The organism is Desulfoplanes sp. PS50 (assembly GCF_053851535.1).
In genome coordinates, this window is sequence record NZ_JBSPZA010000015.1 from 1 (window position 1) to 57,671 (window position 57,671).

Here is a 57,671-nt window from a genome sequence, read left to right on the forward strand (position 1 = left end):
GCACGTCCGTGCCCGTCCGTGTCCTCTCCCTCTCTCTCCCCCATTGACAATCCACCCCCACCCAAAGTAGCAATTTTTCCACTTGTTCTCAGGGCGGGGTGCAATTCCCCACCGGCGGTATCCCGGTTCTCCGGGAAGCCCGCGAGCGCTTCCTGACGGCAGGAAGGTCAGCAGACCCGGTGAGAAGCCGGGGCCGACGGTGACAGTCCGGATGAAAGAGGATGTGACAGCTTCAAAACACCACGATTTTATTCGCGGCGTTTCCTTTCCGATGCCCTCTACGGGCTCCTGTCTTTTCTATCGCCCTGATTCTGGTACCCTTCATCATATTCAAGGAGAACTACCATGAATCAGTCCCTTCTCGACCACTTTGGCTCCCCGATCCAGCGTGTACAAACGGCCCTCGAGGCATTGCGCTCTGCCAAGGGCGTTCTCGTCACGGACGATGCAGACCGGGAAAACGAGGGTGACCTCATCTTTGCGGCCCAGAGCCTGACCCCGCCTCAGATGGCAATGCTCATCCGGGAGTGCAGCGGGATCGTCTGCCTGTGCATGCCCGAAGAAAAAATCCAGCGCCTGAACCTGCCCATGATGGTCGACAAGAACGAAAGCTCCTACAACACAGCATTCACCGTATCCATCGAGGCGGCCAAAGGGGTAACCACCGGCGTCTCTGCTGCGGACCGGATCACCACCATCCAGGCAGCCATTGCCGAGGACGCCACCCGGGAATCCATTCACACCCCGGGTCATGTCTTTCCTCTCAAGGCCTGTCCCGGAGGGGTGCTGGAACGTCGGGGCCATACCGAGGCCACCGTGGACCTGATGCGCCTGGCAGGACTCAAACCCTACGGCGTACTCTGCGAGGTGACCAACCCCGACGGCACCATGGCCCGACTCCCGGAAATCATGGCCATCGGACAAAAACACGGCCTTCCCGTGCTCACAGTGGAAGACATCGTCATGTACCGCCAGAAGATGCAGGAAGGGGCGGCATAAAAATAAAAAAAGTGCACAGTACTCAGTACGCAGTGCACAAAAGTGCGCAGTACACAGTAGGCAGTGCGCAGGAAAGATCTTGTATTCGCGAGGATAGTTTGCACAAAAAAGGACGGTTCATAACGAACCGTCCTTTTTTGTGCAACGCTATCGAGGTTGCGTGCTGTTATTGTATCGATTGTACGAAGTCGAGGACAACGCTGGATTTGTCACGGAAACTGTGCCCTGCGTACTGCGCACTGTGCACTGCGCACTTTTGCGCATTGCGTACTTTTTCCTATTTCCCGAACCCAAAGACCTTTTGCAGAAGTTTAGATCCCTGGCCCATGGGGTCCTTGCGCAAAGCGGCCTCGTTCTCGGCCATGACAACAAACAGACCGTCCAGGGCCTTCTCGGTGACATAGGCATCGATGTCACCCATGGAAGTCCCGCCCAGGCCGACCATGCCCTTGGCCTTGTCCTGCATGGCCTTGAGATATTTGGTCACGTTGACGCTGTCCGTGGCCTCCTTGACCAGGGGGGTGAATTCAGTGGTCAGATCCTTTGCCGTGTGCTTCTTGAAATACTGGGTCGCTGCATCGTCCTTGCCGTTTAAGATCTTTCGGGCATCCTCCAGACTCATCCCCTTGACCGCATCAAGAAAGATAGGCTGTGCCTTGGGCACGGCCTTTTCCGCAGCCCGGTTCATGCTGGTCACGAAATCATTGACCAGCTTTTCCTGCCCCGCCTTTTCAAGTCCCTTGGTCACCATGGACAAGTGGTTGGGCACGGGAATGAACACATCAGGATTCTTGAGAAACCCGTTTTCCCTGCCCAGGGTGTCCACGGACTTCCTGGCCGCCGAGGCCAGGGCCTCCTTGAGCCCCTGGACGACCTCCGTGTCCGAGGCAGCGCCTCCCCGCTGCTCGCCGGATTCCGAGGAGCCGGTCAAAGACTCGGCAACCCCGCCGACCACATCGCTCCACCCCGCCTGGCAGGACAATGCCCATCCACACATCAAAAGGACTCCCAGGGCTGTCATCATTCGTCTGTTCATTATTCCTCCTGTCAACTGACTGTTGGTTCCGGGTCAAGACAAATGTATTCTTGTCCAGCCGGCTGAAATACCATGACTGGCTTGCCCGTTTTGGACGGATCGACCGTCTGACCGAGCCAGGCGCGAATCATTGAGCCGGCAGCGGATATATCACGACACGAACATAACCAAGATTTTTTTTTCACAACCCTTGCAAACACTCACAGACGGCGTAGGTACTCATCGCTTCTGGGGATTCAATATCCCAGGATCATTCTCGAAACCATCAGCACTCGGAGGGAACATGCTCTTTGTAAGCGCCATTACTCAAGCCATGGAACGTCATTACAACCATCTCGCAACCTATGGTTGCAACACCTGCAGCGCCGGAACCTGGACCATCAATAATGCCCGCCATGCCTGTCACCGTACCCATGGACCTATTCTCCATTCCGCCCTCGAATTCCTCCGCCATCTCCCTCTTGGAAGCAGAAAGTAGGGAGCTTTTTCAGATCAATCCCCAAGAGCACGCTTCCTCTTCAGCCATCGGAACTCCGAGACGGGCATATCGTTTGGGCCCGCCCCGGGTCTTTCGGTGCTCATGGTTGTCATAACCTCACCAATCCCTCGGCAATCTCTTCCAATCCGGCCCGATCGACAATCTCGATCCAGGCTCCGTTCCCGCTGACCAACCCCTGATTCTCCATTTTTTTGAGGGTCCGGGAAAGGGTCTCGGGAATGGTCCCCAGGTATTTGGACAGCTCCGTCTTGGACAGATCCAGTTCAAAGGCATCGGCCCGGCTGGCGGCAGCCAAAAGGAGGAAGTGACTCGCCAACCGGGCGGGCACCTCCTTGAGGCTCAATTCCTCGACCTTGTTCACAAAGGCCCTCAGCCGCTTCGAAAGAAGGGCCAGCATCTGCAAGGCCAGATCCGGTTCCCGGGCCAGAAGTTTACGGAACGCGTCCCTGGGAAAAAACAACAATTCCGAAGACTCCAGGGTCACGGCCGAGGCCGGGAAGTTGTCGCCGGCGAACACGGCCACCTCGCCAAAGGCCTCCCCGAATCCAAAAACATGCAGGATCTGCTCCTTACCGGAAAAAGAGGTCCTGAAAATCTTGACCCGGCCCGACTGGACCAGATAAAATCCCTTGCCTTCATCCCCGGCCCAGAAGATCGTTCGGCCCTTGTCCAAACGCATTGTTTTTGCAATCATGGCCAGGGTGGCAAGATACGCTCTGTCCAGCCCCTCGAAGAGATCCACTCGCTTTAAGATATCCACAATCTTTTCAGTCTGCATCACACTCTTTCACCGCATGGATTGACCCAGGTCAAGGGAAAAATAGGCAAAAGGTGTTCTCATCCAAGTAGCTGAAATATCATGGCCGGCTCACACCGTCACATTCACTTCTTGCACCCAAGATTCCATCATGCTGACCACCATCTTGACCTCATTGAGCATCCTGCTGCTCGGTGCCCATGCCCTTCGATTCGGGGAAATGGGAATGGCCCTCGCCCTACTGGTTTGTGCAGCCCTTGTCTGGACCAGAAGGACCTGGGTCCGGCTGGCATGCATTCCGCTTCTGGCCGGAGGGGTTGTCATCTGGGCACAGACCCTGACCACTCTGCTGCGTTTTCGCATGGCCGCAGATCTCCCCTGGATCCGCCTGGCCGTGATCCTCTCCGTGGTCATGGGTGCAGCCGTGTATTGCATGGCTGCGCTGGCCACAGGTCCGGGGCAGCGCTTCTTTGTTCGAAACACAACGCATGATCCGACCCGGGCAACAGTTTTCGTACTTACCGGTGCCCTCCTCCTTGCCCTTCGGGAACAAACGCCCATTGTCCTGCTCCTTGCGGATCGGTTCTTCCCGGGACTCGGCCCCCTGGAAATTCTCGGGCTTGCCCTCTATGCGGTCTGGGTAGCCGGGCGTCTGCTCGATCCAAAGACCCAGGCCCCAACCCGACGATTCGTCTGGCTCCTTTTTTCCCTGGTCTTTTTCTCCCAGCTCTTCCTGGGTCTTGCCGGTATCGAACAATTCCTGATGACCGGCAAACTCCACATTCCGGTTCCAGCCCTCATCCTGGCAGGGCCGCTGTTTCGCGGGGAGGGTTTTTTCATGCCCATCCTGTTCGGCTCCACCCTGCTTCTGGTCGGTCCGGCCTGGTGCAGCCACCTCTGTTACATCGGCGCCTGGGACAATGTCATGACCCTCAAAAACCAACCACACTCCCTGCCGGGCTGGACCCGTACGCTGCGCTGGGCCATCCTTGTCCTGGTCGTCCTGACCGCTCTCGGGCTCCGCATCCTCGGTGTGCCCACGGCCTACGCCGTCATTCTGGCGGTCAGCTTCGGACTGGTCGGAGTCGGTGTCATGGTCTGTATCTCCAGAAAAAAGGGAACCATGGTCCATTGCACCACATTCTGTCCCATCGGCCTGGTCGGCAATTATCTGGGCAAACTCGCGCCCTGGCGAATTCGCATTACCGATTCCTGCACCCGGTGCAAGGCATGTCTTCCCGCCTGCCGGTACAATGCCCTGGATCTGCAGGCCCTCGAACAGGGAAGGCCGCATATCACCTGTACCCTGTGCGGGGACTGCATCAGCGCGTGCACACACGGAGCACTCACATTTTCCGCTCCCCTGCTGACCCCGACACGAGCCCGGACGCTCTTCATCATCCTGGTCACCATGCTTCACACCGTCTTTCTCGGGATCGCCCGGATATAAATCGGAAATTTCCCGAATCTGGTATTCGTATTCCAGGGAGGCGACAAAAACGTCCGCCCCAAACAGTTTTGCCAAACCACTTTACAGAAACGAACAACCAAGGAACATCAAAGGAACAATCTTCTTCTCGAAACGAACAGCAACGGCCGGATTAGGAACACAGCAACGAACAGACAAGGAACAATCGACATGCCCTCCAACCCCCGTCAGGTCTCTCTTGCCGAAATTACGAACAGTATTGATCACACATTGTTGAAAACACAGGCCTCTGAAGACGATATTCTGCATCTTTGCGAACAAGCCAAGCAATACCGGTTTGTTACCCTGTGCATAAACCCCTGCTACGTGGCTCTGGCCCGCGAGGCCTTAGGGGATTCTCCGATCCGGGTGGCCTCGGTGGTCGGGTTCCCCCTGGGGGCCAGCCATCCTCTGGTCAAGGCCGCTGAAGCGGTACAGGCCCTCAAGGACGGGGCCCGGGAAATCGACATGGTTATGCACGTCGGAGCCCTGAAAAGTCACCGGTATGAAACAGTAGAAGATGATATCAGGACCATTGCACGCATCTGCAAGCATCAGGGGGCTCTGCTCAAGGTGATCATCGAGACCGGCGTACTCACCGAGGATGAAAAACGGATTGCCTGTGAACTCTGTGTGACCGGGGGTGCGCAGATGGTCAAAACGTCCACCGGGTTTGGCCCGTCCGGTGCGACCATCGAGGATGTCCGCTTGCTCCACGAGCTGGTTGCCCCCTCTGGTCTTGGGGTCAAGGCATCCGGAGGGATCAAGACATGGGATGACGCCCAGGCCATGCTCCGGGCCGGCGCCGTGCGTCTCGGAACGAGCAGCGGGGTACCCATTGTCCGCCAATTCCACACCACGTAGGGGCACGGCGCGCCGTGCCCCTACCCCCCGGTCAAATAACCTTACCCGTGTGCGCATCCGTCCATCCGTAGAGACCAGGCATCCCCTGTCTCCACCACACCGACACCTCCAGTCCTCAAAAACGAGTTGTCACGTTCTTTGATTTTCCCCTGCGCACTGCGCACTGCGTACTGCGCACTTTTTTCCCGCCTCCCTTCTCCCGCCTCCGATCTCCCTTATGCATCCACCACCGCCCTTTGACCTATATCAAGGTGCTTGTACGCGGGACTACCTATATGACAGCCATCAACCCCGTACATCACACCCCCGATTCCAAGGGAGCACCCCATGAAACAAGTCAGAAAAATAATCCAGATCGACGAAGCATTATGCGACGGCTGCGGGCAATGTGTGCCCAGCTGCGCAGAAGGTTCCATCCAGATAATAAACGGCAAAGCCAAAGTCATCGCGGATAATCTCTGCGACGGTCTGGGTGCCTGTCTGGGGCATTGCCCCAAAGGGGCGCTGCGGATCATTGAACGGGAGGCTGACGAATTCGACCCCGAGGCCGTGGAGCGATTTCTGGCAGAAAAGGCTGCCAGGGAGCGCACCAAAACCCCCTCCATGTGCCCGTCGGCCAAACTGCAGAGCCTGCAGCCCGGACCTGCGGCGCATCGCAAGAGCGGCACCAAGAGTTCATCCCTGTCCCACTGGCCCGTGCAGATCAGATTGATTCCACCATCTGCCCCCTTTCTCAAAAATGCCGATCTGCTGGTGACCGCTGACTGCGCAGCTGTCTCCAGTCCTGATTTTCATGTTGACTATCTGCAGGAGAAAGTGGTCATGATGGGTTGTCCCAAATTCGATGATACAGCAGTGTATCTGGAGAAATTCACGGACATTTTTCAGAACAATCCCCCCCGGTCCATAACCATCCTGCGCATGGAGGTCCCGTGTTGCGGCGGCTTGCCGGGCATCATCCAGGCCGCCCTGGACAAAGCAAAAACCAGTATACCCGCCAGGATCGTCACCCTGTCCACCTCCGGAGAAGAGGTACAACCCCTGCAATAAAAAAGACCGACAAAAGTGATGATTACAGTCTGTCATCCGTGTACCACCAACCCTTCAATCGTCATAAGGAGTGCCTGTGAAAACGATCAATCTCTTCGACGAAGGAAGCTTCAACGATATCGCCTTCAAGACCCTGCTGGTCCATGATTCTGAAAACTTCAAGATTCTCAATTTCAACTTCAAGGCGGGTCAGAAACTTCCTGTCCATTCCCATGAGATCGATGGCGAGGTCAGCATCGCAGTCATCGAGGGAACCGGTGAGTTTCTGGCCGCTGACGATCAGAGCATCCCGGCGAAGCCGGGCGACGTGCTGATCTGTGAGATCAGAGCGCCCCACGGAATCAGGGCGACTACCGACATGCGTGTCCTGGTAACCATCGCCCCGCCCATCTGATCCGATGGTCTGGATCACCTGACGCACACAACCGCAACGGGCCGCTTTCATCTGAAAGCGGCCCGTTGCGGTTGTGTGTGCAGAACAACGTTCTTCACTGACAAGAAAACATGGATGCAATGGTTCTTAGCGACTTTTCCCGGATTGCAACACCTGTCTCTGCAGATCCAGGGCCCCTTGATGCCGGGGATCCCGGGCAAGAACCTTTCGGACATATTTTTCCGCCTCCACGGGCCTGTTGGCATGGAAACAGATCCGGGCGATAGTTAACGGGACACTGATGTTCGCCTCGAGAATTTCCGGGTTCTTGCCCACGGCCTTTTGGGCATATTCAAGGGCCTTGAAATACCGCTTTCCCTGCAGATAGGCCATGGCCAGGTTGTAGAACAACCCGTCATTGTCGGGATCAATCTCCAGGGCATTGGAGTAATAGCTGATAGCCTCTTCCCACCGACCCTCTTTGCGAAGATGCCGCCCGATCTCGTTAAACATCCACATATCCTGCATGGAAAAGTCTCCTGATTTCATTTCCATGGCCTCGCTCATGTAACCAAGTCCCTGCTCGGGGTCGACCCCCATGACCTTTTTTCCCACTTCCATGAGTGAGGCCACGACCTGATCTCTGGCATGTTTACGAACCACGTTAACGGCCGCATCATAGTAATTTCGAGCTGTCATGGCATCGCCCATATCAACATAGGCATCGCCAATATCAATTTTGCGCTTGTGATTAAGGGGGGAAAGCGTATCCATTTTTTCAAGGATTTCCAGACGCTTTTCCTTGTCACTGGTCTCTTCGTAAAGAGCGGCCAAGCGCTCCAACGGCTCGAGATACATCCTGGCCTTGCTCGAGGCCCGTTTGTAACTCGTTTCGGCCAGGTCAAACTTTTCAATCTTTTGGTAGATGTCCCCCATGAGGATATTGCCGATGGAACTGTCCGGATTGACCTTGAAAATTTCGTCAATAACACCCTTGGCGCGGGCAAAATCCCCCTCAGCAATACGTTCCTTGGCCTTGTCGACAAGCGTCCGGAGATTGTTGGGTTTGATGGTATAGGCGATCTTTTCAATGACCGAATTCATGGAGACCGGCTTGATGATCACATTGTCCGCGCCCATTTCGTGAAAGAGAAACAGAACATCACGGTTCAGTTCCGAGCTCAGGCAGATGATACTCACCCGGTCTCCCACGGCATCCTTGATCTGGCGAAAATGGGAGGTATTGCTCACCCCGTTGCTGAACGCCTCCACAAGGAGGATCAACCGCTTGTGCTGCTTGAGCAGGTCATGCATTTGGCTCACGTATTCCACAGAACGCATCTCGCAGCGCAGACAATCCTGCGTGATGCCCAGGGCCTTAACAAGCCCTTTGAAGGTACGCACAAACGTCAGATCGTCGCTGACAATAAAAAATCCGCCATGACTGGAAGCAAAATTGCGGACTATCTGATCGAAAAGTTCTCGTTTAGCCAAGTACTGCTCCTTATGGTCGAAACAAACGATATGCCATGATTAAGTGATCATTTTTTACCATCAGAACAAAACCGCCCGCCCTGTTTCGCACTCTCCATTGAATTCACGTTCCGTTGCGAAAGAAAACAATTCGTTGTTGCGCAAAGGCAAGAAAAACACCAGGACAAAAAGAGCGAAAAACAGGTCATTTTCACCCAAAAAGCATGGTCAGGGGCACCACGATAACCAGTGCCGGAAGCATGCTCGAGATACGGATCTGTTTGATCTCCAGAATGTTGACTCCGATCCCCAGGATGAGCACTCCACCTGTTGCGGTCAGCTGGGCAATGATCTCCGGGGAGAAGACGGACTGAAAGGAGGCCGCAAAAAGTGTCAGCGCGCCTTGGTAAATGAGGACAGGTACAGCGGAAAAAAGCACTCCGACACCATAGGTGGTTGCCAGAACCACGGAGGTAAAACCGTCAAGAACCGACTTGGTGAAGAGGATGGCATGGTCCCCTCTGATCCCTTCGTCAAAAGATCCGACAATGGCCATGGCTCCGATACAGAAAATCAGGGAGGATGAAATAAGACCATCTGTGAACAACGGATTGGAAGAACGGATCATTCCCTTGAGACGAAGCGCGAGCTTCTCGAACAATTCCTCCAAATGGAGAATTTCTCCGAGAATACCCCCCAATAGCACCGAGACGATGACAACGAGAGGATTCTTCATGGCAAAGGCCATCTGCATACCGATGACCAGTACACACAGCCCCACTCCCTGAAAGGAAACCGTACGGATGCGCTCTGGGAAACGACCGCGGAGAAGCAGTCCAAGCACACTTCCACAAACAATGGCCAGGGCATTGACCAAAGTACCAACAGGTACGACCACAACGACCTCCCATGGATGGACTACAGAATGTAAGGGCCCGTCTGGTGTGAGGATGCATACTCAGGATCCAGGCAGCATCACAACCCCGCAATAGCCTCTATTCGGCTCTGGTAGGCGAGAACCCCCAGCACCATACCATCGGCGAGCCGGTCCAGATAGGCGGTGGATCGCAATCTCTTGGCTTCGGTGTAGTTGGTGATATATCCCAGTTCAACGAGAACTGCGGGCATTTTGGAGCCCATAAGCACATAAAAGGGAGCTCCTTTGACCCCGTGGTCATTGACTTTGTACTTGGTCCGAATCTTATGCAGGGACCGGTTTTGGATATCATTGGCCAGGTCCTTGGATTCGGTGATCTTGGAATTGAGCATCAGGTCGGTGAGAATGACCTGAAGATCGCTGATTTTTTTCACGGAAACGGCATTTTCCCGCGCTGCCACACGGACCGCGTCCCGTGACTTGGCCAGGTTAAGATAATACAATTCCAGTCCGTGAGCGCGCTTATCCTGACAGGCATTGCAATGAATGGAAATGAACAGGTCGGCATCTTTGGCATTGGCCATGGCCGTTCGTTCCTCAAGAGGCACAAAGACATCCGTGGTTCGTGTATAAAAAACCTTGAATCCTTTTTGTTCCAGTTTTTTTCCAATGATCTTGGACATCTTCAAATTGATGTCTTTTTCCAGAATCTTGTTGGCCACAGCACCGGGATCCTTCCCCCCATGCCCGGGATCGATCATGATCGTCTGGATCTTCAGCCCCAATTGCTCGACCAGACTATTGGCCACGTCCTTATCTCGGGCGACACTGCCTACAGCGGCATTGGCCGTGGAAGCAGCACGCTTTTTCGTATTGGGCTGCTTCGCTGCCGTTGAAGGCTCGTTTTTTTTGCCCCCATAGACATCGACAACCACACGAAACGGATCGGAAAGGGAAAATACCCTGAAATCTTCAATGGCATCGATATCCAGGACAACACGGACATCTTCGCTGGAATGTTTGGCGGTTCGGATGGTATGCAGTATACCATCGGCTATGCGTTCCTCTCCCGGGACCCCCGTGTCCAGGGTCGTTTTTTTCAGATCGATGAAAAGGCGGTGCGGGGTTTGCAGCTTTGGATCGGGATTGAGCAGATGATTCTCGAACCCAACCTCTTTCTCCAGGTCCAGAACGACCCGGGTATAATCCTTGCTGGACCAGTGACGAATCTGGACCAGCTGCGGATAATCCTTTGCGGAAACCGTGGGAACCGGCGCCGGAACAGGTGCTTGGGGAGCTGACTGTTTCGAGGCGGGCGGCGATGTGGAGGGCGGATCTGAAGCGGAAGCCGCCTTCTTGCGATTGTCATGATCGAGCTTGTCGAGTAATTCCTGTGCCTTGGGAGCCATATCCCCTTTGGGATACTTGTGAACCACCGAAAGCAGGGAGAGGTACCCGTGATCCCTGTCTCTGAGCTGGTTCAATTCGACCTGTGCCTGCCGAAACAGGGCGTCGTCTGCCCAGGAATGAGTGGGAAAACGGAGAACCACGCGTCTGTAGTAGTCCACAGCCTGGAGGGCGTCGGATTCCAGCATGGAGATCTTGGACATCTCGTCGTAGACCCTGCCAAGATAGTACAAAGATTTTGGAGCGTATGAGCCTTGAGGATTCCGGGTGTAGGCACGTTGAAAACGGTCCTTGACCGCATACCAATTGGAACGATACTTGGCCTTGCGGGGATTTTCGACCAAATCAAAAAATCCACGCCACCCTTTTTTGAATTCCTGGGAAGGAGAGGCACACGAGGCGGGCGAGGCCCCCGTGAACAGGATCAGGAGGCAGAATGCCAGCATGCAGAACACAAAGCGTGTGGATGGTAACATAGGCCTTACGTAGAGAGATGTCCGGATCCTGTCAAAGGGTAAGGGCTTCTTGTCAGACAAGAACACCCGCCCCGATCTATATTTTTTTTGAAACCACACAAAGGTGGAGCCATGAAACCACACACTTCGCTGTTGTCCATGCTTTTCGTGCTCACGACTTGCCTGGTTTTTGGTCCGGGATGCGGGAAAAAAACCGTGTACCAGGGGACGTCCCCACAGACCAAGGTGAAGGTGCCATCTCGCCCTCAGGCCAAAAAAACACAAAAGACATACACGGTGTTGGGACAGACATATACTCCGGTCCAATCCGCAGCCAACTACACTGAAACGGGTATTGCCTCCTGGTACGGAAAAAAATTTCACGGTCGTTTGACCGCAAGCGGTGAAGTGTACAACATGTACCAACAAACCGCTGCGCACCGGCTCCTTCCCATGCAGACCCGGCTGAAGGTCACCAATCTGGACAATGGCAGAACAACCCGTGTGCGAGTCAACGACAGAGGTCCTTTCGTAAAAAACAGAATCCTTGACCTATCCTATCAGGCGGCCAAGGATCTGGAAATTGTGGGACCGGGAACCGCTCACGTCCGCATAGAAGCCGAAAAAACTCCTGCAGACGGCTTTACAGGACCCTTTTATATACAGGTCGGTTCGTTCACGATTAAAGACAATGCATTGAATCTGCGCAACAAAATGCAAGGAGAAGGGTATGCGCAGAGCCGGATCCACCCCATCAGCCTGGATGGAAAAACATTCTGGCAGGTCCATGCAGGCATCTTTGCGACCTTGACCGATGCCGAGCAGGCTCTGCAGCGCTTATCAGCCCGGACGCCCTCGAGCTTTATTCTTGCGGATTGAGTTCAGCCCGGAATTTTCTTGAGATACGAAACACGACCACCTTGCGAGGGGGCAGAATAATGCTCTCTCCGGTCTGGGGATTTCTTCCCTTGCGTGCATTTTTCTCATAGGCCTCAAACTTGCCGAAGCCACTGCTCAAGAGCGCATAGTCCTTCTTGATGGCCTGCTTCATGATGGAGAGCAGACTTTCCACCTGATTTTTCACCTCAGCCCTGTTTCTGTTTGTCTTTTCGTAGATAGCGTTGACAATGTCGGCTTTGGTCAATGTCCTCGAACTCATCGCGTTTCTCCTGGCAGGGTTAGATCGTTAAACGAGGTGCACACGTGGATGTGATAGTCAGAATGGGGATTTCCCAAAGATGACGATACATGCTTATACAAATCCTTACACAAATCAGAATGGTTTTTCAAGAGAAATAAACAGTTAAACCACCACGATGTCGAAAAAATTTTATCCGGACCAAAAAGCAACGAGGCGTTGAAGACACGAAACTGCGGTGCGCAAAGCGATCCAAGGAGATCCGTCCGAGAAATCAGGCATGTAACCTAATGATATCCTTCAAACATCCAGAGCCGAGCCGGGTACATCCCAAAACATTTCCCGTGTTCCTTCCCTTCCAGGGGTGCCCGGGAAGGTGTACCTATTGCTCACAAAACCTGCAAACCGGACACACCCGTCAAACCCTTCAGACATGCTTCGAAGCCCTGGCAAACGATCTCAAACATCGCAAGAAAGAACATCTTCCCTCCCTTGGCCTGGGTTTTTTCGGAGGAACGTTCACGGGGATTCCCGAAGAATGGATGATCCGGTTTCTCAAACTCGGGGCAGCATATAAAAAACAAGGTGTCATCTCCCATATCCGCTGCTCGACACGGCCGGATGCCATTACCCCGAACATGCTCGAATATCTCTCAAACCAGGGGCTGGACATGGTCGAGCTGGGCATCCAGAGCTTTGATCGGCACATTCTTGACCGGGCCAACCGACACTACGACCCGAAAACCGCTCTTGACGCATGTCGTATGGTTCGGGAAGCGGGCCTTGAACTCGGCCTCCAGATGCTTCCCGGATTGCCGGGACACAGCAGAACGACCTGGGAAGAAGATATCCGCATGTGCTGCCGGATTCGCCCCGAAATCATTCGTCTTTACCCCTGCCTGGTTCTCCAGGGGACGGTCCTTGGGACCTGGTTTAGCCACGACAAATACGATCCAATGGGCCTGGAGGAGACTATCTCCCAACTGGCATGGGCGGTCCAACAACTCTGGGCTGAAAAGATCGCTGTGATCCGTCTGGGCCTGACTCCGGAACCGCAACTTCTCACGAATATGCTTGCCGGCCCCTGGCATCCCTGTCTGGGCAATCTGGTCAGATCCAGGGCGCTCGTGGAGATTATCGCCGATCATATTCACAAACTGGGACATCCCCCCCTTTCACTCACCATCCCTTTGAAATACAGCGGGGAACTCTGGGGGTACAAAAAGGGAAACATCGAAAAACTCGCCCGATTGGGCATCACCAAGCCAATGGTCAGCTATACCGAACAGTCCGAATTCACTCTTCAATAGGAACAGGTACCCACCACGACCCGACGATCAGCATATCTCCACAAAGATATCCATAATGCACCATCCCGCATTCTGGAACACGCTCACCGTATATCCTGCGCCCTGCGTACTGCGCACTCGTTTTGACATCTCTATTCCCTACCAGCCCATCAACCCCAACCCCCTATTTCTTCATGACCACTATATCCGATACAATCCGCATCCATACCATCAGCCTCGGCTGTCCCAAAAACCGGGTCGATACCGAAATAATGCTCGGCAGCCTGCTTGCCTCCATCCAGCCCGTTGATACCCCTGACCAGGCCGAGGTGGTGCTCATCAACACCTGCGGGTTCATCGAGCCCGCTGTGCAGGAATCCGTTCAGACCATCCTGGAAACGGCCGAAAGCATTGCGGACCTTTCGCCCAAACCACTTCTTGTTGTCACCGGCTGTCTGGTCATGCGTTACGAACAGGAACTGCGCAGAGAACTCCCCGAGGTGGATCTCTTTCTGACCATCCCGGACCAGGATCAACTCCCGGCACGCCTTGCAATGGCACTGAATCGCAAATTTTCCAGCCGGACAGGCCGCGCCGTATCCACCTTGCCGGGATACGCCTACCTGAAGATCAGCGAAGGGTGCGACAACAGCTGCCGGTTCTGCACCATTCCTTCCCTGCGCGGTCCCCTGGTCAGTCAGCCCGTGGATCTTGTCGTGGACCAGGCCAGGTATCTTCTGTCCCAGGGAGTCAAGGAACTGGTGGTCATCGCCCAGGACGTGACCGCCTATGGCAACGATCTGGGCATGAAACACGGTCTGGAAACCCTGCTCGAACACATTCTGCCATTGGACGGCCTTGAGTGGCTTCGACTCATGTACCTGTATCCGGCAGGACTGACCAATGATCGGCTCGCCTTCTTGGCCTCCTGCGGCAAACCGCTTCTTCCCTATCTGGACATCCCTTTCCAGCATTCCCACCCGGATATCCTGAAGACCATGGGCCGCCCCTTTATGCACGATCCCCGGGAAATCGTCTCCCGAATCCGGGCCCATATGCCCGACGCTGCCATCCGCACGACCATGATCGTGGGATATCCCGGAGAGACCGAGGCCCATTTCGAGCATCTCGTTCAAACCGTCCAGGACATCCGGTTCACCCACATGGGCGTCTTCACCTTCTTTCCCGAAGAAGGAACGCCTGCCGCTGCCATGGACTACCAGGTTGCCCCGGCAATCAAGGAGGCCCGCAAGGCCCGACTTATGAAAATCCAGGCCGCAATCAGCGAAGAAGAATTGAACAGATACCTGGATACGATGCAGCCGGTACTCGTGGACGAGTCCTGTTCGGACTGGGAGGGTTTGTATACAGGACGCACCTGGTTCCAGGCCCCGGAAGTGGACGGAGTAACCTATGTCAGCGGCCCCGGGGTCGAACCGGGAAAGCTCGTCCAGGCCCGCATCGACGAGACGAAAACCTACGATCTGGTTGGCTTGGTCGAATAAAGGTGATCGCCGGGAAGTGACAAACCCGTGCATCCTGCCTATGAATGTGAGTGGAAGACAGATTCTTTCTCCGGCCAACGCCATCCCCGTGAGGTCACCATGCAGCAGTCCGTTAAATTCAGTGCCCGCCATCCCTTTTTGTTCGGAACCATGCTCATCTTCCTGGCCATTATCCTGCTTATGGGGAGCATGTATCTTTTTGCCTCCTTCTTTTTTTCAGACGACAAACCGGGATGGATATCCCGGGGAGACAAGATCGGTGTGGTCAATATCACCGGCATGATTGCGTCTTCCAGGCAGATCACGGCCTGGATCGACAGGCTGCACAGAGACGACTCGGTCAAGGGGGTTATCGTGCGTATCAACTCGCCCGGCGGGGTGGTCGGCCCCTCCCAGGAAATCTTCCAGTCCATCCGAAGAATGGCCCGGGACAAGCCGACCATCGCCTCCATGGGAGCAGTGGCCGCCTCGGGAGGATATTATATCGCGGCCGGAGCCTCGGAAATCTGGGCCAACCCGGGCACACTGACCGCAAGTATCGGGGTCAAGGTCAAACTCACGGATCTGGGCGAGATGATGAACAAACTCGGGGTGAAAGAACAGACCATAACCAGCGGATCCATGAAAAACGCCGGAACCATGTTCAGGCCCATGACCCCGGAAGAAGAGGCCTACTTTCAGGAACTGGCCGATGATCTGCATGAACAATTTGTTGGAGACATCGCCATGTCCCGAAGCATGGACCCCAAAATCATCAGACCTTTTGCCGACGGCAGGGCCATGACCGGGAAACAGGCCCTTGAGGCCGGACTGGTCGATAAACTGGGTGGGTTTGAAGACGCGGTCCGCATTCTCAAAAAAGGACTGGGCCTCACCGGGGACATCGACCTGCTCGAAGGCCCGCCGGTGAAGAAACCGCTTCTCTCAAAGATTCTGACTTCTTTGAACATCCTCCCGGAAAACGGGATTCCTTTTGGCCCGCAATGGGTACTCAGCTATGAATAACCTCGAAACGATCATCAAGCATGTCCAGGAAGGCGGCCGACTCGACAAGGAAGACGGCCTGAACCTGGCACAAAACGCCTCTGTCCATGACTTAGGCGCACTCGGCCACGCCCGCCGTCAGGCCATCCATGGTGACAAGGCCTTTTATGTGTACAACCAGCACCTCAACTACACCAATGTCTGCCAGAATGCCTGCAAATTCTGCGCGTACAGTAAACGGGAAGGACAACCAGGGGGCTATGTCTACTCCCCGGAAAAAATCCGGGACCGGCTCATGGCCCGGATCCACGAGCCTATCCGGGAGGTCCACATTGTCGGCGGGCTCAATCCCGCTCTGACCTACGAGTATTTTTTGTCCATGCTCAGAACGGTTCGCGAGGTCCGACCCCATGCCACGGTCAAGGCCTTCACCGCCGTGGAGATCGCCTTTTTGTCCAGGGAGTACGACAAATCCGTCGAACAGGTCCTCACTGATTTGCGGGAAGTTGGCCTCGAGGCCATGACCGGGGGCGGAGCCGAGGTTTTTGACACGGATCTGCGCCAGAAAATCTGCCCGGAAAAGATTCCCGGGACCGAATGGCTGGATATTCACCGAAAGGCCCATTCCCAGGGGATTTACTCCAATTGCACCATGCTCTTCGGGCATCTGGAAACCTGGGAAAACCGAATCGACCACCTGCATGCCCTGCGGGATCTCCAGGATTCCACCGGCGGTTTTCTCTGTTTCATCCCCCTGCCCTACCAGCCGGAGAACAATCCCTTGGAGGCCAAGGGACCGGACGGAGAAGACTTTCTGCGAACCATTGCCATGTCCCGGCTCTATCTGGACAATATTCCACACATCAAGGCCTATTGGGCCTATGCCGGGGTCAAGGCCGCCCAACTCGCCCTGTGGGCCGGAGCCGATGATTTCGACGGAACCATTGTCGAGGAAAAAATCGGCCACGCAGCGGGCTCGGCATCCCCCAAAGGACTTGGAGAAGAAGAACTCCGCGAGTATATCACTACAGCGGGTTTTGTTCCGGTCCAGCGGGATACCTTCTTCAATGCGGTGTAGATCCCTGGCCAGGGCGAACGTATTCTCATCCAATCGCCTGAAATATCGAGGCTGGTTTGCCTCGAGAACAAACTTGCCTTGGATCCTTGGCATTTTCCTTGACTTTTTTCTTTTCTCAGGGTTTGAAGCAGGGAATTTGTATCTGATGACAACATGCGAACCTGTTCGAGGAGGACCTGGCCATGGAAGTACTTTCAATGCTGATCAACGGAATGCTGCACAGCTCGATCGCCGGAACCGTCGGGGTAATGGGCATTCTGACCTATCTTGCAGTTATCGTCATCGCGGCCATCTACCGTATCCGTGAAGGGATGAAAGAAGCCGAGCATCATTAATAGTTCCTGTTGCCGAGGCGACAGCAATCATCTGACTCTTCACCCACGAAAAAAAGGCGCAGCATTCTGCGCCTTTTTTCGTCCAATCTCTCAAGAACGGTACCCCCAACCATGCGAGAAATCATCCTCATCAGCATCACCGGTCAGGACAAACCGGGGCTGACCCAATCCCTGTCCACGGTCCTTGCCCGGTATAAGGCGAACATTCTGGACATCAGCCAGTCCGTGATCCACAAATCCCTGTCCCTGGGGTTGATGATCGAGGTGCCCAAGGAATCCGAGTCCTCGCCCATTTTAAAGGATCTGCTCTACGCGGCCCACAACCTCGGCGTCAGCCTGACCTTCACGCCCATCGGACCGGAGCAGTATGAAACATGGGTTCGGGATCAGGGCAAAAAACGATTCATCCTGACGCTCCTTGGCAGAGCCATCACGGCCGAGGCCATGGCCACCGTTGCCGGACTCATTCATGAGAACGGGCTGAATATCGACTTCATGACCCGGCTCACGGGCAGGACCTCCTTTGCCCGTCCCGACGGTCACCCCAGGGCCTGTATCGAGCTCTCCCTTCGCGGAACCCCCAGGGATCTCTCGGCCATGCATTCCAGTTTTCTGGATATTTCCCGAACCATGGGTGTGGATATCGGTTTTCAGGAAGATGACATGTTCCGCAGAAACCGGAGGCTGATCGCCTTTGACATGGACTCCACACTCATCCAGGTCGAGGTCATCGACGAACTGGCCAAGGCTGCTGGAGTCGGGGACCAGGTCGTGGCGATCACCGAATCGGCCATGCGTGGAGAGATCGACTTCAAGGAAAGCTTGACCCGACGGGTGGCCCTGCTTGAAGGCCTGAACGCGTCGGTTCTCCAGGATCTCGCCCATCGAATCCCCTTGACCGAGGGGGCGGACCGGCTCATCGCAACACTCAAAAAACTGGGTTACAAGGTTGCCATTCTTTCCGGGGGATTTACCTATTTCGGGAAACATCTGCAGAAAATACTCGGTGTGGATTATGTCTTTGCCAACGACCTGGAAATCAGTGAGGACAAACTGACCGGAAAAATCCTTGGAAAGATCGTCGACGGTCCGGGCAAGGCCGATCTGCTTCGGGAGATCGCCCACAAAGAGGGCCTTGACCTCAACCAGGTCATTGCCGTGGGAGACGGCGCCAACGATCTCCCCATGCTCGATCTGGCCGGTCTGGGCATCGCCTTTCACGCCAAGCCCGTGGTCCGCAAGGGGGCCGGCCAGGCCATCTCCAATCTCGGCCTGGACGCCATCCTCTACTTCATCGGCATCAGGGACAGGGAGGCCGCCCACGCCCTGGGCCAGCAGGAATCAGCATAAAGATTTCCCAAAAAACCAACAAACTCTCTGCGCTGGACACTGTACCGGGTCATCATCCCATATCCTCCATCCCCATGGACCAACACCATGCCCACCGACTTCACGACATTTGCCGAGCGTTTGGATCAGGCCCATGACTGGCCGTGCATTTATACCTTCAAATTCATCGTTCCCAAGAACAGGCAGACAGAGGTGACCTGTTTGTTCGGCCCTGAAGCCTCTGTGCGCAAGACCGCCTCGCGCACGGGCAAATACATTTCCATCACCGTTGAAACGAAAATGGAATCATCCGCCCAGGTGATCGACATCTACAGGCAGACGGCGACCATCCAGGGAATCATCACCCTCTGACCCTTTGGTGGAGGTTGCCGCGCCCGGGGATGAAACATACCATCTGTACACAACCCTCTCGCCATTACCCCAAAGGTATCCACCATGTTTCCCAAATTATTTGTCGCCTTTGCCGTGCTCCCGGTCCTGGAGATCTATGTGCTCATCCATGTGGGATCGGCTATCGGAGCACTCAATACCATCGTCCTGGTTCTTCTGACCGCCTTTGCCGGGGCCTGGCTCGCCCGGGCCGAAGGCATGCAGACCATGTTGCGCATCCGGCAAAGCATGCATCAAGGGATCATGCCCACAAGTGAACTCGTGGATGCGGCCATTATCCTGGCGGCAGGGCTGGTTCTGCTCACTCCGGGATTCATCACGGACGCATTGGGTCTGCTCCTTCTCTTTCCCCCGACCCGGAAGATCTTCAAGGATTGGCTCCTTCGGGTCCTCAAGGAGTGGATGAACAACCACCCGCCAACCATCACCTATTACGGACCGTAGTCGCCAACCAGGATGCCGTGATGACATACAAGAATCTTTCCCAATGCCTAAACGACCTCGAAGGCCATGGTCACCTCGTACGCATCGACCGGGAAACCGATCCCTGTCTGGAGATGGGAAGCATTCAGCGGCGGGTCTTCCAGGCCGGTGGTCCCGCCCTGCTATTCACCCGGGTCAAGGGGTGCGCCTTTCCCATGGCCGGGAATATCTTCGGCACCATGGACCGCATCCACTTCATCTTTCGCAAGACATTGCCCCGGGTCAGACGACTGCTCAAGGCCAAGGGGGATCCATCACTCGTCTTCAAACGCCCCTGGGAATTGCCTTCCCTGGGACGGGCCGGCCTTCATGCCCTGCCCAAAAAGGTTTTTCACGGACCGATCCTGGACCGCCAGACCACAATCTCCCATCTTCCCCAACTCGTCTCCTGGCCCATGGACGGCGGACCGTACATAACCCTCCCCCAGGTCTACTCCCATTCTCCCGACAAGCCGGGCATGCGCTTCTCCAACATGGGCATGTACCGTGTTCAGCTCGCTGGAAACGATTTCATTCCGGACAAAGAGGTCGGCCTGCACTATCAGATCTGCCGGGGGATCGGCCTGCATCACGCCGAGGCCATCAAACAGGGCCAGTCCCTGCGGGTGAATATCTTTGTGGGCGGTCCTCCGGCATTGACCGTTGCAGCCATCATGCCCCTTCCCGAATCCCTTCCTGAACTCTTTTTTGCCGGAGTGCTCGCGGGTCATCGCATCCCCATGATCACCCGAAAGGATCATCTCCCCATCCCGGCCGAGGCGGATTTCTGTATCTCCGGGATTCTCGACCCCCATGCCCAAAAACCTGAGGGCCCTTTTGGTGACCACCTGGGATACTACAGTCTGGCCCATGGGTTTCCCGTACTCAAAGTCACCTCGGTCCTGCATCGCAAGGACGCTGTCTGGCCCTTTACCACCGTAGGCCGTCCCCCTCAGGAGGATACGGTTTTCGGGACCTTTATCCACGAACTCACCGAGGATCTCGTGCCCACGGTATTTCCGGGCATCCACGAGGTCCATGCCGTTGATGCGGCCGGGGTCCACCCCCTGCTTTTGGCCGTGGGCAGCGAACGGTATGTCCCCTACTCCCAGACACGCAAGCCGCGGGAACTGCTCACCGGCGGCCTCTGCCTTCTGGGATCGACCCAGACCTCCCTGGCCAAGTACCTGCTCATCGCGGCCCGGGAGGATAGCGCCTCTCTCTCCTGCCATGACGTTCCGACATTCTTCCGCCATATTCTGGAACGGCTCGATCCGACCAGAGATCTCCATTTCATCACCCAAACGACCATGGACACCCTGGACTATTCCGGCACCGGTCTGAACGAAGGATCCAAGGTGGTCTGGACCGTTGCAGGACCTCGGATCAACTGCCTGGCAACACAGATTCCCCCGGATCTTTCTCTGCCTGCAGGATTCACCAACCCAACGATTTTTGCCCCGGGAATCATGATCATCCAGGGGCCGAAACACATGCTTCCCCGGGACACCATGGATCAGACCATGGATTTCTTGTGTACAGCGCTTGCAAACCAAAAAAATCTTTCAGGCATCCCCTTGATGGTCATTGCAGACGATCCGGCATTCACGGCAACAAACTGGGATAATTTTCTCTGGGTGACCTTCACCCGCTCGGACCCGGCAACAGACATCTACGGCGTGAACAGCTTCACCCATTGCAAGCACTGGGCATGCAGAGGACCCGTGGTCATCGACGCCAGGATAAAGACCTTTCACGCCCCGCCCCTGGATCCCGATCCCGACGTTGAAAAGCGGGTCGACGCACTGGGTGCGCCCGGGGGCCCCCTGCACGGAATTATCTAAATCCAACGGAACGGCCCGCCAAGCCACATGGGTTCCCTTCCAGCCACCTGGAATATCAGGTCAGGTTTGCCCTGAAAACCAATCGGCCCAAGAGGGCCCGCTTGGCTGCATTGCATCCATCCATCCTTTGGGATAGTTGACGGATTTGTTCTACCCAGCATAGTTGAACCAATCCCCGAACAAGTATCCTCCACGGAGAATCACCCATCATGCTCAATAAACAACGCTTGCTCACCCCCGGACCCACCCCTCTGCCTGAAGACGTCCGCCTGGCCATGGCCAAGGACATGATCCACCACCGCAAACCCCAGTTCAAGAAGATCATGGGCGATGTCCAGGATGGGTTGCAGCACCTTTTCGGCACCTCCCAGCCGGTCATCTCCCTGACCAGTTCCGGCACCGGTGCGATGGCCGCCGCCGTAACCAATCTGTTCAAACCCGGCGATACCGTCTTGGTCATCGAGGGCGGCAAGTTCGGGGAGCGCTGGTCGGATATCGCTGCCGCACACGGACTGGAAATGATTATCCTCCCGGTAACCTGGGGGGAAACCGCCAAGGTCATCGACGTATTGAACAGTCTGGACCGCTGGCCGGCCATCAACGGCGTTCTTGTCCAGGCATCGGAAACATCTACCGGAGTACTCCATCCGATCCGGGAAATCGGAGAACAGACCCGAAAACGGGATGTCTTGCTGGTGGTGGACGGCATTTCTGCCGTGGGGGTGTCTCCCTGCCCCATGGACACGTGGGGCATCGATTGTCTGCTCACCGGTTCCCAAAAGGGACTCATGCTCCCTCCGGGACTTGCGTTTATCTCCCTGTCCGAACGGGCCTGGGAACGGGTGGAAAAGGTCAAACCGAAAAATTTTTATTTCAACCTGTTCAAGGAACGAGAAAAAGTAGAGAATCAACAGACCCTGTTCACCCCGGGAATCGGACTTTTGGTCGGCCTGGCCCAGAGTCTGGAACACTTCAGAGGCGACAAGCTGGACGAGATCTATCATAAGCAGTGGGCCCTGACCATGATGGCCCGGGCCGGAATCTCGGCCATGGGGTTGGAACTTCTGGCCCTTGAACGCTTCACCTGGGGGTTGACCTCTTTGCTCATGCCCCCGGGCATTGACGCATCCAAGGTCCTGGAAACCATGGTTCGTGAATACGGCGTGGTGGCAGCAGGCGGCCAGGGAGACATGAAGGGCACAATGATCCGCCTCGGACATATGGGACATGTGGACTGGAGCGATCTTTTGGCGGGTCTTTACGCCTTGCGTGAATCCTATGTGGCCTGCGGCGGCTATTCCGGATGCCGGGATTACCTGGAACAGGCCATGAAGGCCTACGAAACGGCACTCACGGAAGTCCTCCCGGCATAGACAATCATACCAACCAATCTTTTATTTTTGAAACCATTCAGCTACCTGCCTCGGGATTGAGGGAAGTGTGCTTCTTCGTGGCAGGGTTGCAGGGTTACCCGGCCTCTGCCCATAATCCTGTACCCCCTTTTTCCCTGATCCCTGGTTTTCTTGTTCCAGGTGAACATCTGCTCTTTTGTAATGACAGAGCCTGGAGGCAGACCAGCTGATCCGCCCTTTGCGGAAACGATCCAGCTCAAGGAGAACGGTAATGTCCGAACACAATGATCCCTGCCGGGAGCACGAATCACCGGCCGAGGCCGAGCAGCGTCAAGAAGCCGAAGAAAAGATTGCGCGCGAATACCGCCAGACAGCCAGGGCTGCAGACTCCGGGCAGATGCCCAAACTCGACTTTTCCACCTTTGTCATGTCGTTGAGCTCCACGGTGCTTGTCCACCTGGGAGAAATCCCGGACCTCCAAACCGGACAGGCTGCAGTGAACATCCCACTGGCCAAACAGACCATCGACATCCTGGGCATGATTCAGGAAAAGACCAAGGGAAATCTGACATGTGAAGAGGAGCGGCTCATTCGGGATCTCCTGTTTGAACTCCGGGTCAAATTCGTTCAGCGTAAATCCTAGCCAGAACAGACACGTTGCCATGACACACACCAACCGCTTGGAACAGGTTCAGAAGAGGCCGAAAAAGGCATTGGTCCTTGGTGGGAAAACCGGACTCCTGGGTCAGGCCCTGGCCCAGGTCCTCGAGGAACAGGGCTGGGATATTCTCTGCCCCGGCCGTAAGGATCTGGACGTCTTTGTGCAGGCCAACCTCGAGGAATACATCGAACATCACCACCCAACGCATATCTTCAATACCATTGCGTACACCCAGGTGGATTTGGCCGAAGAAGAGCAAAAGGAGGCCATGAGGCTGAACAAAAGCCTGCCGGTGATCCTGGCACGCACGGCCAAGGCCTTTGATCTTTTTTTCATTCATTACAGCACGGATTTTGTATTCGACGGCAAAAAATCCTCCCCCTATCTTCCTGACGACGAACCCAATCCCCTCTCTGTTTACGGAAAAAGCAAGCTGGAAGGCGAACAGGGGATCACGGCCCTGGGGTGGGAAAAAACCTTGATCATCCGCACGGCATGGCTCTTTGGCCCCCACAAAACCAATTTCGTGGACAAGATTCTGACCCTGGCGCAAACGCGTCCCACACTCAATATTGTCCACGACCAGGTCGGTTGTCCAACCTACACCCTGGATCTTGCCACCTACACCATGGCCCTGATCCAGGCAGAGGCTACGGGCATCTTCCATCTCACCAACACAGGCCATGCCTCCTGGTGCGAATTCGCAGCCGAGGCCATTTCCTGTAGTGGCGTCCCCTCTCACGCACAGCCTATCTCCTCAGCGGATTTTCCCCAAAAGGCCACGCGTCCCGCCTACTCGGTTCTGGACTGCTCGGCCTTCACCCGGCGAACCGGATTGACCCCGCGCCCCTGGATTCAGGCACTGCGGGCCTATCTCTTTGAATGGGATCGCACCCCCCCTTCTGCTGACGTATAATCCTGACACCCCCAAAAAATGCTCCAGAACAGCAGGGCAAAGCTGTTCTCGTCCAATCATCCGAAATATCATGGCTGGTTTGCCCCGTTTTGGGCGGCTTGACTGTCTGACCGAGCCAGGCATCGTTCACCAAGCCGTTGCCAGGCACCTGGTGAGAATTTCACGACTTTCCTGGTCAACGGCTTGGTGGTACGAGGCCGGCGAGGGAGTTTCAAGCCGTCCAAAACGGGGCAAACCAGCCATGCAAACAAATAAGCCCTGTCAGAATCCGACCCTGCCTTGACAGTACAGTCATGAATGCGTATTTTTGGCACTCAATCTTAGAGAGTGCCAAAAACAGGTCAATCATGGAACTTTCTCCTCGTGAAATCGATGTCCTGACAATTATTGTCGAGGAATACATAGCCACAGCAAAACCTGTGGGTTCTCGTATCGTGGCCAAAAAATCGCGAAGCAAGCTCAGTCCGGCCAGTATCCGAAACACCATGGCCGACCTGGCAGACAAGGAACTGCTTGACCAACCGCATACCTCGGCAGGCCGTATTCCGACCATTAAGGGATTGCGCCACTTTTTGGACACCATCCTCCAAATCCCCCCCCTGTCCGGACATGAGATGGACGCCATTTCCGACCATCTTGGCCACGTGGGTTCAGATCCTTCCGACATTTTCAGAAACACCTCGCGGGTTCTCTCCTCCATTTCCCAGCAGGCCTGTCTCGTCCTTGGTCCCAGCCAGGGGCATGTCCAATGGAAGCACATCGATTTCGTTCTCCTGACTCCGGGCAAGATCATGTCCATTCTCGTTCTCCAGGGAGGCATCGTTCAGAACAAGATTATCGATGTGGACGTAAAAATCACCTCGGACGACCTGATCAAGTACGCCAATTATCTCAACAGCCATTTTCAGGGGCAACCCCTGCACACGGTCCGGGAAAAAATCCGCGCCCAGATGCAGGCGGCCCAACAGGTTTTTGACGCCCTGTATCAGCGCGCCCTGGATCTTGCCGATAAAACCTGCTCTACAGGCTCTCAGCGAGAGATTTTCGTGGAAGGCGCGAGCAACCTCCTTACCCAGCCCGACTTCGCCGACATCGAGGCGATGCGCGATATATTCAGACTTCTGGAAGAACGCTCCAGACTTCTGGAACTCGTTGACACCATCTTTGACGAGCGGGATTCGCGGATCGTCATTGGACAGGAAAAATCCTGGAACGATCTGGAATACTGTTGTCTGGTATCCTGCCCATACACCATTTCCGAACAGACAGCCGGAATGATCAGCGTCATCGGCCCGGTGCGCATGAACTACGCAAAAATCATTCCCATGGTTGACTTTACCGCCCAAGTACTTAGTCAGATGCTTCAATCACGATTCTAGCCCTTTCAGGGCGACGAACCACATCGAATATGGGATTACACAGCGTACGCATGGGTAAGAAGTTACTGCCATGCGTTTTTTCAGCCATTACCCACGTACTGGCCCGCATGCTTACGTCCTTGTCAGGCCGGTCACCCAAGGAGACGATCAGATGAAACAAAAGAAACAACAAAATCCTCCAGCCAGCGAACAGAACCCGGAAAAGCAGGAAGAAGAGGCCGGGGAAGTGGAAGGCGCCCAGGATCTCCCCCTGGAAGAGGAATACGCCCGGGTATGTGCCGAGCTCGAAGACCAGAAACAGGAGTCCTTACGCATCCTTGCGGATGCAGAGAATCTCAAGAAACGGCTCGTGCGGGAAAAGGAAGAATTTTGTAAATTCGCCACGAGCGGAATCATCGAGAGCATACTCCCGGTACTGGACAATCTCGAACTCGCCCTGCAGCACGGCCAGAAGGAAGAAGCCTGCAAAAATCTCGTTCAGGGCGTGGAAATGACCTTGAGCATCTTCAAGGATACCTTGCAAAAAAACGGTCTGGCCATCATCGGCAGGGACCATGTCGGTACGCCTTTTGATCCGGCCTTTCACGAGGCCATCTCCCAGGTACCCGATCCGTCCATGGAAGCAGGGTGCGTCAGTCAGGTGGTGCAAACCGGATACAAACTCCATGACAGGCTGATCCGCCCTGCCAAGGTCGTTGTCAGCAAGCACTGTGACCCTGAAGCAGATTGATCTTCTGAAACGACATATTCAGCCTTTTTGCGCACCTTGCCCTTTACAACATCACTTGGCGCATTATGATTTACTCCGAAACCGAATAACTCCCCTTTGGATGAGGTTATCGCCAAGGCAGGTATTCGGGACGAACCACCAACAATATATTATTTTTCAACCAAAACCCTTTGGAAACATTTTTCGATACCATTCATTTTTCAGGAGGACAGCATGGGTAAGATTATCGGAATAGATCTCGGAACAACCAACAGCTGCGTCTATGTCATGGAAGGCAAAGACGCAAAATGCATTACCAACCCTGAAGGCGGTCGCACAACCCCTTCCCTGGTAGCCTTTACCGACAAGGAACGGCTCGTGGGCGAGATTGCCAAGCGCCAGGCCGTCACCAACCCGGAAAAGACCATTTTCGCTGTCAAGCGGCTCATGGGCAGAAAATTCGACGAGCCTCAGATTCAGGCCTGGGCCAAGAAAAGCCCCTACAAAATCGTTGCCGGCCCCAATGGCGACGCCTATGTGCAGGTCAACGACAAGAAATACAGTCCAGCGGAAATATCGGCCATCATCCTGCAGAAACTCAAAAAGGATGCCGAAACCTATCTGGGTGAAACAGTCAGTGAAGCAGTCATCACTGTTCCCGCATATTTCAATGACAGCCAGCGGCAGGCAACCAAGGATGCCGGACGTATCGCCGGCCTTGAGGTCAAACGGATCATCAACGAGCCCACCGCCGCATCCCTGGCCTATGGTGCCGAGAAAAAGTCCAATGAAAAGATCGCTGTTTTTGATCTGGGCGGTGGCACCTTTGATGTTTCCATCCTTGAAGTCGGCGACAATGTGGTTGAAGTCCGTTCCACCAATGGTGACACCTTTTTGGGCGGCGAAGACTTCGACGATATCATCATTTCCTATCTGGTCGACGAATTCAAAAAGGACAACGGCATCGATCTGAGTAAGGATAACATGGCGTTGCAACGTCTCAAGGAAGCCGGTGAAAAAGCGAAAAAGGAACTCTCCTCGTCCATGGAAACGGACGTGAACCTGCCTTTTATCACTGCCGACCAGAACGGCCCCAAACATCTGAACATCAAACTGAGCCGGGCCAAGCTGGAATCCATGTGCCAGGATCTGGTCGCCAGAGTCGAGGGACCGTGTCAAAAGGCCCTGGCCGATGCCGATCTCAAGCCAACGGAAATCAACGAGGTACTGCTGGTTGGCGGTCAGACCCGCATGCCCCTTGTCCAGTCCAAAGTAACCAGTATTTTTGGCAAGGAACCCAACAAGGGCGTCAATCCTGACGAAGTCGTGGCCATGGGTGCGGCCATCCAGGGCGGCATTCTTGCCGGAGACGTGAAGGATGTTCTTCTCCTCGATGTCACCCCCCTTTCCCTGGGGATCGAAACCCTTGGCGGGGTCTTCACCAAACTCATCGAACGGAACACGACCATCCCCACCCGCAAAAGCCAGACCTTTACCACTGCCGCTGACAATCAGCCTTCGGTTTCCATTCATGTTCTCCAGGGTGAACGTCCCATGTGCTCGGATAACATGACCCTGGGACGCTTCGAGCTGACAGGTCTCCCTGCAGCCCCCCGCGGTGTCCCTCAGGTTGAAGTCACCTTTGACATCGATGCCAACGGCATCGTGAACGTGTCGGCCAAGGATCTGGGAACAGGCAAGGAACAGTCCATCCGGATCACCGCCTCCAGCGGTCTCTCCGAAGACGAGATCCAGAACCTGGTCAAGGATGCCGAGGCCCACGCCGACGAGGACAAACAGCGTCAGAAGCTCATCGAGGCCCGCAACCATGCCGACAGTCTGATCTACACCACGGAAAAATCCCTCCGTGACCTCGGCGATCAGGTCGACGCGACACTCAAGGGCGAAATCGAGACCAAAATCGAAGAACTCAAAAAGATCATGGAAGGCGAAGATGCCGAAGCCATTACCAAGTCTACGGAGGAACTGGCCCAGTCATCCCACAAGCTCGCTGAAAAGCTCTATGCCCAGAAATCCGCTGAAGACCAGTCCGGTGCCGGGCAGCCTGGGGCTGATCAGGCAGCTGGAGCTGAAAAGTCCGATGACGAAGACGTTGTCGACGCCGACTACACCGAGGTCAAATAGCCTTGACAGGCTAATACCAGCTTCCTAGAGTACAAGGCCTGGACCACTTTATCAGTGAGTCCAGGCCTTTTTGTATCAGTAGCCCTTCCCTTTTTCCCATCAGTGGTCCATGAAAACACATCTCCTTTTTTTCCTCATTGCACTGCCCCTGTTTTTTTCCCTGGGATGCGGCAAACAACCTGTCAGCCAACCCCCTTCCACGCCCGAGGCTGTCCAGCCATCCCCTCGGATTGCCAAGGATCTTGCCGGCAAAGCCGAGCAGGCCTGGGAAGCCCGGGATTATTTCGAAAGCCAGCGGCGTTACACGGAACTGCTCGAGGATCCCGACCTTCCCCAAGGGATCGTCACCCTCGCCTGGGAACGTCTGACCACCAGTGCGGTAAAAAATCGGGACTGGAACAGGGCACAATCGGCTTTGAACAAATGGGCCCGCGCCTTTCCCGAGGCCATGACCTCCTGGGCCTGGAACATGAACAAGGCGGCCCTGATCGAGGAAGAACACGACAGCTCTGCTGCCGAGCGGTTTCTCAAAGGGCTGGTTGAGGACAGCGATCTCCCCGAAGGGACCCGAACCCAGGCTGCCAAGGAATTTATCCGTCGCGCGGCCGAACGAAACGATCTGGCCGGCACCCTGAACGGTTACGGTTTGCAATACGACCACGTCTCCTCACACCCGGATCGCCTGGCGCTGGAAACCGAGGTAACCCGTCTGTTGCGGGACAAACCCCTCGACCTTCTGGCAGAGGCTGCCAATGCGACCAGACAGGAACCTATCACCTCGTTTCCCAAGAATATTCTCACAGGTATGTACGATCTGAAACGGTTGGAAGAGAATTCCGATCTGTGGCCCCAGGTCTGGCAGGACCTGATCACCCTGAAAGACAAAAGCCCATGGGCCGGGGACTTCCCTTTTGACCAGGACCTCGAGACCCTGACCCAACGTCTGGGACAGCCCCGGCAGCATATTGCCCTGGTCCTCCCTCTCCAGGGATCCTATGCGTCCATTGGTTGGCGTATCGCCCAGGGAGTGGGGGCCGGACAATGGTATCTGAACAGCCGGGGCATGGATCTCCAGGTGACTATCATCAATTCAGCCTCACCGGAATGGACAAAGGAGCTGGCCGATCTTGCCCCAACCTGTCGGATCGTGGGCGGGCCCTTGCGGAAATCGGCATGGCAGGCGATTCGTGAAAACGAACTTGAAGAAGAACGAGTCTTTTTCACCTTCATGCCCACCCTGGAGGAAGAAGGAACAAGGGCATGGCGGTTTTTTGGAAGCCCCCGGGATCAGGTCCGGGCCCTGGTCAGGTCTGCCCGTAACCAGACGATCTCCCGATTCGCCATTCTCTACCCGCAGGAGCCGTATGGCCGGGTCATGGCCCAGTATTTCTGGGAGGAGGCCACGAGTCATGGTGGGGAAATCACCGGCATGAACAGTTATACCCCGGGGGAACCAACGGCCTGGGGTAAAACCGTATCCCGCCTGCTCGAGGCCGAAGGACTGGACAAGGGCGAGCTCAATCCGGAACCGGATTTTCAGGCCGTTTTTTTGCCAGACTCGCTTGAGAACGCCAAACTCATTGTTCCTCAATTCTTTTTCTATAACGAGAACAGGATGTTGTTTCTGGGCTCTCAGTTGTGGGAACAGGGCCCGAATCCGGATTCTCCCATGGAAGCGAGCTATTTCGATCTGGCAGTGTATCCCGGCGGGTGGTGGAAGGACAACCCCGGGCCGGCAATGACGGAACTCAATCGCATCCTGCAGGAAACCGGGCAAAGAGCTCCTGACTTTTGGACCGCCCTGGGATTTGATTTCATTCGCTTCTCAACGGGTCTCACCTCCCCGGGTACCCCCCCGGATCATCAGACCGTCAACCGTGACCTGACCACCCGAAAATCGTTTTCCTGGACCATGGCCCCCTTGTCCTGGGACGAAAACGGGATTGCCTCCCAAAATTATTTTGTTTTCCATCCGACTCAGGCAGGTCCCGAAATCGTTGATCCCGAACACATCTCAAGCAGACGGTCGCAACGAGAAGCCCGCCGCAAGCAGCTGGCCTCGCCTCAGGATAGGCCTGAGCGTTGACACACACGAAACAGGATATGACCGACAAACCGGCTCAACCGTTGCAGACAAACGCTCACAAACGATTCGGCCCTTTGAAATACAAAACGTCCCATCACCAACCAGGATCAAGGAAGAACATGTCATGGGTATCACCACAAATGAAGTCACTCAAATCGCACGCTTGGCCCGACTGGACATAGCAGAGGACCAGGCCGGCCTGTTTGCCGGTCAAATGGACACCATCCTGTCGTACATGGACACGCTCAACGAATTGGATACCTCCTCGGTGGAACCCATGTATTCCCCTGTGGACAATGTCAGCGTTCTCAGGGAGGACGAGGCGATCCAGACCATATCTCGAGATGAAATCCTGAAAAACGCACCTGAAGAGGATGGCCGATATTTCCTGGTCCCAAAAATCGTTTAAGGACTTTAAGGATTCCGGGACCTGGTCTTGAACTTTCGTATGCAATCCCGGGTCATCGCCCACCAATCCCTTGAAACATTGATCACGCAACCACTGCCACAAGGAAACTCAATGGCCGCACTTCATACCCATACACTGACCCGGATCAGGAATCTCCTGGCCAGCGGCGAGGTCACTGCCCAGGAAGTCACAACCGCCTGCCTCGACCGCATCACGGCCAGCGATCCCCATCTCAAGGCCCTTTTGTACCGCAATGACGAGCAGGCACTTGAACATGCCAAAACGCTGGACCAACAGGGTCCTGATCCCGCCAGAAAATTATGGGGAGTGCCCATTCTTCTCAAGGACATTCTGGCCACCAAATCCATGCCCACAACCTGTGCCTCCAAAATTCTGGAAGGATTCACCCCCTGCTACGATGCCCACCTGGTAAGCAGACTGAAGGAACATGGGGCGATCATTCTCGGCAAGAACAATCTGGATGAATTTGCCATGGGATCGTCCACGGAGAACTCTGCGCATGGACCGACCAAAAACCCCTGGAATCTCGAGCACGTACCTGGCGGGTCCAGTGGAGGATCAGCCAGCAGTGTGGCCGCATGCCAGGCCTTCGCCTCCATAGGAACGGATACGGGCGGGTCCATTCGCCAGCCGGCATCGTTCTGTGGGATTGTGGGTCTCAAACCGACCTATGGCCGTGTCTCCCGATTCGGATTGATCGCCTATGGCAGCTCTCTGGATCAGGCCGGCCCCCTGACCCGGACAATTGAGGACGCAGCCCTGGTTCTCTCCGTAATCGCCGGCCACGATACCAAAGACTCTACCAGTGTAAACACACCGGTTCCCGACTTTGTCGCTGGTCTCGATGCCATGAAGGATCTCTCGGGGGTGCGTATCGGCATGCCCCGGGAATACTGGGGGGAGGGACTGGCTCCGGAAGTGGCCGAGGCCTGTACCAGGGCCATGGACACGGCCAAAAAGCTCGGAGCGGAAATTGTTCCGGTCTCGCTGCCCCATACCGCCTATGCCATCGCTACCTATTACATCATTGCCATGGCCGAGGCGAGTTCCAATCTGGCCCGGTTCGATGGAGTCCGCTACGGGATCAGGGACAAGGATGCCCAGGATCTCCTGGAAATGTACACCAAGTCACGATCCAAGGGGTTTGGTGACGAGGTCAAACGCCGGATCATGCTCGGTACCTATGTGCTTTCCGCAGGCTATTACGAGGCCTATTACAAAAAAGCGGCCCAGGTCAGACGGATCATCCGCGAAGATTTTCTGAATGCATTGAGATCCTGTGATGTGCTGGCCGGCCCTGTCTGCCCGACAACAGCGTTCCGGCTGGGACAGAACACCGCCGATCCCCTGCAGATGTATCTGACGGACATCTTTACCATCTCCCTGAATCTGACCGGACTTCCCGGGCTGAGTCTGCCCGTGGGATTGGGCAGAGAGTCCGGACTTCCGGTCGGTCTCCAGTTTTTCGGGTCCAAATTCGGTGAAGAACGTCTCCTGGCCATAGCAAACGTCCTGGAACAATCGCAGGATCCATTGCCCCGGCCCCAGGGCCTGGAACGCCTGCTCGCCTAAATCTTTCGGGCCCGGCATCCTGATGCCGGGCCTTTGCCATCCCACTTCGTTACCTCACAACCCTCCCGTGTGAACCATGACGACCATTGCACTGGCTCTAAGCGGCGGAGCCGACAGCCTGTTGAGCCTGGCCCTGCTCAGAGACCAGGAAGCCGACGTTTTTGGACTGCATGCCTTTTTTCTCCCCCCGACCCCAAACGATCTTGAACGGGTCGAGGCCATGCGAGCCCAATGTCGGTTAGTGGGCGCAGGTCTTGAAACCATCGATTTGAGCAAACCCTTTGAAAACCTGATCATCAAGCCCTTTATCCGGGCCTATAAACAAGGCAGGACACCCAATCCCTGCTCCTGGTGCAATCGGGAGATGAAATTCGGTCTGCTCCTTGATTCGGCACGACAACTCGGAGCGGACAAACTGGCTACCGGTCATTATTGCAGGATCAGGTCCTCCCCCAACGGGCCGATGCTCGTCAGAGGCGCTGACCCGTCCAAGGATCAAAGCTATTTTCTCTCCCTGGTTCCTGCTTCGGCCTGGAAAGATGTTCTTTTTCCCCTGGGCGACTGGTTCAAAAAGGATGTTCTGCCCGCGCTCACGCGCCGCGGTCTCGAACCCGTCGGCACAGAGGAAAGCCAGGAAATCTGCTTTATTCCGGATGATTATCGCTCCTTTCTCTCTGCCAGGGGCATCTCCCTTCCCGGTCCCGGGCCGGTGCTGACCAGAGGGGGGAAACGGATCGGCACCCACCAGGGGCTGTGGAGGTATACCCAGGGCCAACGCCGGGGGCTGGGTATCGCCTATGCCCATCCCCTGTACGTGATAGACAAGGATGTTCGAACAAACACCCTGGTCGTGGGTTCACGGGACCAACTTCTGGCCGAGGCGTGCATTGCCACCCATCCGAATCTGATGCTTCCGGCCCATCTCTGGCCGGAAAAACTCTTTGTGCAGACCCGGTACCGCCAGCAGGCCGACCAGGCCCGGATCCGGGTCGAGGAGAATGCGCTTTCAGTCGATTTCATCACCCCCCAGGAGGTTCCCACCCCCGGCCAGATACTCACTGTCTACACCCAGGAAGGCCAGGTTCTTGCCGGAGGCATCATTGCCTGACATCTTGCGCGTACGGCTTGTTTTCATTGAGCAACGGCTTGAGGTTACGAGGCCGGCGAGAGAGTTTCAAACCACCCGGAACGGGGCAAGCCGGCCATAAGAGCAAATCAGTCCGTTACCAGCATGAGATCTATTGTCTTTTTTGATCATTTCAGCTACTCACGCACATAGAATGTAACATCTCGTTATCCTCCACCCACGACTGCCCATGCCCTCATTCATCACATATATTCTGACTCCCTTTGCCGCGTTGGGCAGGATGCTTATCGACATCCTGAACGCATGTGGGGCATATACCATCTTTTCGCTCCAGGGATTGATGAAAATTTTTTCTCTGCCGTTCCAGTTTTCCAAAATCATGCAGCAGATCTACTTCATCGGGGCCAAATCCGTGGCCATTATCGCCCTGGTGGCCCTGTTCACCGGGATGGTCCTGGGACTGCAGCTCTACTACACCTTGACACAATTCGGTTCAGAAGGTGCCCTGGGCTCGGCCGTGGCCCTCTCTCTGGTCCGTGAGCTCGGCCCCGTGCTCACCGCAATCATGATCACGGCCCGAGCCGGATCGAGCATGACTGCGGAAATCGGGGTCATGCGCATCTCCGAGCAAATCGATGCCCTGGACACCATGGCCATTGATCCGGTCCGCTTTCTGATCAGTCCGAAGATAGCCGCATCCCTGATCTCCTTCCCCCTGCTCACCGCCCTGTACGATGTGGTCGGGATCCTGGGCGGGTATATCGCCGGGGTGCTTCTTCTTGGTCTGAACAAGGGGATCTATTTCTACCGGGTGGAATCAAGTGTGGTCATGCAGGACGTCACCGGCGGGTTCATCAAGGCCATTGTCTTTGCCTTTCTGGTCTCGACGATCTGCGGTTTCCAGGGATATTTCACCCACACCCGTCAGGGTGGTTTCGGGGCCAAAGGCGTCGGCATGGCCACAACATCGGCGGTGGTCATTTCCTGCGTCTGGATCCTCATAGCCGATTACGTACTCACATCCTTTCTCCTGTAGAATTCCCATGCCCACACCACTTGTCGAATTTAAAAACGTCACCAAACGATTTGGGAACAAAACCATCCTCGATGGGATCGATCTGACCATCAACGAGGGCGAGATCACCACAATCATCGGTAAAAGCGGCGTGGGCAAGAGTGTGTTCCTCAAACACATTATCGGGCTGCTCTCGCCCGATGAAGGGGAAATCGTCTTCATGGGTCGTCCCTTGACCTCCCTGAACCACAAGCAGCGCCAGGAGATGAAACGCGAATGCAGCTACATGTTCCAGCACAATGCCCTGTTCGATTCCCTGACCGTTTTTGAAAATATCGCCCTTCCCCTGCGGGAAAAGACCACCCTTCATTCCCGCGAGATTTCCGGGAAGGTCAGGGCAAAGATGGATCAATTGGAACTGGGGGAAGTGGGCCTCAAATATCCGACCCAGCTTTCCGGGGGGATGCAGAAAAGAGTTGCCCTGGCCAGGGCATTGATCAACGATCCCAAAATCGTTCTTTTTGACGAACCCACAACCGGGCTGGATCCAATCAGAAAAAACGCGGTCCTCTCCATGATCGCCCATTACCAGCAGCGGTTCAATTTTTCGGCCGTGCTTGTTTCCCACGATATTCCGGACGTTTTCTACATTTCCGATCGGGTGGCCATCATTGACGAGGCAAAAATCCTCTTTCAGGGATCACCGCTCAAACTTGAGCAGACCAGACAACCGGTCATTGATGAATTCATCCATAGCCTGGAACTCTTGAAAAATGATCTCAGTGGATTGAGTACAAAAAACCGGCTTCTTGAACATTTTGATCAGGCCCAAAAAAAATGCGCTGAAGACAACACGCCTTTTTGCATCCTGACCATGCGCATGCATGGCCTTTCCGCCGTGACCGAACGAATCGGGGCCATTGCCGCGCACCATGTCGTTGAAAAATTCGCCCGCACCTGGCAAACTATCCTCGACCGGGAACTCTGCGTGGCCTCGTACGACCAACGCACAGCCGTTGGAATTCTGCCCGGCCTATCGACGCAAGAATGTGAAAACATAGCTACGACTATTGTCCAGGGACCCCGCGATGGGCACAACCTGTTCATCGAAGGATTTGACCAGAAGGATGTCACCGCGATGCTCCAGATGGGCTGCACTCCCGGGGACCCCGAAGAAAGCCTGGACAAACATATCGCCCGAAGCACGGCGAATCAAATCACCGTGACCGCAGTTTCATGTTCCGGGCGGAGATATTAACGACCAGGAGGAACGCGCCATGTCATCCATACAACGATTCAAACAGGAATCCATCGTGGGCATCTTTTTTATCATCGGATGCCTCTGCGTTACCTATCTCACTGTCAAACTGGGTAAAATGGAACTCTTCGGCGGCGATTACTATACAATCAATGCTCGATTCACCAATGTCACCGGTCTCAAGACAGGCAGCTTTGTCCAGATGGCCGGGGTCCCCATCGGCCAGGTGGAGTCCATCACCCTGGATACCGAGGATCAGGTGGCCATGGTGGCCTTGAAAATCGAAAAAAACGTGCCCATAGACGAGGACGCTATCGCCTCGGTCAAGACCAGTGGACTGATCGGCGACAAGTATATCAAAATCTCACCAGGCGGCGGCCTCGAGCCCATCACGGAAGATGGGATTATCGTGGACACCGAGTCCACGGTGGATTTCGAGGAATTGATCAGCAAGTATATTTTTGGCAAGGTCTAGAGCGAATCAGCAGCACCAAGGAGCTCTTCTGAAGCGAGTTGTGCATCCGCTGCTGGTAGGTTCCAGATCCGGCGCATCAGGACCTTCACGAACCACACCGACAAACCGTCCGGTTTTCTTCAGATGTTCATGGTGCACACCATCCTCCTTTCAAAGGGCCATTGCCCGAACCCAAGGTAGACACATGTTGCGAACCATCTTTGCCTTTTTTCTGATTATGATTTTTTCAACGCCGCTTCAGGCGACCACAACGCCCATGGAACATGTCAAATCCAATGTCGACCAGGCCATCTTTATCCTGACCAGTCCCGAGTACAAGGGCGAGGCCAATAAGAAACGACAGCAGGAGATGCTGGTCCAGGTGGGAGAAAGTCTGTTCGACTTCAACGATGTCACCCGACTTGCCGTGGGAAAATATTGGAAATCCTTTACCGATGAAGAGCGCCATGAATTCCGGGATCTTTTTTCCCAGCTCCTGCAAAAAATCTACATGGATAAAATCCAGTCCTACAATGGCGAACCCGTCATCTTTTCCAAGGAAACCATTCTCTCGCCCACCAAGGCCAAGGTGAACACCCACATCATGCTCAACGACAAGGAAGTTCCCTTGGATTACATGCTCCGATCCAGAAACGATCAATGGCGGGTCTACGATGTGATTGTCGAGGGGGTCAGCTTGGTCAAGAATTACCGTTCCCAGTTCAGTTCCATCCTTTCCAAGAATCCGCCCAGCGTCCTTCTCGACCAGGTCAGAAAAAAAATCGAACAGTCGGGCAATGAATCATGATTGCCTCCTTGCGTGCCTTTTTCAGCGGCGCCCATCGACCGCAGAAGCTTGGTTCAGCAATGCCCTGCACGCTCTTGCTGGCCGGTGTCCTTCTCCTGTCAGCCTGTGGCTCGAAGACGAATCCGGTCCTGCAGGGTCCTGACCCAGACCCCGGCCGGAACGTAGCTCAAGCCCAGAAAACGCATCACGAAGAATCCCCGGACCCCAGCGGTTCCTCACCCGTCACGACATCTTCGCAAACTTCTTTCGCTCGCCAACCCATCGATGATTCGGCGAAAACCGATCCATGGGATGATGCCCTGGAAGATGAATGGGACGAGGACTATTATGATGACCTGGATGCCGACTACGCCCTCATGGATTCAGAAGGCTCCGGAGCGCAGGTTGCCGACCCACTGGAGCCTTTTAACCGGGCCATGTTCGTCCTCAACGACAAGCTCTACTTCTGGGTGCTCAAGCCTACCGCATCAGTGTACGGCGCCATCTTTCCCGTGCAGATGCGTACCGGAATCAACAATGTCTTTACCAATCTCGCCTTTCCCATCCGCTTTGTCAGCAGTCTCCTGCAGTTTAAATTTGACAAGGCCTTCAAGGAGGTCGGTGCCTTTGCCATGAACACCACCTTCGGTGTGGGCGGGTTGGTCAAGATTTCCGATCATATCGACCCCCTCAAGGACCTCTCTCCTGAAGATCTGGGCCAGACCCTGGCCCACTACGGCGTTGGAGACGGATTTTACATTGTCTGGCCCCTCCTGGGCCCTTCGACGTTGCGTGACACGTCTGGAAGCATTGGAGAATACTTTCTCGATCCGATCAATTATATTGACAAATGGCAAATCCGCCTGGCTCTCAAGGGCGAGAGCACCGTCAATTACACCTCCCTGCACATTGGTGACTACGAGGATCTCAAGGAAGCGTCCATTGATCCCTACGAGGCCCTCAAGGACTTCTACACCCAGCACCGTCGCCACCTTACCCGCGACAGCGAATAACTCACTGGTTTCTCATCTGGAAACGCACCACAAAAAAAGCGCTCTCCCGACTTCGGGGAGAGCGCTTTTTTTGGTGTTTCATCGAGACGTCAGCCGTTACAACTTGCTGGTCAATCCCAACCTGGCAACTACCCGCTCGGCGGCCTCTCGGGTGAAGGATGACTCATCCAGTGTATTCTTGCGAGACGTATCGATGAGTTCATGGGGAGCATTGTGAAGTTCTTTGCCCGGGGTGATTTCATAGGCCTGGGTGAAGGAATCCGTGAAATACATTTCCTGGAACCCGATGAATTTAAGGGCATGGGCTGTCGAGTCGAGAATGGCCAGTTCTCCGGGTTCGAGCAGTCCCGCCTCCCTGGCCTTGAGCAATCCGGCAAAACACTCGCCTCCCTGGGTACAGGCGATGTGCCCGTGTCGATTGACCCGAAGCATTCCTTCGATGATCTCCTGCTCCTGAACCTGGACGACCTTGAAAGCGCCCCCCCGGGTCTCATACTGATCCACCAGAAACTTGACCCTGGGAAAAGAGACCGGATTGCCGATCATGGCCGCCTGGGCCACGCTGGGCCGCACCGTGACCGGGGCGTAGGATCGGGAATCCAAGGGCTGATCATAATACCTGAACACCGGATCGGCATGCGAGGACTGGACGCCTATGATCTTGGGCAGGGTATCAATGATCCCGAGACGGTGCAGTTTCAAAAAGCCCGACATGACCGCCGTGACGTTCCCGGCATTGCCGATGGGCACGAACAGGGCCTTTCCGGCCATCTGCCAATCGTACCACTGGGCCACCTCGTAGGCATAACTTTCCTGCCCGAGAATACGCCAGCCGTTTTTGGAATTGAGCAGCGCGACCCGATAATTGTCTGCCAGATACTCGACTACCTTCATGCAATCGTCGAACACCCCCGGGACCTCCAGGACCAGAGCCCCGCTTCCCAGAGGCTGAGCCAATTGCTGGGGAGTGACCTTGCCCTGGGGAAGAAGAACCACCGATTTCAGGGGATCACCCACATAGGAGGCGTACAGGGCGGCAGCAGCCGAGGTGTCCCCGGTGGAGGCACAGATGGTGATCACGTGTTCCCAGCCATGCTTGCGCACCAGGTGCTTGAGATAACTGAATGCACAGGCCATCCCGCGATCCTTGAAGGATCCGCTGGGATTCTGCCCGTCATTCTTGTAGGCCAATGGCTGGCCGACATACGACTCGAGTGTCTGGGAAGCCCTGACAATGGGCGTATTCCCTTCTCCAAGATACACAATGTCCTCGGGCTCGAGTACCGGAGCCATGAGCTCGTAAAATCTGAAAATGCCTCTCAGACACGTCGTCTTGGTTGCGGCCCGGGCATCGAAAACGTCCTGCCACCCCCGACCGTCGTGAAGATCGCCCAGGGACTCGAGGGTGGTATCTTCCAGGAGAAAAACCCCTCCGCAGTCGGGACAGGTATAGTACAATTCGTCAATGGGATAGGTTGCACCACAAGAGAGGCAGAGGTAGCGCATGGATCCTCTGTAGGTGGGAAATCCGTTCGTTTGGTTCATGGCAGATACATAAAGGGCTGAATGGTTCAGAAAGCAAACTGCAGGGGAACGACGGTTTCAATGAACAGGTCCGCCAGGACACCGAGCAAAAAGACCACGGCCACCAATCCGTTCAAGGTGAAAAAGGCCATATTGACCCGACCCATGTCTTTTTCCGTAATCAGGGTATGTTCGAAAAGCAGGATCAGGGAAACAATCCCCCATGCGGAAAAATACATCCAACCTGCCCCCTGAACCCATCCGGCCAGACCGAAAAAGATCACGGTACAGACATGGGAAAAAGTGGACAGGGCAAGAGCAACAGGGACGCCCAGGGTTGCCGGTGCGGAAAAAAGGGCGTGCTCCCGATCGAAGTCCACATCCTGACTGGAATAGAGCATATCAAAACCCGCGACCCAGAAAAGAACCCCAAGGCCGAGAATCACAGAAACGGGTGTGATCACCGGCTCAAAGGCGATCCAGCCCGCAATGGGAGCCAGAAAATGGACCGAACCAAGGGCATAATGGCAGAGCGGGGTGAATCGCTTGGCAAAGCTGTAACCTGCCGACCAGATCAGGGCAAACGGAGCCAACAGAAAGCAGAGTTCATTGAGTCCCCAGCATGCAGCCCAGAATCCCATGGCACAGATCAGCAGAAACACCTTGGTCTGAAGAGGAGATATCTCTCCTGTAACCAAAGGACGATTCCGGGTCCTGGGATTGGCCGCATCTATGGCCGCATCCGCCAGCCGATTGAACCCCATGGCAAAGGATCGGATCAGAATCATGGCCAGGGTGAGAAGCACAAAAACCCTGGTTCCGGGCCACCCTTCCGCCGCCCAGAAAACACCGACATAGGCGAAGGGGAGGGCAAAGACGGAATGCTCTATCTTGATCATCCGACACAGGATGATGAAGGCACGAAATGTCCGTGCAAGCCAATTGTTGGAATCGGGACGCATGTGCGCTCACCTCATTTACTTCAAGCTTGGAAATTTCTCTCAAAAAGAGACCGGTCACATCGTATTGCTGGCCTGGAGCGAATTTATTTGGCGTATCCCACAGCCCGCTTTTCCCGAATAACCGTCACCTTGATCTGGCCGGGATAGGTCATTTTCTCTTCGATTTTCTTGGCCACATCCTTGCACAGGAGATAGATCCTGTCATCATTCACCTGTTCACAATCGACCATGACCCGCAGTTCGCGTCCGGCCTGGATGGCATAGGCTCTGTTCACCCCTTCAAAGCTGGTTGCGATTCCTTCAAGTTCCTCCAACCGCTTGACATAATTCTCCAAAAGCTCTTTGCGGGCACCGGGACGGGCACCGGACAGAGAATCCGCTGCCTGAACAAGGACGGCGAGCACAGTCTGGGGCGGCACATCCTCGTGATGCGCTGCAATGGCGTGAACGATTTCTTTGGATTCTCCATACTTCTTGGCCAGATCGGCACCAATCTGGGCATGGGGACCTTCAATTTCATGGTCCACAGCCTTGCCCAGGTCATGAAGCAGACCGGCCCGCTTGGCCTTTTTGACATCCATGCCCAGTTCCGCAGCCATGACACCGCACAGAAAGGCCACCTCCAACGAATGGTGGAGAACATTCTGTGAATAACTGGTCCGGTAGTAAAGTTGTCCCAAAAGACGCACAACTTCGGGATGGATGCCATGCACACCAACATCAAAGGTGGCCTGCTCACCGATCTCACGAAGTTTTACATCCATTTCCTGTTCGACCTTTTTGACAACGTCTTCGATCCGGGCTGGATGAATCCGTCCGTCGCTGATGAGCCGCTCCAAAGCCTCCTTGGCAATCTGACGCCTCAGGGGACTATAGGCTGAAAGGACCACGGTTTCCGGGGTGTCATCAATGATCAGATCCACTCCGGTGGCCGCCTCGATGGCTCGAATATTCCGGCCTTCACGGCCAATAATCCGCCCCTTCATATCCTCGCTGGGCAGCTCCACTGTGGAGACGGTTTGTTCGGAGACGTAGTCTCCGGCGTAGCGCTGGATGGCCGTGGCCAGAATCTCACGCGACTTGCGTGTGGCTTTTTCCTGGGCCTCGATCTCTATGACCCGGATCATCTTGGCAGCCTCATGGCGGGTCTGACTCTCTATCTCCTGCATGATCCGCTGCTTGGCCTCTTCGGCTGTCAGACCGGAAACCTGCTCAAGCTTGCGCTCCTCTTCGAGAATGAGATCATCTAGATGTTTGGTCTTATCTATGAGCGATTGTTCCTGTTTAGCCAGTTTCTTTTCCGAACTGACCAACTCACTTTCACGCCTGGTCGTGCTTTCCAGCTTGCTCTCCAAACGCTCCTGCTTTTCCTGAATCCTGGCTTCCAGCCTTTTAACCTCTCTTTCCCGGCCCTTGATGTCCTCTTCCATCTCCTTTTTCTGACGGAAAATTTCATCCTGCCCCTGAAGAAGAACCTCTTTCTTGTGGGCGACAGCCTCCTTGCGCGCCTCGTCGAGAATCTTCTCGGCAAGGCTCTGAGCTTCAATTTCCTGCTTTATATACAATTTGCGCTGAACGATGAACCCTGCACCTGCACCGATTCCGATACAGATAAAGGCGGTAATGATAATTGAACTGAGCATGACAGTCCTCCGTTGCCTTCCGCTGGAATCTTTCCCGAGAAAGATCTCGCACGGAGATTTATGATGATGCCACAAGATACGACTTGGGGCTTATGTGCGTTGGGACAAACGATCGCCTGAAAGTAAAAAAAAGAGTACAAGCGATCGTAAAGGTGAGTCACCCATCAGGACGGCTCAATTGGGATGGAGGAGGTGGCAGGAAAGCCTTGGCGAGGAGATGAGAACGATGTCACTGCAAGAGAACACCGCTCCTAGAACGAATAGATTACCCAGGAAGCCGTGTCATGTGTCAATTTGAACCTCTTATGCGGAGGTGGGCGCCCCCCCGATCCATCAGGCTTCCCGCACAGATGGCGGGCATGCACACAGCAATCGGCTCCGGCTCCCTAGACAGCGTTATTGGCTCAAAAATAACATACATGATCACGAACTTCCCAGGAAAATTTCACATCTACGAATCTTTCTGATTGATACTATCTATCTTATGTAACAGCTGCTCAAGCTGAGTTTCCAGCTCCTGCAGCCGATCAGTACATTGCAGAAAGTCATCAGCAAGGCTAAGTGCCAACACTACCAGCAATTTTTCCTTACTCAGATTCCGCCCCATTTCCAACAGGGGCTGAAACCTCTCCTCCAGAAGTAATCTGGCTTTATCCACTCGCTCAGGACTTGCGTCCGTCTTAAAGGATGTATCCAGACCAAGCAGACTTATCCTATACCCAGCCATTCCTAGTCGAGGTTGACCTCCTGAATCCTGCCCAGAAGGTGTTCAATTTTAGCAAGCACGGCCTCTTTGTTCTGCCGCTCCTTGTCGAGTTGATCCCTGAGAAGCATATTCTCTGCCTCGAGGGTTTCCTTTTTTTCGATCAAAGTTTCGATCTTGTCGGTGAGTTGGGTAAGTACTTCCATATTTTTTGTATGTTTTGTAGCGGCTCGGGCAAAATCAAGCCACCTCATCTTTTCAGATTTTTTTGTTTTGCCCGGGCTATGCATAGTGAGTCATCAGGTACATCTTTGGTTACTACCGTTCCGGCGCCCACAAGAACCCCACGACCAATTCGCACAGGGGCGACCACCGCGGTATTGCTTCCGATGAAGGAGCCGTCTCCAATATGGGTGCGATGTTTGTTCTCGCCATCGTAATTACAGGTAATGGTTCCAGCACCGATATTGACCTCTTTTCCAATGGTCGAATCACCAAGATAGGTCAGATGGCTGGCTTTGCTCCCTTCTCCTAGAACACTCTTCTTGATTTCAACAAAATTGCCGACCTTGGCATTTTGCTCCAGAACAGTCCCAGGCCTGAGTCGAGCATACGGACCAACCGAGCAGTCTTTTCCAACCTGTGTATCATCTATATGTGAAAAGGAATGCACTTGGCAACCATTTAGTTGACTGTTTTCGATCCTGCAATGGGAATGAACCCGTGTTCCGGGGCCGAGCACGGAGCGACCATAGATCTCGCAAGGGCCGGTGATGTCCACACCCGAGGCCAATTCGGCCTTGGGCCCGATGCGAACCAGATCCTTGTTGCGAATGATGACCCCCCTGTCGATCCAGTCCGCAACGATACCGGGACAAAGGCGGTTTTCCGCATCGATGAGCTCCTGAGGGGTGTTGATGCCAAAGAGCTCGGGACCGTCCCCCTGTTCGACAGCGGCCACCTGCATCTCCATGCCGCAGGCAAGATCTACCAATTGCGTGATATATATCTCGTTCTGGGCATTATCGTCGGTCAAATGAGACAAGAGCCTGTCCACTGCATCGACCCGCAAAAAATAGATGCCCGAGTTGACCTCATGAATTTCGTCACCCGGATCCATCTGTGCAAAATCCCGGGCCTCGACGATCGCCCTGACGCTCCCGTCACTCTTGCGAACCACGCGGCCGTAACTTCCGGGATCGTCCAGGATAATGCTCAAAAAGGCTATATCGGCACTCTTTTCAAGCCCTTGTTTGACCAAATCGGCCAGGGCCTGGTCAGAGACAAAGGGAGTATCCCCATTGGCCACGACAACATATTTCACACCGGACTGGCGAATGGTCGACCAGGCGACCTGAAGGGCATGGCCCGTTCCCAGTTGCGGGGACTGAAGAATAAACCGATCCTTGTCATGAGGAAAAGTTGCCTCAATTTCCTCATGGGCAAAGCCGACAACGGTCCAGAGGCGATCTCCAAACAAGGGTTTAAAACGCAGGTACACGTATTCCAGAAGTGGGGTCTCTAGAATGGTCTGAAGCACCTTCGGACGTGTGGAATAGAGCCGGGTACCCTTTCCCCCGGCAAGAATCAGTGCACCGATGGAAGCATCGAACATGGTCGGATTCTCGCTATGAATGAAAGCCCTTACACGTTCTGAGGTCAGAACGTGGGGGCGGTTTTATAAAAAAATTCTGTAACACGCCAATAAATAATATCATTAATTTTTAAATGAACACGAGTGACCTGTCCACCAAAAAAAAGGGAACAGGCCCGATGGCCTGTCCCCATGATTGACGATTCGTGTACCCAAGAACCTACATGCGGCAGGTTCCTTCGGCAACAGCGGACTCGCGGCACTGCATTCGATGCATGGACCTGGCGAGTTGTGCCTGGGCCCGTGCGAAATCGACTTTTTCCTTCTGCTGGGCAAGACGCTTTTCAGCCCGATCAGCTGATTTCCGAGCACGCTCAATGTCAATCTCTTCGGCCTTTTCTGCAACTTCAGCAAGTACAGATACTTTTTCGGAAGAAATCTCTGCGAAACCGCCGGCAATAAAGACATAATACTTCTTGCCGCCCTGTTTGTAATAGAGGCTCCCGATGCCAAGAGCTGACAGAAAAGGTATGTGATTGGGCAAAACGCCGAATTCGCCATTGATGCCTGGAGCACCAACATACTCGACGTCTTCACTGAGCAACTTCCTGTCGGGAGTCACTATCTCAAAATGGATCGTGTTAGCCATATCAACTTACCTTTCTGGTCAAAGATTCTTACATTTCCTTAGCGTGTTCTACAGCCTCATCAATGGAGCCTACATAGTAGAAAGCCTGCTCGGGCAGATCATCATAATCGCCCTCCAAGATACCCTTGAAGCCCTTGATGGTATCTTCGATCTTGACATACCGACCGGCCTTGCCGGTGAACTGTTCGGCAACAAAGAAGGGCTGGGAGAGGAAACGCTGCATTTTACGAGCTCTGGAAACGGTGAGTTTATCTTCGTCAGAGAGCTCATCCATACCCAGAATGGCGATGATATCCTGGAGATCCTTGTATTTCTGAAGGACCATCTGGACCTCACGGGCGATACGGTAATGCTCTTCACCGACCACGTTGGGGTCGAGAATACGAGAGATGGAGTCCAGAGGATCAACGGCCGGGTAGATACCAAGCTCGGCGATCTGACGGGAAAGAACGATGGTTCCGTCGAGATGCGAGAAGGTCGTTGCCGGTGCGGGGTCAGTCAAGTCATCGGCGGGAACGTAAACGGCCTGAACCGAGGTGATGGACCCCTTGTTGGTGGAGGTGATCCGTTCCTGGAGAGCACCGAGGTCAGTACCCAGGGTGGGCTGATAACCAACGGCCGAAGGCATACGTCCGAGCAGTGCGGACACCTCGGAACCGGCCTGGGTGAAACGGAAGATGTTGTCGATGAACAGGAGCACGTCCTGATTTTCTTCATCACGGAAATACTCGGCAGCGGCCAGAGCGGTCAGCGCGACACGGGCACGGGCTCCCGGAGGTTCGTTCATCTGACCGTAGACCAAAGCGGCACGTTCCAGAACCCCGGCGTCCTTCATTTCGTGGTACAGGTCGTTTCCTTCTCGGGTACGTTCACCAACACCGGCGAACACGGAGATACCACCGTGCTGCTTGGCGATGTTGTTGATCATTTCCATTAGGATAACGGTCTTGCCGACACCGGCACCACCAAACATACCCATTTTGCCGCCCTTGGGGAAGGGGATGAGCAGGTCGATGACCTTGACACCTGTTTCCAACACTTCGATCGTGGTGGACTGATCCACGAAATCAGGAGTGGGACGATGAATGGGATAGGTTTTTTCCGAGTTGATGGGGCCCATTTCGTCAACGGGCTTACCGACAACGTTCAGGATACGTCCGAGAGAGGCCTTGCCGACTGGAACGGAGATGGGAGCACCCGTGTCCCTGGCCTCCATGCCGCGAACCAAACCATCGGTTCCGTCCATGGCGATACAACGGACAACATTGTTACCAAGATGCTGGGCTACCTCGACCACCAGGTTGTCCGGCTCATCACTCAAGGTCGGGCTGGTGATGTTGATAGCGTTAAATATATATGGAAGCTTGCCTTCTGGAAACTCCAGGTCCACGACAGCTCCAATAACCTGTACTATTTTTCCGACATTTTCTGCACTCATGCCTTTATGTCCCCCTATGCATTTTTCAACGCTTCAGAACCGCCGACGATATCCATCAACTCCGTGGTGATACCGGCCTGGCGGGCCTTATTATATGCCAACGTAAGACTGTCAGCGAGCTCATCACAGTTCTTGGTGGCGTTATCCATTGCCGTCATGCGGGCAGCATGCTCACTGGCTGACGTGTCAAGAAGCCCTCGATAAATCTGGACCTTGACATACCTCGGCAAGAGTTCGGCCAGAAGGCCTTCAACAGATGGCTCGAAAATATACTCGCTCGAAGCGCCTGTCGTCTCTTCCTCGGCTTCGTTCTGCTCAACCGGCAGAATCTGGTTGGCCACGCTTTCCTGCTTAGCGATGTTGATGAATTTTCCGTACACGATATGTACTTCGTCAAACGTCCCGGAAATATACTTGTCGATGGACTGGACTCCAATGGAATTGGCCAGCTGAAAATCGAAGCTGTTCATGACTTCGACATGTGCCTCGACAGTTTCGTAGGATGTTTTCTTGACAAAGTCTCTGCCTTTTTTACCTACGCAGATAAATTGGACCGTCTTGCCTTCCTCGGATTTCTGCTTGGCCAATCGCTTGGCCGCATTGCACAGGGAGGCGTTGAAACTACCGCACAACCCCTTTTCCGAGGTGACAAGGATGATACCGACCGTTTTTCTCTCTTCTCGTTGCTCCAAAAGAGGATGAACGTTCGCATCAGCCCGGGAGGCAAGATCGGTGAGAATCTCCTGATATTTATCGGCATAGGGACCAAAGCGTTCGATGCGCTGCTGCGCACCACGCAGTTTGGCAGACGAAACCATATTCATGGCCTTGGTGATCTGCTTGGTCTTCTTGACCCCGCTGATCTGTGTCTGAATGTCCCTGAGTGATGCCATTTACTTCTCCTTGTCTCTCTAGGCTTTAAAGGTCTTCTTGAACTCTTCGATGGCAGCAACGAGTTTGTCTTCGGTTTCCTTGCCCAAGTCTCCAGTTTCCTTGATTTCCTTGAGCACATCGGCCTTCTGAGTGTTCATGAATTCCTGCATGGCTGCCTCGAATATCTGGATCTTTTCAACAGGAATCTCGTCCAAAAAGCCCTTTGCCCCTGCGTACAGGGTGACAACCTGATTTTCAACCGGCATGGGTTTGTACTGGGGCTGCTTGAGCAGTTCAACCAGACGCTCACCACGGGTCAGCTTGAGTTTGGTGGACTTATCGAGATCAGAACCGAACTGGGCAAAAGCGGCCAGTTCACGATACTGGGCAAGGTCCAGACGAAGGGTTCCAGCGACCTTTTTCATGGCCTTGATCTGAGCGGCACCACCAACACGGGAGACAGACAGACCAACGTTGATGGCCGGGCGGACACCGGCGTTGAACAGGTTGGGTTCCAGATAGACCTGTCCGTCAGTAATGGAGATAACATTGGTCGGGATGTATGCGGAAACGTCTCCAGCCTGGGTTTCAATGATCGGCAGAGCGGTCATGGAACCGGCGCCCAGGGAATCGTTGACCTTGGAGGCGCGTTCCAGGAGCCGGGAATGGAGATAGAAAACATCGCCGGGGAAGGCCTCACGTCCCGGAGGACGCCGGAGCAGCAGAGACATCTGCCGATACGCAACAGCCTGCTTGGAGAGATCGTCGTAGATGATCAGTGCATGCTGCCCGCTATCGCGGTAGTACTCGGCCATGGTACATCCGGCGTAGGATGCGATATACTGGAGAGATGCGGGTTCGGAAGCGGTTGAAGAGATAACCGTGGTGTATTCCATGGCGCCGTGTTTCTTCAGGGTATCCACAACCTGGGCGACAGTGGACTTTTTCTGACCAACGGCGACGTAGAAGCAATGAACGTCCGTGTTCTTCTGGGCGATGATGGCATCGATACCGACGGCGGTCTTTCCGACCTGACGGTCACCGATGATCAACTCACGCTGTCCGCGACCGATGGGGGTCATGGCATCAATAGCCTTGAGGCCGGTGTACATGGGCTCGTGAACGGATTTACGAGCGATGATACCAGGAGCCTTGATTTCGATCAGACGGGTTTCCTTCGCCTCGATGGGACCCTTGCCGTCGATGGGCTGTCCAAGGGCATCCACAACACGACCCTGAACGGCTTCACCCACAGGAACCTGGACGATACGGCCCGTACGCTTGACCGTGTCACCTTCCTTGATTCCCCTGTCTTCACCGAGAAGAGCGACACCGACACTGTCTTCTTCGAGGTTCAGGACCATACCCATGACGCCACCGGGGAATTCCAAAAGCTCCATGGCCATGGCGTTTTCAACACCATAGACACGGGCGATTCCATCACCTACGGACAGGACCACGCCCGTTTCGCTCATCTCAACCTTTTTATCGTAATCCTTGATCTGGCCTTCGATGATTTGGCTGATTTCTTCTGCTCTGATTTGCATAGCCTCTACTTACCCCTCTTTATATTTTCTTTCAAAATGTCTAGCTGGGCCCTTATGCTGGCATCCAGGACCTTGTCTCCGACCTTGAGCTTAAGGCCCCCCAAAATGTCGGGATCAACCCCATATTCCAAGACAATTTTCTGACCAGACTGCTTTTCGAGCTCTTCCTTGATTTTTTTCTTCAAGGGGTCCGTCAGCTCGATGGCGGTGACAAGATCACCTCGTACAATGCCTTGCACTTCATCCAAAATGACACTGAAGTAGGCCTGTATGTCAGCCAGGCAATCCAAACGATTCTTGTCAGCCAACAAAAAGCAAAAATTTTCTATAACCTTGCAGGGTTTTGTCTTGGCCATCACCTTCGTCATGACGCCTTTCTTCTCTGGAACCGTAAAGACAGGATTACGAAAAAACTTCATGAGTTCAGGGGCGCTTTTCAGCACCTCCACGAGCTGCAAAAGATCGCTGCCGTACTTTTTCAGCTCGGCCTCACCGTTTTCCTGACCAATGGCAAAGAGTGCTCGGGCGTACCTGCGTGCAACTATGTTCCCTGTCAATTTAGCACCACCTTGGTTAGATACTCATTGATCAGACCTTCATGGTCCTTTTTCTTCAGCTGCTTCTGCACCATGATTTCTGCGGCTTCGACAATCTTTTCCGCCATCTCGGCCTTGATGGACTCGACAGCCAGCTTGGCTTCCTGTTCAGCAGCGACCTTTGCCTGGGCCTTGATCTGCTCAGCAGATGCATGGGCCTGATCGATAATGGCCTGCTTGAGCGCATTCCCCTGCGCCTCTGCATCTGCAAGGATCTTGGCCTTTTCAGCCTCGAGGTTGGCAATGCTCGTTTCCACATCGCTCAACTTCTTGGCAGCCTCTTCCTTTCGGGTATCCATATCCTTGAGATCGCTCTCAATCTGATACTTTCGTCCCCGAAAGAATTCAGCTATTCGCTTGCCCGCGACCTTGTAGATGATCCAGGCCAGGATCACAAAATTGATGAACCTGTATAGCAAGTTGAGCAATTTAGAAGAGTCTCCCCCACCGTGCTCCGCTGCCACAACCGCCCCCGCAGAGACGAGCACAAGAAGGAAAGCCATCCCCACCATCTTCAGAGTTCTCAATGCTCCGTCCTCCTTTTTTCTTGGTTTAGGCTTTACTTAGAATTTTGCCGGTAGTCGCCTTGGCGTACTCGTCGACTTTACCTTTAAGGGTGGTCAGGGCCGCTTCGGTTTCAGAAGCGATTTCTTGACGTGCCGCACTGATAAAGGAAGACGCTTCCTTGGATGCTGACTCGACAATAGTTGTTTCTTCCCCGTAGCCCTCTTCCTGCCTGCTCGCGCGAACGACCTGCGCTTCACCACGGGCAGTCGCCAATGCCTCTTCGTAGCTTGCGAGCTTCTCTTCAGCCTGTGCGTTGAAGTCTTCCACCTCGGCCAGCCGACCGGCCAGGTGCTCCGCTCTCCTTTTCAAAATCCCCCGAATGGGACGATAAAGGATCAGGTTCAACACCATCAGCGTGATCAAGAAGTTCACGAACTGGATAAAAAATGTTACATTGAGTTCAATCATGCAGCCCCCTCTGACTATGTGAATTTTTGTTCAATGTCAGCGCGCCTACTAGCCAATTTACTTTTTTCTGTCAAAGGCTTTTTCGAATTTTTCGACCCCGGAATTGGCTTTCAGCCCTTGTCATTCCTGCAAGTTCTGATTTTCACGTATCACCTATGTCAAATCCCCCTCTTGTTCGAGGTTCTTTTCCTCTCCGCTCTGCGGCATCCCTTCGGTTGGGCTCTGCTCTTTATGCATGTTCACCCGTCCGCGCATATCCGCCCCTTCCTCGACCACGAAAAGCGGGGTGTGCAGGGTCCCGAAAAAATGAGATTGTTTGTTCAAAACGGCCTTCTTGGCGGCGATCACCTCTCCGTTGATGGTTCCGCTGAGGACCAATTCCCCGACCTTGAACACCCCCTCGAGCCGGGCGTCCTTGCCGACCACCAGGGTTCCCTCTGAGTCTATTTCCCCGATGAACTCGCCGTCGATGCGCACCGAGCCCTGAAAGGAAAGAGTCCCTTCGTAATGCGTTCCCGCCCCCAAAAAAGCGTTTATCTGATCACGTGCCATGCTTTATCCTCGATATGCTTTCTTGCCGAATGTTACCACTGCAGTCGCAGGATCACTCGAACATTGTCCGTCGATACGCTCCGCTCTGCCCAAGCCCGGTTGGAAGAATCACGACCGGCTTATTGTTTGAATACGTACCGACGCATGGATACATTGAGTACCAGGCCGATGAGACAAAAATTGACCACAGAAGCGCTTCCTCCATAACTGATAAAGGGAAGCGGTATTCCCACCACAGGCATGAGCCCCAGAACCATCCCCATATTGATGAGGATCTGGAGAAAAAAATAAAAAAACACCCCTGCGCAGAGAAGCGAACCAAAATGGTCCTTGGCCTCTTGAGATGTCAATATGATCTGATACAGAAACACACAAAAAAGAATCAAAAGAATCAACGCGCCAACAAATCCCCACTCCTCTCCAAAAACGGCAAAGGCAAAGTCGGTATGCTTTTCGGGCAAAAAACTGAGCTGGCTCTGGGTTCCTTCGAGAAACCCCTTCCCCCAGAACCGTCCCGAACCGATGGCAATCTGCGACTGGATAATATGATACCCCGATCCCAGGGGATCGCTTCCTGGATTGAGGAAGGTCAGGATCCGCTGTTTCTGGTACTCATGAAGAAAAAACCATCCAAAGGGGAGCAGCAGGGGGCCCATCACCAGCAATATCTTGAGAATCTTTGCCTCGATTCCCTTGTACAGGACCATCCCCCCAAGGAGAAGGATTACGGTCAGGGCCGAGCCCAGATCCGGCTGTCTGGCGATCAGGACCGCGGGCACCAAACCGATGAGCATCACCCGGACAAGTAACAACCAATCGAGTTTTTCCGGAATCCTGGCCAGACATTTGGCCCCGAGAACCAGAACACAGATCTTGGCCAACTCGCTGGGCTGGAGGTTGAAAAATCCGAGATCGATCCACCTTTTGGCACCATAGATCGTTTTCCCGAAAAACGGCACGGCCACAAGCAAAAGCATGACCAGGATGAACATGGGCCAGGCCAGGGCCTTGAGATGGCGGTAGTCAAAAAGCATGGTCGCCAGCATGACCGATGCGCCAACCCCTCCCCAGATCAATTGTTTCTGATAATACGGGTCCAGGGACATACCCCCCTCGACCCTCAGGGCACTGGCCGAGTACAGGTTGAGCACCCCCATGGCCAGAAGCACCAGGGTCGTACCCAGAAAAACCCAATCAATGTAAAAAATCAGTCGTCGATCGAACATTATTTTTTCTCTGCAAAAAGATATTCGTACACGGCTCTGACAACAGGACCGGCATCGGAACCCCCGTGACCGCCGTGCTCGACCATGGCCACGACAACATATTTCTTGTCACGCTGGATCCCGAAACTGGCCATCCATGCATGATCCCGCATTCTGTAAGGGATCTCGTGGGTTTCCTTCTTTTCATACTTTTCCTGAAGATTGACCACCTGGGCCGTCCCGGTTTTGCCTCCTATGCGACAGCCCTTCATTCTCAGTCGACGAGCCGTACCGTGTGGATCGTTGACCGTTTCTATCATGGTCTCCCTGATCAGTTCCGCGATCGAGTCGTCAAAGGGAAGCGATTGGGTAGAAAGAACCGGTTCCTCCTTGAGCAGACTGGGTCTGACAAGACGTCCCCCATTGACCAGGGCCCCCAGATAAACAGCCACCTGAAGAGGGGTGACCAGGACGGATCCCTGACCAATGGATACGTTGAGGGTCTCCCCTTTTTGCCATGGCCGTCCATACCGTTTCCACTTCCAGGTGCTGTCAGGTATCAAACCGTTTTTTTCGTGGGGCAAAGCAATCCCCGTGGCGCTGCCAAAGCCGCACTCCTTGGCAAAGGCACTGATCTTCGCGATGCCCAATTCCTCGCCCAGCTTGTAAAAATAGACATCACACGACTCTATCAATGCCCGCTTCAGATCAACGGTACCGTGTCCTCGACGCTTCCAGCATCTGAAGACCCTGTTGCCCAGACGATAGCTTCCCGGACAATAAACCGTATCTTTGGGCCGTACAGTATGATGGTGGAGGCCGCATGCGCCCATGACCAGCTTGAAGACCGATCCGGGCGGATAGGTACTCTGAATGGACCGATTCTGCAGGGGGTGACGAGGATTGGAGAGCAGGGCGTTCCAGGCATCTATCCCGATACCGTCCACAAAGCTGTTGTTGTCATAGGAGGGTTCGCTCACCAGGGCCAACACCTTGCCGGTATCGGGCTCGAGAACGACCACCGACCCGGCATGTGGCTTCAGGGCGTTGGTGGCAACCTTCTGCAACTCCAGATCTATGCTCATGCGAACACTTTCCCCGGCCTCGGGAGCAGCCATCTGCTTCTCGGCCAGGGTTCTGCCCGAGGCATCCACCTCGCATTCCTTGAGTCCTTTTGTGCCGCGCAGCACATCCTCTAGAACATATTCCAGACCCAGCTTGCCGATATTGTCTCCCAGGGCCAACCGGGAATCGGCATTGAGTTCATCCTCATTGGCCTGTGCCACATAGCCGAGAACATGGGTCATCTCGGGGCCCTCGGGATAGTGCCTCTTGGGTCTGACAAGGATGCTCAGGCCCGGCCAGTCGATCACATGTGATTCGATGATTGCGACCTGGTCAAAAGAGATATGCGGGACAAGAATCTGATTATCAAAGGATCTGACCCGTTTTTTTCCCCTCTCGTACTCATTGCGGAGCTGATCCAGGGGGATATCCGTCCACAAGGCCACCTGCGCCAGGGTCCTGTCGACATCCAGGCAGTCCTCCCTGATCAGACTCAGGGCATAGGAGGGTTGATTTTCGGCCAGCAGCACGCCGTTCGTATCCCGAATGAGCCCGCGGGGAGCATACAGACTGTACCGGCGGATTCTATTGTCATGGGCCTTGTTGTCGAAATACGCACCCTTATAGACCTGCAGATACCACAACCGCAAACCAAAAAGGCAGAGAAGAAAGATGACCAGAAAATACAGGAGAACAGGATTCCCCGGCATTCCCTGCAGTTTGTCGCTTTCAATCCCGGACACAAAAAACCGCCTTGAGGAACAATGGATAGATGAATGCCCAGGTCAGGATATAGGCAAAGAATTGCAACGCCATGAGGTGAGGCGGAGTCCAGAATACCACCAGCTCCTGAAGGGATGCCAACCCCATGACCACGATCTCTCGCCAGATGACCAGAACGACCGAAAAAACCATAACAAAAACCACGTTTCCGGGTTCAAGAAGCCATTTTCCTGTCAGGAACATGGCCACCAGCCCGGCGTCGAACAAAAGGATGGATCCGAACGACAAGGCCCCCGTCCCTTCCTGCATGATTCCCCAGATGATCGCGGACCAGATGCACCCTTTCCAGCGATCGGTCTGCAAGAAAACGATCAGACCGGGAGTGAAGAAATCTATTCCTCCAAACCATTCCTGCGCCCAGATGGCCAGAAGGGTGTACCCTATCCACCAGGTCCAGACATTCACGAAGCACCCATACTTTGATCGATGAGGGTTGTATCTTTGATCTCGTCTCGTACGCAGGTGGCGTTGTCTTCCGGCAGAAGAAGCAGAAGTTCTTCCTGCATCTTCGGCCGGACCAAAGGCTGAGCAAGAATATGCTGGAACAAGGAGAGAGGGGAACCGGTCACCTGGGTGACCTGGGCCACGGGAAGTCCTTTGGGAAACATGCCCCCAAGACCCGAAGTGATCAAAATCTCGCCCTGGGGCATGATATCGTTCAAGGGGACATATTTGACCAGCAAGGGGCGGTCGTCTCCCTGGCCTTCGACAATGGCCGGAATTCTGCTCGTGGCACCCATGACCGGGATGTGACTATTGGGATCGACCAGGAGGAGAACCGAAGAAAAATGCAGCCCGGGACGATGCACACGGCCTACCACGCCTCGAGGATCGATGACAGGCGTGTCCTTGACCACTCCCGAACATTGCCCTTTATCAATCACCAAGGAGATCAGGACCGCACTGACGCCGAGACGGTGCCCCACGACACGGGTACCGATCCGTTGCCAGCCGGGCGGAGAGGTGAAGGCAAGAAGCTTTTCCAGACGGGCGGCCTCGTGTTCTTTCTCGCGAGCGCGGTCCAGATCCATGCGCAGATCGTTTCGTTCTCTTCGCAGTGATTCGTTTTCCTGTCTCACGCCGACCAGATAGACATACCTGTCCCAAAACTCGACAACCTCACGATGCACCCGTTTTCCCGGAGCCAGCACACCGCCGACCACCTCAAGACCCGTGGCAACGACAATCCTGTCCAGAAAACCGGTCTTGGCATTCCAGGTATAGATGGCAACATAGGCGACGAGACAAGCGAGCACCACGAAGACGACCCGGCGAGGGCTGAAGGAAAAGGGTCTAATCGACGGTCACCTCTTTAAGAACGTCCATGTTGTCCAGGACCTTGCCTGAGCCCATGACAACGGTTGAAAGAGGATCGTCAACAACAATGATCGGCAGGGAAGTCTCTTCGCGCAGCAATTGATCCAGCCCTTTGAGCAACCCACCCCCGCCGGTAAGCACGATGCCCCGGTCGACGATATCCGCGGCCAGTTCCGGCGGGGTCTGTTCCAGGGCGATGCGCACGGCCTGGACAATGCCGTCCACCTGCTCGGCTATGGCCTTGCGGATCTCCTTGGAGGTGATGGTGATATTCTGGGGGATGCCGGACACCAGATCCCGTCCCTTGATGTCCATCTCCTCTTCGTCTCCGGAGCTGTATGCCGAACCGATGGTTTCCTTGATCTCCTCGGAGGTGCTTTCACCGATGAGCATATTGTACTTGCGTTTGACATACTGCATGATGGCCTCGTCCATCTTGTCTCCGCCGATCCGCACGGACCGGCTGTAGACGATGCCTGCCAGGGAGATGACCGCCACCTCGGTCGTCCCGCCGCCGATATCCACGACCATGTTCGCCGTGGGTTCGGTGATGGGCAACTCGGCCCCGATGGCTGCGGCCATGGGTTCCTCGATGAGATAGACCTCGCGGGCACCGGCGCTTTGCGCAGACTCCTTGACCGCACGCTTTTCCACCTGAGTGATCCCCGTGGGCACACAGATGACGATGCGTGGCCTGACCAGCCGCCTGCTGTTGTGGACCTTGGAGATGAAGTGCCTGAGCATGGCCTCGGTGACCTCGAAGTCAGCAATGACCCCGTCCTTCATGGGGCGGATGGCAACGATATTTCCCGGTGTGCGTCCGAGCATGCGCTTGGCCTCGGCACCCACAGCGAGTACTTTATTGTTTCCGCGGGCATCCCGCTTCACAGCGACCACCGAAGGCTCACGAAGGACAATTCCCTTTCCCTTGACGTACACACATGTATTGGCGGTACCCAGATCAATGGCCAGATCGTTGGAGAAACTGCCGATGATTGCATCAAAAATCCTGGACATAAAACCTCACTTGCCTGCATAAGCACTTCGTTGAGGATCACTGCCGCAATGGCTTGACCCACTGGGCCGTCACGGATGCGCATCCGTCCGCGAACCGGCCCAATCATTGCAAAAACACCGTTATCATCTATCAAAAGAGACCCGACCAGGCAACAGGCGATAGTCCCTTTGCTTCCTGTTTAAAACCGTCTCGATCAACCCGCAACCGGCCACATCCCCATGCGATCACCTTCCCGCTATTTCCCCCTGTCCACCTACTTTTACAACCGGCACGGCAAACGGATTCAAAAAATTCCTCTGGACGCCGGGTTTTCCTGTCCCAACAGGGATGGCTCCCTTTCTTCCAAGGGATGCATCTTCTGTAATCCCCTAGGCTCAGGCACGGGTCAGGCCATAAACGACATTCCTCTTGATGCGCAATACGCCCATTGGAGGACCAGGTTTCAAAAAAAATACAACGCCCACGCATTCCTGGCCTATCTGCAATCCTTCACCAATACCTATGGACCATTGTCCAGGCTGACCCGGGTCCTGGATGCATTACACGGCCTGCCTGAACTCGAAGGGCTGTGCATAGGAACCCGTCCTGATTGCCTGGATAGGCCCAAACTCAAGGCCTTGGCGGCATTTCCAGGATCCGAGAACTGGCTCGACCTGGGCCTGCAATCCGCCAATGACCAGACCCTGATACGAATCAATCGGGGCCACGACGCGGCAAGCTTTGCTCACGC

Annotated in this window: 57 protein-coding genes, 1 other RNA gene and 1 riboswitch (1 of these 59 running past the window's edge); of the genes, 32 read left to right on the forward strand and 26 right to left on the reverse strand. The window is 54.6% G+C overall.

Annotated features, from left to right (window positions below; all coding sequences use genetic code 11):
* Nucleotides 1-80 precede the first annotated feature (80 nt).
* Nucleotides 81-227: riboswitch (FMN riboswitch) on the forward strand.
* A 118-nt stretch (nt 228-345) separates the two neighbouring features.
* Nucleotides 346-999, forward strand: coding sequence for a 3,4-dihydroxy-2-butanone-4-phosphate synthase (gene ribB / locus ACTVJH_RS08125; protein ID WP_455989290.1), 654 nt, complete (start codon nt 346-348; stop codon nt 997-999).
* A gap of 277 nt (nt 1,000-1,276) precedes the next feature.
* On the opposite strand, the gene ACTVJH_RS08130 is transcribed toward ribB, so the two are convergent.
* Nucleotides 1,277-2,035 carry a DUF4197 domain-containing protein gene (locus tag ACTVJH_RS08130; protein WP_455989292.1) on the reverse strand — a complete coding sequence of 253 codons (759 nt, stop codon included), beginning with the start codon at nt 2,033-2,035 and terminating at the stop codon, nt 1,277-1,279.
* A 283-nt stretch (nt 2,036-2,318) separates the two neighbouring features.
* Between ACTVJH_RS08130 and ACTVJH_RS08135 the strand changes: the two genes are divergently transcribed.
* Complete coding sequence (locus ACTVJH_RS08135; RefSeq protein ID WP_455989294.1) at nt 2,319-2,513, forward strand: hypothetical protein; 195 nt, start codon at nt 2,319-2,321, stop codon at nt 2,511-2,513.
* A 109-nt stretch (nt 2,514-2,622) separates the two neighbouring features.
* Here ACTVJH_RS08135 and ACTVJH_RS08140 read toward each other — a convergent pair whose 3' ends face one another.
* Nucleotides 2,623-3,312, reverse strand: a complete 690-nt coding sequence (locus ACTVJH_RS08140) for a Crp/Fnr family transcriptional regulator (protein WP_455989424.1) — start codon at nt 3,310-3,312, stop codon at nt 2,623-2,625.
* A 130-nt stretch (nt 3,313-3,442) separates the two neighbouring features.
* Between ACTVJH_RS08140 and ACTVJH_RS08145 the strand changes: the two genes are divergently transcribed.
* The 4 genes from ACTVJH_RS08145 to ACTVJH_RS08160 all read left to right on the forward strand — a co-directional run bounded on the left by ACTVJH_RS08145 (nt 3,443) and on the right by ACTVJH_RS08160 (nt 7,067).
* Nucleotides 3,443-4,741, forward strand: coding sequence for a 4Fe-4S binding protein (locus ACTVJH_RS08145; RefSeq protein WP_455989296.1), 1,299 nt, complete (start codon nt 3,443-3,445; stop codon nt 4,739-4,741).
* 189 nt (nt 4,742-4,930) lie between these two features.
* Entirely contained in the window at nt 4,931-5,623 is a 693-nt protein-coding gene (deoC, locus tag ACTVJH_RS08150; protein WP_455989298.1) for a deoxyribose-phosphate aldolase, read from the forward strand.
* A 327-nt stretch (nt 5,624-5,950) separates the two neighbouring features.
* Complete coding sequence (locus ACTVJH_RS08155) at nt 5,951-6,673, forward strand: ATP-binding protein (RefSeq protein ID WP_455989300.1); 723 nt, start codon at nt 5,951-5,953, stop codon at nt 6,671-6,673.
* A gap of 76 nt (nt 6,674-6,749) precedes the next feature.
* Nucleotides 6,750-7,067 (forward strand): cupin domain-containing protein, encoded by a 318-nt coding sequence (locus tag ACTVJH_RS08160; protein WP_455989302.1) that lies wholly within the window; start codon nt 6,750-6,752, stop codon nt 7,065-7,067.
* 126 nt (nt 7,068-7,193) lie between these two features.
* Here ACTVJH_RS08160 and ACTVJH_RS08165 read toward each other — a convergent pair whose 3' ends face one another.
* The 3 genes from ACTVJH_RS08165 to ACTVJH_RS08175 form a co-directional block, all read right to left on the reverse strand.
* Nucleotides 7,194-8,540 (reverse strand): tetratricopeptide repeat protein, encoded by a 1,347-nt coding sequence (locus tag ACTVJH_RS08165; RefSeq protein WP_455989304.1) that lies wholly within the window; start codon nt 8,538-8,540, stop codon nt 7,194-7,196.
* A gap of 190 nt (nt 8,541-8,730) precedes the next feature.
* On the reverse strand, nt 8,731-9,417 hold the full coding sequence (locus tag ACTVJH_RS08170; RefSeq protein WP_455989306.1) for a DUF554 domain-containing protein: 687 nt from the start codon (nt 9,415-9,417) through the stop codon (nt 8,731-8,733).
* A 77-nt stretch (nt 9,418-9,494) separates the two neighbouring features.
* The gene (locus tag ACTVJH_RS08175; RefSeq protein WP_455989308.1) at nt 9,495-11,279 is read right to left on the reverse strand and encodes an N-acetylmuramoyl-L-alanine amidase; all 1,785 of its coding nucleotides are present in this window, start codon (nt 11,277-11,279) and stop codon (nt 9,495-9,497) included.
* A 111-nt stretch (nt 11,280-11,390) separates the two neighbouring features.
* Between ACTVJH_RS08175 and ACTVJH_RS08180 the strand changes: the two genes are divergently transcribed.
* Nucleotides 11,391-12,137, forward strand: coding sequence for a septal ring lytic transglycosylase RlpA family protein (locus tag ACTVJH_RS08180; protein ID WP_455989310.1), 747 nt, complete (start codon nt 11,391-11,393; stop codon nt 12,135-12,137).
* On the opposite strand, the gene ACTVJH_RS08185 is transcribed toward ACTVJH_RS08180, so the two are convergent.
* A complete protein-coding gene (locus ACTVJH_RS08185) occupies nt 12,121-12,417 on the reverse strand; it encodes an integration host factor subunit alpha (RefSeq protein WP_455989312.1) in 297 nt (98 codons plus the stop codon). The genes ACTVJH_RS08180 and ACTVJH_RS08185 overlap by 17 nt on opposite strands.
* Before the next feature lie 269 nt (nt 12,418-12,686).
* On the opposite strand from ACTVJH_RS08185, the gene ACTVJH_RS08190 reads away from it, so the two are divergent.
* The 24 genes from ACTVJH_RS08190 to ACTVJH_RS08305 all read left to right on the forward strand — a co-directional run bounded on the left by ACTVJH_RS08190 (nt 12,687) and on the right by ACTVJH_RS08305 (nt 38,497).
* Nucleotides 12,687-13,706 (forward strand): elongator complex protein 3, encoded by a 1,020-nt coding sequence (locus ACTVJH_RS08190; protein ID WP_455989314.1) that lies wholly within the window; start codon nt 12,687-12,689, stop codon nt 13,704-13,706.
* A gap of 173 nt (nt 13,707-13,879) precedes the next feature.
* Nucleotides 13,880-15,190: a 30S ribosomal protein S12 methylthiotransferase RimO gene (rimO, locus tag ACTVJH_RS08195; RefSeq protein ID WP_455989316.1), complete on the forward strand. Its 1,311-nt coding sequence runs from the start codon at nt 13,880-13,882 to the stop codon at nt 15,188-15,190.
* Between the two features lie 99 nt (nt 15,191-15,289).
* Nucleotides 15,290-16,195 (forward strand): signal peptide peptidase SppA, encoded by a 906-nt coding sequence (gene sppA / locus ACTVJH_RS08200; protein ID WP_455989318.1) that lies wholly within the window; start codon nt 15,290-15,292, stop codon nt 16,193-16,195.
* Complete coding sequence (gene mqnE / locus ACTVJH_RS08205; RefSeq protein WP_455989320.1) at nt 16,188-17,252, forward strand: aminofutalosine synthase MqnE; 1,065 nt, start codon at nt 16,188-16,190, stop codon at nt 17,250-17,252. The genes sppA and mqnE overlap by 8 nt, the downstream gene beginning before the upstream one ends.
* 182 nt (nt 17,253-17,434) lie before the next feature.
* Complete coding sequence (locus ACTVJH_RS08210; RefSeq protein WP_455989322.1) at nt 17,435-17,587, forward strand: hypothetical protein; 153 nt, start codon at nt 17,435-17,437, stop codon at nt 17,585-17,587.
* 111 nt (nt 17,588-17,698) lie between these two features.
* A complete protein-coding gene (gene serB, locus ACTVJH_RS08215; RefSeq protein ID WP_455989324.1) occupies nt 17,699-18,937 on the forward strand; it encodes a phosphoserine phosphatase SerB in 1,239 nt (412 codons plus the stop codon).
* An 87-nt stretch (nt 18,938-19,024) separates the two neighbouring features.
* Nucleotides 19,025-19,288: a DUF493 family protein gene (locus ACTVJH_RS08220; RefSeq protein ID WP_455989326.1), complete on the forward strand. Its 264-nt coding sequence runs from the start codon at nt 19,025-19,027 to the stop codon at nt 19,286-19,288.
* 84 nt (nt 19,289-19,372) lie between these two features.
* The gene (locus ACTVJH_RS08225; RefSeq protein WP_455989328.1) at nt 19,373-19,771 is read left to right on the forward strand and encodes an FxsA family protein; all 399 of its coding nucleotides are present in this window, start codon (nt 19,373-19,375) and stop codon (nt 19,769-19,771) included.
* Nucleotides 19,772-19,791: 20 nt separating this feature from the next.
* Nucleotides 19,792-21,633 carry a UbiD family decarboxylase gene (locus ACTVJH_RS08230; RefSeq protein ID WP_455989330.1) on the forward strand — a complete coding sequence of 614 codons (1,842 nt, stop codon included), beginning with the start codon at nt 19,792-19,794 and terminating at the stop codon, nt 21,631-21,633.
* A 209-nt stretch (nt 21,634-21,842) separates the two neighbouring features.
* Entirely contained in the window at nt 21,843-23,006 is a 1,164-nt protein-coding gene (locus tag ACTVJH_RS08235; protein WP_455989332.1) for a pyridoxal-phosphate-dependent aminotransferase family protein, read from the forward strand.
* 250 nt (nt 23,007-23,256) lie between these two features.
* Nucleotides 23,257-23,628, forward strand: a complete 372-nt coding sequence (locus ACTVJH_RS08240; protein ID WP_455989334.1) for a DUF1844 domain-containing protein — start codon at nt 23,257-23,259, stop codon at nt 23,626-23,628.
* 19 nt (nt 23,629-23,647) lie between these two features.
* Nucleotides 23,648-24,562 (forward strand): dTDP-4-dehydrorhamnose reductase, encoded by a 915-nt coding sequence (gene rfbD, locus ACTVJH_RS08245; protein WP_455989336.1) that lies wholly within the window; start codon nt 23,648-23,650, stop codon nt 24,560-24,562.
* 347 nt (nt 24,563-24,909) lie between these two features.
* A complete protein-coding gene (gene hrcA, locus ACTVJH_RS08250) occupies nt 24,910-25,941 on the forward strand; it encodes a heat-inducible transcriptional repressor HrcA (RefSeq protein WP_455989338.1) in 1,032 nt (343 codons plus the stop codon).
* A gap of 151 nt (nt 25,942-26,092) precedes the next feature.
* Nucleotides 26,093-26,671: a nucleotide exchange factor GrpE gene (grpE, locus tag ACTVJH_RS08255; protein WP_455989340.1), complete on the forward strand. Its 579-nt coding sequence runs from the start codon at nt 26,093-26,095 to the stop codon at nt 26,669-26,671.
* 213 nt (nt 26,672-26,884) lie between these two features.
* A complete protein-coding gene (gene dnaK, locus ACTVJH_RS08260; RefSeq protein WP_455989342.1) occupies nt 26,885-28,795 on the forward strand; it encodes a molecular chaperone DnaK in 1,911 nt (636 codons plus the stop codon).
* Between the two features lie 109 nt (nt 28,796-28,904).
* On the forward strand, nt 28,905-30,881 hold the full coding sequence (locus ACTVJH_RS08265; protein ID WP_455989344.1) for a penicillin-binding protein activator: 1,977 nt from the start codon (nt 28,905-28,907) through the stop codon (nt 30,879-30,881).
* Between the two features lie 124 nt (nt 30,882-31,005).
* Nucleotides 31,006-31,290: an Asp-tRNA(Asn)/Glu-tRNA(Gln) amidotransferase subunit GatC gene (gatC, locus tag ACTVJH_RS08270; RefSeq protein WP_455989346.1), complete on the forward strand. Its 285-nt coding sequence runs from the start codon at nt 31,006-31,008 to the stop codon at nt 31,288-31,290.
* Between the two features lie 111 nt (nt 31,291-31,401).
* On the forward strand, nt 31,402-32,883 hold the full coding sequence (gatA, locus tag ACTVJH_RS08275) for an Asp-tRNA(Asn)/Glu-tRNA(Gln) amidotransferase subunit GatA (RefSeq protein ID WP_455989348.1): 1,482 nt from the start codon (nt 31,402-31,404) through the stop codon (nt 32,881-32,883).
* 76 nt (nt 32,884-32,959) lie between these two features.
* Entirely contained in the window at nt 32,960-33,991 is a 1,032-nt protein-coding gene (mnmA, locus tag ACTVJH_RS08280; RefSeq protein ID WP_455989350.1) for a tRNA 2-thiouridine(34) synthase MnmA, read from the forward strand.
* A 208-nt stretch (nt 33,992-34,199) separates the two neighbouring features.
* Entirely contained in the window at nt 34,200-35,006 is an 807-nt protein-coding gene (locus tag ACTVJH_RS08285) for an MlaE family ABC transporter permease (RefSeq protein WP_455989352.1), read from the forward strand.
* Between the two features lie 7 nt (nt 35,007-35,013).
* Nucleotides 35,014-36,243, forward strand: coding sequence for an ATP-binding cassette domain-containing protein (locus ACTVJH_RS08290; protein WP_455989354.1), 1,230 nt, complete (start codon nt 35,014-35,016; stop codon nt 36,241-36,243).
* Nucleotides 36,244-36,271: 28 nt separating this feature from the next.
* Nucleotides 36,272-36,718 (forward strand): outer membrane lipid asymmetry maintenance protein MlaD, encoded by a 447-nt coding sequence (mlaD, locus tag ACTVJH_RS08295; protein ID WP_455989426.1) that lies wholly within the window; start codon nt 36,272-36,274, stop codon nt 36,716-36,718.
* Between the two features lie 184 nt (nt 36,719-36,902).
* Nucleotides 36,903-37,505 carry an MlaC/ttg2D family ABC transporter substrate-binding protein gene (locus ACTVJH_RS08300; protein WP_455989356.1) on the forward strand — a complete coding sequence of 201 codons (603 nt, stop codon included), beginning with the start codon at nt 36,903-36,905 and terminating at the stop codon, nt 37,503-37,505.
* The gene (locus ACTVJH_RS08305; protein WP_455989358.1) at nt 37,502-38,497 is read left to right on the forward strand and encodes an MlaA family lipoprotein; all 996 of its coding nucleotides are present in this window, start codon (nt 37,502-37,504) and stop codon (nt 38,495-38,497) included. The genes ACTVJH_RS08300 and ACTVJH_RS08305 overlap by 4 nt, the downstream gene beginning before the upstream one ends.
* Before the next feature lie 96 nt (nt 38,498-38,593).
* On the opposite strand, the gene thrC is transcribed toward ACTVJH_RS08305, so the two are convergent.
* The 20 genes from thrC to ACTVJH_RS08405 all read right to left on the reverse strand — a co-directional run bounded on the left by thrC (nt 38,594) and on the right by ACTVJH_RS08405 (nt 56,940).
* Complete coding sequence (thrC, locus tag ACTVJH_RS08310; RefSeq protein ID WP_455989360.1) at nt 38,594-40,042, reverse strand: threonine synthase; 1,449 nt, start codon at nt 40,040-40,042, stop codon at nt 38,594-38,596.
* Nucleotides 40,043-40,068: 26 nt separating this feature from the next.
* The gene (locus tag ACTVJH_RS08315; protein WP_455989362.1) at nt 40,069-40,983 is read right to left on the reverse strand and encodes a UbiA-like polyprenyltransferase; all 915 of its coding nucleotides are present in this window, start codon (nt 40,981-40,983) and stop codon (nt 40,069-40,071) included.
* Nucleotides 40,984-41,066: 83 nt separating this feature from the next.
* Nucleotides 41,067-42,626 carry a ribonuclease Y gene (rny, locus tag ACTVJH_RS08320; protein ID WP_455989364.1) on the reverse strand — a complete coding sequence of 520 codons (1,560 nt, stop codon included), beginning with the start codon at nt 42,624-42,626 and terminating at the stop codon, nt 41,067-41,069.
* 262 nt (nt 42,627-42,888) lie between these two features.
* Nucleotides 42,889-43,070, reverse strand: a non-coding RNA gene (gene ssrS / locus ACTVJH_RS08325) — 6S RNA.
* A gap of 7 nt (nt 43,071-43,077) precedes the next feature.
* Nucleotides 43,078-43,353: a cell division protein ZapA gene (gene zapA / locus ACTVJH_RS08330; RefSeq protein ID WP_455989366.1), complete on the reverse strand. Its 276-nt coding sequence runs from the start codon at nt 43,351-43,353 to the stop codon at nt 43,078-43,080.
* Between the two features lie 2 nt (nt 43,354-43,355).
* The gene (locus ACTVJH_RS08335; protein ID WP_455989368.1) at nt 43,356-43,535 is read right to left on the reverse strand and encodes a hypothetical protein; all 180 of its coding nucleotides are present in this window, start codon (nt 43,533-43,535) and stop codon (nt 43,356-43,358) included.
* Nucleotides 43,536-43,579: 44 nt separating this feature from the next.
* A complete protein-coding gene (glmU, locus tag ACTVJH_RS08340) occupies nt 43,580-44,944 on the reverse strand; it encodes a bifunctional UDP-N-acetylglucosamine diphosphorylase/glucosamine-1-phosphate N-acetyltransferase GlmU (protein WP_455989370.1) in 1,365 nt (454 codons plus the stop codon).
* Between the two features lie 199 nt (nt 44,945-45,143).
* Nucleotides 45,144-45,572, reverse strand: coding sequence for a F0F1 ATP synthase subunit epsilon (locus tag ACTVJH_RS08345; protein ID WP_455989372.1), 429 nt, complete (start codon nt 45,570-45,572; stop codon nt 45,144-45,146).
* Nucleotides 45,573-45,600: 28 nt separating this feature from the next.
* Nucleotides 45,601-47,010, reverse strand: coding sequence for a F0F1 ATP synthase subunit beta (atpD, locus tag ACTVJH_RS08350; protein ID WP_455989374.1), 1,410 nt, complete (start codon nt 47,008-47,010; stop codon nt 45,601-45,603).
* Nucleotides 47,011-47,024: 14 nt separating this feature from the next.
* Nucleotides 47,025-47,903: a F0F1 ATP synthase subunit gamma gene (locus ACTVJH_RS08355; protein ID WP_455989376.1), complete on the reverse strand. Its 879-nt coding sequence runs from the start codon at nt 47,901-47,903 to the stop codon at nt 47,025-47,027.
* A gap of 18 nt (nt 47,904-47,921) precedes the next feature.
* Complete coding sequence (atpA, locus tag ACTVJH_RS08360; protein WP_455989378.1) at nt 47,922-49,430, reverse strand: F0F1 ATP synthase subunit alpha; 1,509 nt, start codon at nt 49,428-49,430, stop codon at nt 47,922-47,924.
* 5 nt (nt 49,431-49,435) lie between these two features.
* Nucleotides 49,436-49,987 (reverse strand): ATP synthase F1 subunit delta, encoded by a 552-nt coding sequence (gene atpH / locus ACTVJH_RS08365; RefSeq protein WP_455989380.1) that lies wholly within the window; start codon nt 49,985-49,987, stop codon nt 49,436-49,438.
* A complete protein-coding gene (locus ACTVJH_RS08370; protein WP_455989382.1) occupies nt 49,984-50,529 on the reverse strand; it encodes a F0F1 ATP synthase subunit B family protein in 546 nt (181 codons plus the stop codon). The genes atpH and ACTVJH_RS08370 overlap by 4 nt, the downstream gene beginning before the upstream one ends.
* A 49-nt stretch (nt 50,530-50,578) precedes the next feature.
* Nucleotides 50,579-51,001 (reverse strand): ATP synthase F0 subunit B, encoded by a 423-nt coding sequence (locus tag ACTVJH_RS08375; RefSeq protein WP_455989384.1) that lies wholly within the window; start codon nt 50,999-51,001, stop codon nt 50,579-50,581.
* Between the two features lie 153 nt (nt 51,002-51,154).
* Nucleotides 51,155-51,553, reverse strand: coding sequence for a bactofilin family protein (locus ACTVJH_RS08380; RefSeq protein ID WP_455989386.1), 399 nt, complete (start codon nt 51,551-51,553; stop codon nt 51,155-51,157).
* Nucleotides 51,554-51,672: 119 nt separating this feature from the next.
* Complete coding sequence (gene rodA, locus ACTVJH_RS08385; protein WP_455989388.1) at nt 51,673-52,779, reverse strand: rod shape-determining protein RodA; 1,107 nt, start codon at nt 52,777-52,779, stop codon at nt 51,673-51,675.
* Nucleotides 52,779-54,566, reverse strand: a complete 1,788-nt coding sequence (gene mrdA / locus ACTVJH_RS08390; protein ID WP_455989390.1) for a penicillin-binding protein 2 — start codon at nt 54,564-54,566, stop codon at nt 52,779-52,781. The genes rodA and mrdA overlap by 1 nt, the downstream gene beginning before the upstream one ends.
* Entirely contained in the window at nt 54,553-55,011 is a 459-nt protein-coding gene (locus ACTVJH_RS08395) for a hypothetical protein (RefSeq protein WP_455989392.1), read from the reverse strand. Before ACTVJH_RS08395 ends, mrdA begins: the two co-directional genes overlap by 14 nt.
* Nucleotides 55,008-55,865, reverse strand: coding sequence for a rod shape-determining protein MreC (mreC, locus tag ACTVJH_RS08400; protein ID WP_455989394.1), 858 nt, complete (start codon nt 55,863-55,865; stop codon nt 55,008-55,010). Before mreC ends, ACTVJH_RS08395 begins: the two co-directional genes overlap by 4 nt.
* A gap of 34 nt (nt 55,866-55,899) precedes the next feature.
* A complete protein-coding gene (locus tag ACTVJH_RS08405; RefSeq protein ID WP_455989396.1) occupies nt 55,900-56,940 on the reverse strand; it encodes a rod shape-determining protein in 1,041 nt (346 codons plus the stop codon).
* 219 nt (nt 56,941-57,159) lie between these two features.
* Here ACTVJH_RS08405 and ACTVJH_RS08410 point away from each other — a divergent pair, with 219 nt between their 5' ends.
* Nucleotides 57,160-57,671, forward strand: partial view of a TIGR01212 family radical SAM protein gene (locus ACTVJH_RS08410; protein ID WP_455989398.1) — the 5' portion only. The gene runs 463 nt beyond the window's last position; 512 of the gene's 975 nt are visible here — the first part of the coding sequence; it begins with the start codon at nt 57,160-57,162; its stop codon lies beyond the right edge, outside the window.

Coding starts and splice junctions, on each gene's coding strand:
- sppA (WP_455989318.1), top strand. CDS start 15,290: ATGCAGCAGTCCGTTAAATTCAGTGCCCGCCATCCCTTTTTGTTCGGA.
- hrcA (WP_455989338.1), top strand. CDS start 24,910: ATGGAACTTTCTCCTCGTGAAATCGATGTCCTGACAATTATTGTCGAG.
- ACTVJH_RS08175 (WP_455989308.1), bottom strand. CDS start 11,279: ATGTTACCATCCACACGCTTTGTGTTCTGCATGCTGGCATTCTGCCTC.
- ACTVJH_RS08265 (WP_455989344.1), top strand. CDS start 28,905: ATGAAAACACATCTCCTTTTTTTCCTCATTGCACTGCCCCTGTTTTTT.
- ACTVJH_RS08155 (WP_455989300.1), top strand. CDS start 5,951: ATGAAACAAGTCAGAAAAATAATCCAGATCGACGAAGCATTATGCGAC.
- ACTVJH_RS08180 (WP_455989310.1), top strand. CDS start 11,391: ATGAAACCACACACTTCGCTGTTGTCCATGCTTTTCGTGCTCACGACT.
- dnaK (WP_455989342.1), top strand. CDS start 26,885: ATGGGTAAGATTATCGGAATAGATCTCGGAACAACCAACAGCTGCGTC.
- ribB (WP_455989290.1), top strand. CDS start 346: ATGAATCAGTCCCTTCTCGACCACTTTGGCTCCCCGATCCAGCGTGTA.
- deoC (WP_455989298.1), top strand. CDS start 4,931: ATGCCCTCCAACCCCCGTCAGGTCTCTCTTGCCGAAATTACGAACAGT.
- mnmA (WP_455989350.1), top strand. CDS start 32,960: ATGACGACCATTGCACTGGCTCTAAGCGGCGGAGCCGACAGCCTGTTG.
- ACTVJH_RS08290 (WP_455989354.1), top strand. CDS start 35,014: ATGCCCACACCACTTGTCGAATTTAAAAACGTCACCAAACGATTTGGG.
- atpA (WP_455989378.1), bottom strand. CDS start 49,430: ATGCAAATCAGAGCAGAAGAAATCAGCCAAATCATCGAAGGCCAGATC.
- glmU (WP_455989370.1), bottom strand. CDS start 44,944: ATGTTCGATGCTTCCATCGGTGCACTGATTCTTGCCGGGGGAAAGGGT.
- grpE (WP_455989340.1), top strand. CDS start 26,093: ATGAAACAAAAGAAACAACAAAATCCTCCAGCCAGCGAACAGAACCCG.
- ACTVJH_RS08305 (WP_455989358.1), top strand. CDS start 37,502: ATGATTGCCTCCTTGCGTGCCTTTTTCAGCGGCGCCCATCGACCGCAG.
- atpD (WP_455989374.1), bottom strand. CDS start 47,010: ATGAGTGCAGAAAATGTCGGAAAAATAGTACAGGTTATTGGAGCTGTC.
- ACTVJH_RS08140 (WP_455989424.1), bottom strand. CDS start 3,312: ATGCAGACTGAAAAGATTGTGGATATCTTAAAGCGAGTGGATCTCTTC.
- ACTVJH_RS08345 (WP_455989372.1), bottom strand. CDS start 45,572: ATGGCTAACACGATCCATTTTGAGATAGTGACTCCCGACAGGAAGTTG.
- rny (WP_455989364.1), bottom strand. CDS start 42,626: ATGCTCAGTTCAATTATCATTACCGCCTTTATCTGTATCGGAATCGGT.
- rfbD (WP_455989336.1), top strand. CDS start 23,648: ATGACACACACCAACCGCTTGGAACAGGTTCAGAAGAGGCCGAAAAAG.
- rimO (WP_455989316.1), top strand. CDS start 13,880: ATGACCACTATATCCGATACAATCCGCATCCATACCATCAGCCTCGGC.
- ACTVJH_RS08375 (WP_455989384.1), bottom strand. CDS start 51,001: ATGATTGAACTCAATGTAACATTTTTTATCCAGTTCGTGAACTTCTTG.
- ACTVJH_RS08380 (WP_455989386.1), bottom strand. CDS start 51,553: ATGGCACGTGATCAGATAAACGCTTTTTTGGGGGCGGGAACGCATTAC.
- rodA (WP_455989388.1), bottom strand. CDS start 52,779: ATGTTCGATCGACGACTGATTTTTTACATTGATTGGGTTTTTCTGGGT.
- ACTVJH_RS08300 (WP_455989356.1), top strand. CDS start 36,903: ATGTTGCGAACCATCTTTGCCTTTTTTCTGATTATGATTTTTTCAACG.
- mqnE (WP_455989320.1), top strand. CDS start 16,188: ATGAATAACCTCGAAACGATCATCAAGCATGTCCAGGAAGGCGGCCGA.
- ACTVJH_RS08235 (WP_455989332.1), top strand. CDS start 21,843: ATGCTCAATAAACAACGCTTGCTCACCCCCGGACCCACCCCTCTGCCT.
- gatA (WP_455989348.1), top strand. CDS start 31,402: ATGGCCGCACTTCATACCCATACACTGACCCGGATCAGGAATCTCCTG.
- zapA (WP_455989366.1), bottom strand. CDS start 43,353: ATGGCTGGGTATAGGATAAGTCTGCTTGGTCTGGATACATCCTTTAAG.
- ACTVJH_RS08145 (WP_455989296.1), top strand. CDS start 3,443: ATGCTGACCACCATCTTGACCTCATTGAGCATCCTGCTGCTCGGTGCC.
- ACTVJH_RS08135 (WP_455989294.1), top strand. CDS start 2,319: ATGCTCTTTGTAAGCGCCATTACTCAAGCCATGGAACGTCATTACAAC.
- ACTVJH_RS08220 (WP_455989326.1), top strand. CDS start 19,025: ATGCCCACCGACTTCACGACATTTGCCGAGCGTTTGGATCAGGCCCAT.
- ACTVJH_RS08185 (WP_455989312.1), bottom strand. CDS start 12,417: ATGAGTTCGAGGACATTGACCAAAGCCGACATTGTCAACGCTATCTAC.
- ACTVJH_RS08335 (WP_455989368.1), bottom strand. CDS start 43,535: ATGGAAGTACTTACCCAACTCACCGACAAGATCGAAACTTTGATCGAA.
- ACTVJH_RS08225 (WP_455989328.1), top strand. CDS start 19,373: ATGTTTCCCAAATTATTTGTCGCCTTTGCCGTGCTCCCGGTCCTGGAG.
- ACTVJH_RS08130 (WP_455989292.1), bottom strand. CDS start 2,035: ATGAACAGACGAATGATGACAGCCCTGGGAGTCCTTTTGATGTGTGGA.
- ACTVJH_RS08230 (WP_455989330.1), top strand. CDS start 19,792: ATGACATACAAGAATCTTTCCCAATGCCTAAACGACCTCGAAGGCCAT.
- thrC (WP_455989360.1), bottom strand. CDS start 40,042: ATGAACCAAACGAACGGATTTCCCACCTACAGAGGATCCATGCGCTAC.
- ACTVJH_RS08240 (WP_455989334.1), top strand. CDS start 23,257: ATGTCCGAACACAATGATCCCTGCCGGGAGCACGAATCACCGGCCGAG.
- ACTVJH_RS08190 (WP_455989314.1), top strand. CDS start 12,687: ATGATATCCTTCAAACATCCAGAGCCGAGCCGGGTACATCCCAAAACA.
- ACTVJH_RS08355 (WP_455989376.1), bottom strand. CDS start 47,903: ATGGCATCACTCAGGGACATTCAGACACAGATCAGCGGGGTCAAGAAG.
- ACTVJH_RS08315 (WP_455989362.1), bottom strand. CDS start 40,983: ATGCGTCCCGATTCCAACAATTGGCTTGCACGGACATTTCGTGCCTTC.
- ACTVJH_RS08405 (WP_455989396.1), bottom strand. CDS start 56,940: ATGTCCAGGATTTTTGATGCAATCATCGGCAGTTTCTCCAACGATCTG.
- ACTVJH_RS08285 (WP_455989352.1), top strand. CDS start 34,200: ATGCCCTCATTCATCACATATATTCTGACTCCCTTTGCCGCGTTGGGC.
- gatC (WP_455989346.1), top strand. CDS start 31,006: ATGGGTATCACCACAAATGAAGTCACTCAAATCGCACGCTTGGCCCGA.
- ACTVJH_RS08210 (WP_455989322.1), top strand. CDS start 17,435: ATGGAAGTACTTTCAATGCTGATCAACGGAATGCTGCACAGCTCGATC.
- ACTVJH_RS08370 (WP_455989382.1), bottom strand. CDS start 50,529: ATGGCTTTCCTTCTTGTGCTCGTCTCTGCGGGGGCGGTTGTGGCAGCG.
- serB (WP_455989324.1), top strand. CDS start 17,699: ATGCGAGAAATCATCCTCATCAGCATCACCGGTCAGGACAAACCGGGG.